Source organism: Rothia sp. ND6WE1A, assembly GCF_001683935.1.
Taxonomy (GTDB): Bacteria; Actinomycetota; Actinomycetes; order Actinomycetales; family Micrococcaceae; genus Rothia; species Rothia amarae.
Genome location: NZ_LXTU01000066.1, coordinates 1 through 57,671, shown reverse-complemented (window position 1 = coordinate 57,671; position 57,671 = coordinate 1). Strand labels below are relative to the sequence as shown.

General features: G+C 50.1%; 48 protein-coding genes and 1 tRNA gene (1 of these 49 running past the window's edge). 23 read left to right on the top strand and 26 right to left on the bottom strand.

Translation table 11 applies throughout. From position 1 onward, the window contains the following. Positions 1-643, top strand: partial view of a deoxyribose-phosphate aldolase gene (gene deoC / locus A7E48_RS09485; protein WP_141669349.1) — the 3' portion only. 59 nt of this gene lie to the left of the window's left edge; 643 of the gene's 702 nt are visible here — the last part of the coding sequence; its start codon lies off the left edge, out of view; it ends in the stop codon at positions 641-643. A 129-nt stretch (positions 644-772) separates the two neighbouring features. Continuing rightward, a complete protein-coding gene (locus A7E48_RS09480; protein WP_068168938.1) occupies positions 773-1,093 on the top strand; it encodes a hypothetical protein in 321 nt (106 codons plus the stop codon). A gap of 76 nt (positions 1,094-1,169) precedes the next feature. Here A7E48_RS09480 and mfd read toward each other — a convergent pair whose 3' ends face one another. Beyond that, positions 1,170-4,787, bottom strand: a complete 3,618-nt coding sequence (gene mfd / locus A7E48_RS09475) for a transcription-repair coupling factor (protein WP_068172757.1) — start codon at positions 4,785-4,787, stop codon at positions 1,170-1,172. 493 nt (positions 4,788-5,280) lie between these two features. Here mfd and A7E48_RS09470 point away from each other — a divergent pair, with 493 nt between their 5' ends. The 14 genes from A7E48_RS09470 (at position 5,281) to A7E48_RS09405 (ending at position 23,222) form a co-directional block, all read left to right on the top strand. Further along, complete coding sequence (locus A7E48_RS09470; protein ID WP_233126059.1) at positions 5,281-7,896, top strand: fibrinogen-like YCDxxxxGGGW domain-containing protein; 2,616 nt, start codon at positions 5,281-5,283, stop codon at positions 7,894-7,896. Positions 7,897-8,238: 342 nt separating this feature from the next. After that, positions 8,239-9,486 carry a fibrinogen-like YCDxxxxGGGW domain-containing protein gene (locus tag A7E48_RS09465; protein ID WP_068172751.1) on the top strand — a complete coding sequence of 416 codons (1,248 nt, stop codon included), beginning with the start codon at positions 8,239-8,241 and terminating at the stop codon, positions 9,484-9,486. A gap of 156 nt (positions 9,487-9,642) precedes the next feature. Continuing rightward, a complete protein-coding gene (locus A7E48_RS09460) occupies positions 9,643-9,831 on the top strand; it encodes a hypothetical protein (RefSeq protein WP_068172749.1) in 189 nt (62 codons plus the stop codon). A gap of 174 nt (positions 9,832-10,005) precedes the next feature. Next, positions 10,006-11,130, top strand: a complete 1,125-nt coding sequence (locus A7E48_RS09455; protein WP_141669439.1) for a hypothetical protein — start codon at positions 10,006-10,008, stop codon at positions 11,128-11,130. A gap of 293 nt (positions 11,131-11,423) precedes the next feature. After that, complete coding sequence (locus tag A7E48_RS09450) at positions 11,424-12,254, top strand: hypothetical protein (RefSeq protein WP_068172741.1); 831 nt, start codon at positions 11,424-11,426, stop codon at positions 12,252-12,254. A gap of 6 nt (positions 12,255-12,260) precedes the next feature. Beyond that, entirely contained in the window at positions 12,261-15,230 is a 2,970-nt protein-coding gene (locus A7E48_RS09445; RefSeq protein WP_068172739.1) for a fibrinogen-like YCDxxxxGGGW domain-containing protein, read from the top strand. Positions 15,231-15,620: 390 nt separating this feature from the next. Next, entirely contained in the window at positions 15,621-16,391 is a 771-nt protein-coding gene (locus A7E48_RS09440) for a CDP-alcohol phosphatidyltransferase family protein (protein ID WP_068172763.1), read from the top strand. 2 nt (positions 16,392-16,393) lie between these two features. Further along, complete coding sequence (locus tag A7E48_RS09435; RefSeq protein WP_068172736.1) at positions 16,394-17,317, top strand: glycosyltransferase family 2 protein; 924 nt, start codon at positions 16,394-16,396, stop codon at positions 17,315-17,317. Positions 17,318-17,325: 8 nt separating this feature from the next. Continuing rightward, positions 17,326-18,624, top strand: a complete 1,299-nt coding sequence (locus A7E48_RS09430) for an O-antigen ligase family protein (protein ID WP_233126056.1) — start codon at positions 17,326-17,328, stop codon at positions 18,622-18,624. After that, positions 18,624-20,138, top strand: coding sequence for an oligosaccharide flippase family protein (locus tag A7E48_RS09425; RefSeq protein ID WP_068172733.1), 1,515 nt, complete (start codon positions 18,624-18,626; stop codon positions 20,136-20,138). Before A7E48_RS09430 ends, A7E48_RS09425 begins: the two co-directional genes overlap by 1 nt. Before the next feature lie 2 nt (positions 20,139-20,140). Then, positions 20,141-21,379 (top strand): YveK family protein, encoded by a 1,239-nt coding sequence (locus tag A7E48_RS09420; RefSeq protein WP_068172730.1) that lies wholly within the window; start codon positions 20,141-20,143, stop codon positions 21,377-21,379. 29 nt (positions 21,380-21,408) lie between these two features. Then, positions 21,409-21,858 (top strand): polysaccharide biosynthesis protein, encoded by a 450-nt coding sequence (locus tag A7E48_RS09415; RefSeq protein WP_068172725.1) that lies wholly within the window; start codon positions 21,409-21,411, stop codon positions 21,856-21,858. A gap of 52 nt (positions 21,859-21,910) precedes the next feature. Beyond that, a complete protein-coding gene (locus A7E48_RS09410; protein WP_068172722.1) occupies positions 21,911-22,540 on the top strand; it encodes a glycosyltransferase in 630 nt (209 codons plus the stop codon). A gap of 184 nt (positions 22,541-22,724) precedes the next feature. Next, positions 22,725-23,222: a DUF2505 domain-containing protein gene (locus A7E48_RS09405; RefSeq protein ID WP_068172720.1), complete on the top strand. Its 498-nt coding sequence runs from the start codon at positions 22,725-22,727 to the stop codon at positions 23,220-23,222. 86 nt (positions 23,223-23,308) lie between these two features. Here the strand turns inward: A7E48_RS09405 and A7E48_RS09400 are convergent, their stop codons facing one another. From A7E48_RS09400 to rfbB, 7 genes are all read right to left on the bottom strand, one after another. After that, positions 23,309-23,734 (bottom strand): adenylyltransferase/cytidyltransferase family protein, encoded by a 426-nt coding sequence (locus A7E48_RS09400; RefSeq protein WP_068172717.1) that lies wholly within the window; start codon positions 23,732-23,734, stop codon positions 23,309-23,311. A gap of 232 nt (positions 23,735-23,966) precedes the next feature. Then, positions 23,967-24,425, bottom strand: a complete 459-nt coding sequence (gene sufU, locus A7E48_RS09395) for a Fe-S cluster assembly sulfur transfer protein SufU (RefSeq protein WP_068172714.1) — start codon at positions 24,423-24,425, stop codon at positions 23,967-23,969. Between the two features lie 24 nt (positions 24,426-24,449). Continuing rightward, positions 24,450-25,703, bottom strand: coding sequence for a SufS family cysteine desulfurase (locus A7E48_RS09390; protein ID WP_068172761.1), 1,254 nt, complete (start codon positions 25,701-25,703; stop codon positions 24,450-24,452). Between the two features lie 214 nt (positions 25,704-25,917). Beyond that, positions 25,918-26,499, bottom strand: coding sequence for an aminoacyl-tRNA hydrolase (pth, locus tag A7E48_RS09385; RefSeq protein ID WP_068172711.1), 582 nt, complete (start codon positions 26,497-26,499; stop codon positions 25,918-25,920). Between the two features lie 153 nt (positions 26,500-26,652). After that, positions 26,653-27,369, bottom strand: coding sequence for a 50S ribosomal protein L25/general stress protein Ctc (locus tag A7E48_RS09380; protein WP_068172708.1), 717 nt, complete (start codon positions 27,367-27,369; stop codon positions 26,653-26,655). A gap of 228 nt (positions 27,370-27,597) precedes the next feature. Beyond that, a complete protein-coding gene (gene rfbD / locus A7E48_RS09375) occupies positions 27,598-29,016 on the bottom strand; it encodes a dTDP-4-dehydrorhamnose reductase (protein ID WP_068172705.1) in 1,419 nt (472 codons plus the stop codon). 3 nt (positions 29,017-29,019) lie between these two features. Further along, entirely contained in the window at positions 29,020-30,018 is a 999-nt protein-coding gene (gene rfbB, locus A7E48_RS09370; protein ID WP_068172702.1) for a dTDP-glucose 4,6-dehydratase, read from the bottom strand. Between the two features lie 84 nt (positions 30,019-30,102). Here rfbB and rfbA point away from each other — a divergent pair, with 84 nt between their 5' ends. The 4 genes from rfbA to A7E48_RS09350 all read left to right on the top strand — a co-directional run bounded on the left by rfbA (position 30,103) and on the right by A7E48_RS09350 (position 33,836). Continuing rightward, entirely contained in the window at positions 30,103-30,966 is an 864-nt protein-coding gene (gene rfbA / locus A7E48_RS09365; RefSeq protein ID WP_068172700.1) for a glucose-1-phosphate thymidylyltransferase RfbA, read from the top strand. A 202-nt stretch (positions 30,967-31,168) separates the two neighbouring features. After that, entirely contained in the window at positions 31,169-32,590 is a 1,422-nt protein-coding gene (locus tag A7E48_RS09360) for a polysaccharide biosynthesis tyrosine autokinase (protein ID WP_068172696.1), read from the top strand. Between the two features lie 101 nt (positions 32,591-32,691). Then, positions 32,692-33,549 (top strand): nucleotidyltransferase family protein, encoded by an 858-nt coding sequence (locus A7E48_RS09355; protein ID WP_068172693.1) that lies wholly within the window; start codon positions 32,692-32,694, stop codon positions 33,547-33,549. Further along, a complete protein-coding gene (locus A7E48_RS09350) occupies positions 33,534-33,836 on the top strand; it encodes a PqqD family protein (RefSeq protein ID WP_068172690.1) in 303 nt (100 codons plus the stop codon). Before A7E48_RS09355 ends, A7E48_RS09350 begins: the two co-directional genes overlap by 16 nt. A 20-nt stretch (positions 33,837-33,856) precedes the next feature. Here the strand turns inward: A7E48_RS09350 and A7E48_RS09345 are convergent, their stop codons facing one another. The 10 genes from A7E48_RS09345 to A7E48_RS09300 are packed head-to-tail and all read right to left on the bottom strand — an operon-like array spanning position 33,857 to position 45,302. Then, positions 33,857-35,005: a glycosyltransferase gene (locus A7E48_RS09345; protein WP_068172687.1), complete on the bottom strand. Its 1,149-nt coding sequence runs from the start codon at positions 35,003-35,005 to the stop codon at positions 33,857-33,859. A gap of 5 nt (positions 35,006-35,010) precedes the next feature. Continuing rightward, entirely contained in the window at positions 35,011-35,958 is a 948-nt protein-coding gene (locus A7E48_RS09340) for a glycosyltransferase family 2 protein (protein WP_233126054.1), read from the bottom strand. Positions 35,959-36,003: 45 nt separating this feature from the next. Next, positions 36,004-37,044, bottom strand: a complete 1,041-nt coding sequence (locus A7E48_RS09335; protein WP_068172680.1) for a glycosyltransferase family 4 protein — start codon at positions 37,042-37,044, stop codon at positions 36,004-36,006. Between the two features lie 3 nt (positions 37,045-37,047). Next, positions 37,048-38,262, bottom strand: coding sequence for an O-antigen ligase family protein (locus A7E48_RS09330; RefSeq protein WP_068172677.1), 1,215 nt, complete (start codon positions 38,260-38,262; stop codon positions 37,048-37,050). Next, a complete protein-coding gene (locus A7E48_RS09325) occupies positions 38,259-39,383 on the bottom strand; it encodes a glycosyltransferase (protein ID WP_068172675.1) in 1,125 nt (374 codons plus the stop codon). Before A7E48_RS09325 ends, A7E48_RS09330 begins: the two co-directional genes overlap by 4 nt. Then, entirely contained in the window at positions 39,374-41,617 is a 2,244-nt protein-coding gene (locus A7E48_RS09320) for an N-acetylneuraminate synthase family protein (RefSeq protein WP_068172671.1), read from the bottom strand. The genes A7E48_RS09325 and A7E48_RS09320 overlap by 10 nt, the downstream gene beginning before the upstream one ends. Positions 41,618-41,622: 5 nt before the next feature. Continuing rightward, positions 41,623-42,333 carry a cytidylyltransferase domain-containing protein gene (locus A7E48_RS09315; protein WP_068172667.1) on the bottom strand — a complete coding sequence of 237 codons (711 nt, stop codon included), beginning with the start codon at positions 42,331-42,333 and terminating at the stop codon, positions 41,623-41,625. Further along, positions 42,333-43,388, bottom strand: coding sequence for a hypothetical protein (locus tag A7E48_RS09310; protein ID WP_068172664.1), 1,056 nt, complete (start codon positions 43,386-43,388; stop codon positions 42,333-42,335). Before A7E48_RS09310 ends, A7E48_RS09315 begins: the two co-directional genes overlap by 1 nt. After that, positions 43,379-44,392 carry a glycosyltransferase gene (locus A7E48_RS09305; RefSeq protein ID WP_068172661.1) on the bottom strand — a complete coding sequence of 338 codons (1,014 nt, stop codon included), beginning with the start codon at positions 44,390-44,392 and terminating at the stop codon, positions 43,379-43,381. The genes A7E48_RS09310 and A7E48_RS09305 overlap by 10 nt, the downstream gene beginning before the upstream one ends. Further along, positions 44,385-45,302: a glycosyltransferase family 2 protein gene (locus A7E48_RS09300; RefSeq protein ID WP_068172658.1), complete on the bottom strand. Its 918-nt coding sequence runs from the start codon at positions 45,300-45,302 to the stop codon at positions 44,385-44,387. Before A7E48_RS09300 ends, A7E48_RS09305 begins: the two co-directional genes overlap by 8 nt. Positions 45,303-45,452: 150 nt before the next feature. Here A7E48_RS09300 and A7E48_RS09295 point away from each other — a divergent pair, with 150 nt between their 5' ends. After that, a complete protein-coding gene (locus tag A7E48_RS09295; protein WP_158004417.1) occupies positions 45,453-46,379 on the top strand; it encodes an alpha-1,2-fucosyltransferase in 927 nt (308 codons plus the stop codon). Positions 46,380-46,429: 50 nt separating this feature from the next. Here A7E48_RS09295 and A7E48_RS09290 read toward each other — a convergent pair whose 3' ends face one another. Further along, the gene (locus tag A7E48_RS09290; RefSeq protein WP_233126052.1) at positions 46,430-48,253 is read right to left on the bottom strand and encodes an ABC transporter ATP-binding protein; all 1,824 of its coding nucleotides are present in this window, start codon (positions 48,251-48,253) and stop codon (positions 46,430-46,432) included. Positions 48,254-48,529: 276 nt separating this feature from the next. Here A7E48_RS09290 and A7E48_RS09285 point away from each other — a divergent pair, with 276 nt between their 5' ends. Beyond that, on the top strand, positions 48,530-49,144 hold the full coding sequence (locus A7E48_RS09285; protein ID WP_068172650.1) for a hypothetical protein: 615 nt from the start codon (positions 48,530-48,532) through the stop codon (positions 49,142-49,144). A gap of 11 nt (positions 49,145-49,155) precedes the next feature. On the opposite strand, the gene A7E48_RS09280 is transcribed toward A7E48_RS09285, so the two are convergent. From A7E48_RS09280 to A7E48_RS09265, 4 genes are all read right to left on the bottom strand, one after another. After that, a complete protein-coding gene (locus A7E48_RS09280) occupies positions 49,156-50,073 on the bottom strand; it encodes a glycosyltransferase family 2 protein (protein ID WP_068172647.1) in 918 nt (305 codons plus the stop codon). Positions 50,074-50,167: 94 nt separating this feature from the next. Continuing rightward, on the bottom strand, positions 50,168-51,154 hold the full coding sequence (locus A7E48_RS09275) for a ribose-phosphate diphosphokinase (protein WP_186303235.1): 987 nt from the start codon (positions 51,152-51,154) through the stop codon (positions 50,168-50,170). A gap of 3 nt (positions 51,155-51,157) precedes the next feature. Next, positions 51,158-52,633: a bifunctional UDP-N-acetylglucosamine diphosphorylase/glucosamine-1-phosphate N-acetyltransferase GlmU gene (gene glmU, locus A7E48_RS09270; protein ID WP_068172641.1), complete on the bottom strand. Its 1,476-nt coding sequence runs from the start codon at positions 52,631-52,633 to the stop codon at positions 51,158-51,160. A gap of 56 nt (positions 52,634-52,689) precedes the next feature. Further along, positions 52,690-52,761: transfer RNA gene (locus A7E48_RS09265), tRNA-Gln, on the bottom strand. Positions 52,762-52,881: 120 nt separating this feature from the next. Here A7E48_RS09265 and A7E48_RS09260 point away from each other — a divergent pair. After that, positions 52,882-54,714 carry an ABC-F family ATP-binding cassette domain-containing protein gene (locus tag A7E48_RS09260; RefSeq protein ID WP_068172636.1) on the top strand — a complete coding sequence of 611 codons (1,833 nt, stop codon included), beginning with the start codon at positions 52,882-52,884 and terminating at the stop codon, positions 54,712-54,714. A gap of 53 nt (positions 54,715-54,767) precedes the next feature. Here the strand turns inward: A7E48_RS09260 and A7E48_RS09255 are convergent, their stop codons facing one another. The 3 genes from A7E48_RS09255 to A7E48_RS11425 all read right to left on the bottom strand — a co-directional run. Further along, positions 54,768-56,321 (bottom strand): glycosyltransferase family 39 protein, encoded by a 1,554-nt coding sequence (locus tag A7E48_RS09255; protein ID WP_068172633.1) that lies wholly within the window; start codon positions 56,319-56,321, stop codon positions 54,768-54,770. A gap of 4 nt (positions 56,322-56,325) precedes the next feature. After that, on the bottom strand, positions 56,326-57,429 hold the full coding sequence (locus A7E48_RS09250) for a glycosyltransferase family 4 protein (RefSeq protein WP_083147345.1): 1,104 nt from the start codon (positions 57,427-57,429) through the stop codon (positions 56,326-56,328). A 17-nt stretch (positions 57,430-57,446) separates the two neighbouring features. Beyond that, positions 57,447-57,671: acyltransferase family protein (locus A7E48_RS11425; RefSeq protein ID WP_369796779.1), on the bottom strand; the 225-nt coding region annotated here is incomplete at its 5' end.

Below are 57,671 nucleotides of genomic sequence, written 5' to 3'. Positions count from 1 at the left end.
GAATGCCTCTGAAGCTGACGTACGCCGTCTGTGCAAAGAGGCAAAAAAATTTGGCTTTGCTTCGGTGTGTGCAAACCCCGTGTGGGCTCCCGTTTTGGCAGATGAGCTACAGGGCTCGGCTGTACTGGCATGTGTCGTAGTGGGCTTCCCCTTCGGAGCATCCGCCACCGAGGTCAAAACGTTTGAAGCAAAAACTGCAGTAGCCGCAGGTGCGCAAGAGGTCGATATGGTCATCAATATTGCCTCTGCAATTGCAGAAGATCGCGACGCCTTGGTTGCCGATATTTCAGCTGTCGCCCAGGCATGCCACGACGGCGCAGCAAAGCTGAAGGTCATTATCGAAACTTCTGAGTTGACCGACGCGCAGAAGGTTCTTGCATGTGAAGCGGCAGTTGAAGCAGGTGCCGACTTTGTGAAAACTTCCACCGGTTATTCTTCCTCCGGTGCTACCGCTGCCGATATTGCTCTGATGCGCAAGACTGTGGGGCCGGATATTGGTGTGAAAGCATCCGGCGGCGTCCGTACCCGCGAGCAAGCTCTGGAAATGATTGAAGCAGGAGCCAACCGTATTGGTGCTTCAAAGGGTATAACGATTATTGGTGCAGGCGAAGCGTCCGAGGGCTCCTACTACAAGGCCCGCTAAATTCTGGCAGAAGTAGAGGGGTGGGGAAATTTTATTAACACATCGTGCATAAGATTTCCCCACCGCCTATACTGGACAGTAAACACATACATTCCCCGTCTTTGAACGGGTACCTGATGGAGAGCATTGATGGCACATACCAATCAGCAAGATGCACAAGAACGTTCAAACGTGGAGTCTTTCGGCATGCAACGCGGCGCAGATAACCCTCGCGGTCCCCAGCACTCAGGCGAAGGTCGGCTCGGTGAAAACATCCTGCTGTTCGTCATTGCTATGGCTATTTTTGTCTTCGGCATTTTCACGCTAGGCTTCTACCCCGATGGCGGCTGGATGGTCTGGACTGGCTCCGTTGTTTTGATGATGGTCTCTTGGTTCGCTTCTTTCCACTTGCTTTCTTCCAAAACTAACAACCACACTGCGCAGAATAGCACTGATTTGAACCTGCTCTAATTCTTTAGATTCAGTCCATAAATAAAAGGTCCGCTTCTCTCCTAGGTGAGAGAAGCGGACCTTTTGCTGTACCCTTCTAGCTTTCGAAGATCGCCTTGAGGAAATCGCTGGTCCACTCAACCATGGCTTCGTCTTGGAGGTCTTTGCCGCCTACGCGCGCCGTCTTGGGCCGAGGAACTAGAATCTGCCACCGTTCGGTACCGGGAACCTGCTTGTGCAAAGAACCGGGGTACATTCTCGTAAGTCTCATCTGTTTGGAGTCTGGAAGATCGTTGACGGGATAGAAACGAACCTTAGGCCCCATCGCAACGATTTCTTTGATACCAGCAGCGCGAGCGCGCAGACGCAGGGAAGCGATACGGAAAAGATTTTCGGTAGCTTCCGGCACTTCACCGTATCGGTCCACCAACTCTTCGTGTGCCTCGGCGAGTTCCTTTTCGGTGAGTGCCTGGGCAATTTGCCGGTAGGCAGCCAAACGCAGACGTTCGGAGGAAACGTATTCGTGCGGTAAGTGGGCATTGACCGGTAGATCTACCTTGATTTCTGCCGGTGCGGCGTCGTCGTTCTCCCCGTGGAAATTAGCCACCGCTTCACCGACCAAGCGTAGGTAGAGGTCAAACCCCACGCCGGCAATATGACCGGATTGTTCGCCGCCGAGCAGGTTGCCTGCGCCGCGAATTTCAAGGTCTTTCATGGCAAGCTGCATGCCTGCGCCCAGTTCATTGTGGGTTGCCACAGCTTTGAGACGTTCGAGGGCGACTTCACCGAGCATTTTGTCTGAGGGATAGAGGAAGTAAGCATATGCGCGTTCGCGTCCACGCCCCACTCGACCGCGCAACTGGTGAAGCTGCGAGAGACCGTAGTTTTGTGCCTGATCCACAATCAAGGTGTTGGCGTTAGAAATATCCAAGCCAGTTTCAACGATGGTGGTACAGACCAAAACATCGAACTTTCGTTCCCAGAAATCAACGATAATCTGCTCTAGTCGGGATTCACTCATCTTGCCGTGTGCCACCGCAATTCGAGCTTCGGGAACCAGCTGCTGTAACTCCCCCGCTACTCGTTCAATCGATGAAACACGGTTATGCACGAAGAAAACCTGGCCCTCGCGCATGAGTTCACGACGAATCGCTGCAGAAATCTGCTTGTCGGTTCGAGCCCCCACATAGGTAAGAACCGGGTGGCGTTCCTCTGGGGGTGTAGCCAAGGTAGAGGTTTCGCGAATGCCGGTCAGCGACATTTCCAGGGTACGAGGAATCGGGGTAGCGGACATCGCGAGAACATCCACGTTAGTTCGCATTTGCTTGAGTTTTTCCTTGTGTTCAACGCCGAACCGCTGCTCTTCGTCAATAATAACCAGACCCAGGTCTTTGAACTGGGTGCTCTGCGAGAGAATACGGTGGGTGCCGATTACCACGTCTACCGAGCCGTTCTTAATACCTTCGAGTGTTTCTTCAGATTCTTTCTTTGTTTGGAAACGAGAGAGAACGCGCACGCGAACGGGGAACCCCGAAAAACGCTCATTGAAAGTTTCATAATGCTGCTGCGCCAGCAAAGTAGTGGGCACAAGCACCGCAACCTGCTTGCCATCTTGCACCGCTTTGAAAGCAGCGCGCACAGCAATTTCTGTTTTGCCATACCCAACATCGCCCGAGATGAGGCGGTCCATGGGCACTTCCCGTTCCATGTCCGCTTTAACATCATTGATGGCTGAAAGTTGGTCAGGTGTTTCGTTGTAAGGGAAGGCTTCTTCGAGCTCGTGCTGCCAGGGCGTATCCTGCCCGAAGGAGTGCCCGCGCGAGGCTTGCCTCGCCGAATATAGCTTGATGAGGTCAGCGGCAATCTCTTTGACTGCCTTGCGAGCGCGGGATTTGGTTTTCGCCCAGTCTGAGCCACCCATTTTTGAGAGAGTAGGGGCGTCGCCACCCACGTAATTTGAGACCTGGTCTAGCTGGTCGGTGGGCACAAACAGGCGATCTTTTGCCCCGCCTCGTTTTGACGCCGCATACTCCAAGACCAGGTACTCTTTCATCGGTTTAGGCTGACCGGGTTTAATGGTCGCACCGGCGATGGGGCGCTGGACTAGCTCAACGAACTGACCGATACCGTGTTGTTCATGCACTACAAAGTCACCGGTCTTGAGTGACATCGGATCCACCGCATTTTTACGACGACGCACAGGTAGCTTGGTGCTACGAGCATCGCGCGAGGTGTAGGCAGAGGATCTCCCCAAAATATCTGCTTCGGTGAAGAACGCAATTTTGGCGCTCTCCAGCACGAAACCTTTACCTGCTGAGGCTGTAGTCAACTCGATGATGCCCGGCTCAGGTTCGTTTTCCAAGGAGTCGACGCGGGCGGCGGGGATTTCGGCGTCCTGGAAAACTGTTAGCAACCGGGTTAAAGAACCAGGGCCGTCGGTTACAGCGATAATCTGCCAATTTTGGCGAACTTTGTTCTTCACCTCATCGAGCAATTCGCTAACGTTACCTGCGAATGCATGAGGTACTCGCGCATCTATGGTGAGCGAATCAACCCCGTCATCAATAGCATCGTCTACCCCCAGCGCGGTCATACCCCACCAGCCGAGGTTGCGGTCCAATGCCGTCTTCCGCACGTCCGCCACCGACCGGAACGCACCGGCGGCGAATCCTGCGGCGTTTTGTCCGAGATCAATAGGCGCGCTGGAATCGTCGGCAGCAGATTCCCATGCGGCTAGCAAAAACTCTTCGTTGGTTGCTACCAGATCAGCTGCACGAGTGCGTACTTTCTCGGGTTCTAGAACGATAGGAAGTGAACCTGCGGGCAGAATTTCCAGGAGCGTGACCATGTGTTCAACCAGAAGCGGAGTCAGCGATTCCATGCCTTCGGTATAAATACCGCCGGCAATTTTTTCGAGCATGGCGGCAGCCCCAGGAAAGTCTCCTTTGAGTCGTGCTGCCCGGGACATCACATCGGGAGTAATAAGAAGTTCACGGCAGGGTGGTGCTGTGATTGAGTCGGGTTGCTCGCCCTGGTTGAGCGTGCGTTGATCCGCGACGGAGAACCACCGGATGTTTTCAATTTCATCACCGAAAAATTCAATACGCACCGGGTGATCTGCCACAGGAGAAAAGACATCCAAAATACCACCGCGCACGGCAAATTCGCCGCGTTTTGACACCAAGTCTACCCGCGAATATGCGGCATTTGAGAGGTCTTTGACCACGGAATCAAAGTCCCGCTCCTGCCCTACTTTGAGCGTGACAGGTTCCATCAGTTCGAGACCGGAAACCATCGGCTGAATCACGGCTCGCACCGGCGAAATGATGATACTGGGAGCTTTGCCACTGGCAAGACGGCGCAGCACCGTCAGCCGCTGACCTACCGTATCGGTGCGCGGTGAAAGACGTTCGTGAGGCAGGGTTTCCCAGGCAGGGAAAAGCGCAATTTCCTCCGCAGGTAAGAAAGATTCGAGGGCAGCGGCAGTATCTTCGGCTTCCCGCTCGGTCGCCACCACCGCTAATACGGTGGAGTTAGTTTCCCCCGCCCGGCGAACCTTCTCAGCAATCTCAGCCAAGAGAACAGGGCGGATGCCGTCCACGGCACCAATCATGAGCTCGCTTGCTCGGGCAGCCAGCGGTTGCGCAGCTGCCTGAGAAACTCGGTCAAAACCTGGTTCGTGGGATAGAAGAGCGGTAAGACCCCGCAGACTCATAAATTGCTTCTTTCTAGCGAAGTATGCCTCAAAATGCTTGTTTATTATCCCATAGCCCGCGGAACAGATGCAGAAAAAACGGGAACTTCTCACCTCTAGCGAAAGTAGAGAAAGCAGCGGATTCAGGTTCCGACACAGACGTTTTGAAACTTCATTCTTTAGTTGTGCTATGTCCCTATTTCATCCGGCAAATTCACTCATTTGGGGCGAATCTAAATAGCATAACCGCCTATCAAACTATCTTTTCGCCCCAAAGTATCAGGACATCATGCTTTTGTCCCCCATGTTCTCCATACAGCCCACAAACGCCGTATTCCACTCAAACACGCGCTCGAAAACTGCAACAATAAGGACTTAGCGCGCAACTTCCTTCGGGGAAATCGGTTTCGCAACCGAGAAGGAAAGTTCAGCGCTCTTCGCACTTATTGATTTATATGGGGGAATAATGACACGCGCCTTTCCGCGAAAAGCGTTTTCTATCGCAGGCTCTTTTATGATGCTTGGTGCTATTAGTGCACCCATCTCACCTGCAGGCGCAGTAGATAATGCTGCTCAATCATCTACTACCCAGTTCACTGCAGACGGCAAATCAAGTGCCACCGCTGCGGCGTCCTGCTTTGAAATTAAGAAAAACGATCCTGATTCCAAGTCAGGCTCATACTGGCTCTACACCCCTCAGATGGCGGCACCTGCACAGTTCTACTGCGATCAGGAAACTGACGGCGGCGGCTGGGTCATGATTGGTCGCGGACGCCAGGGCTGGAGCACGCAGAACAACGGCATCGGCAACCCAGATTCACTGGCAAGCAACCCCGATGGCACTGATGCCTTCAAACCGGTACAGCTTCCTTCCAACACCGTTGACGCGCTTCTGAATGGCAAAGCTCCCAGCGAGCTGTCTGCCGATGGTCTGCGCATCAAGCGCGCTAACAGCATTGATGGTTCAAAGAACCAAGAAATTCGTTTGCACCGCGATAACATTCAAGACTGGTCCTGGGAATTTACCCAGCCTGCCCACTACAGCAACCTCGTCATCAATGGCGCTGACAACACTGCGTATAAGGCAACCGACCCTTTCGACGGTCGCATCGCGTTGGACTCCACTAACTCAAAATTCAACATCTTCTTTGCAGGTTCAGCCGCTAACCAGTGGAACAACGGTTTTCTCTACGGTCCCCGTGTAACCGGTTCACCAGCAGCGGATTCATATCTCTGGGCGCCGACCGAAGGCGGCGGTTATGCTGCTCCCTTCTCGCAAATGTTCGTTCGCCCCGAAATCACCCAGCAGGATCTCAACCTTAGCCAAATCGGCGATCAGGGCACCGAAGCAAGCACCCGTCGCGCTCTTCCTAATAGCTACTCGGAAAAGGTTAAGTGGCGTACTAGCGACGAAACCGCATCGGGAAACACCAGCGAATTGCACACCTATGTTCAGGCTATCGAACAGGTTGGAAACACCGTTTTCACCGCCGGTGACTTCAAGTACGTTGAAAACGCTGATACCGGTGAAAAAGTTCAACAGTCCTACATCGCAGGTTACGACGTCAACACTGGCGAGCTAGTTCGCACCTTCATGCCCACTTTCAACGGGCAGATTAAAGCTCTAGCTGCACTGCCCGGTGGGAAGCTGGTTGTGGGTGGCGAATTCACCCAGGTCAATGGTGAAGCTCATAACGGTATCGTCGTACTTGATCCTGCCACCGGTGCAATCGACCCTTCCTACAAGTGGAACCTGGAAAGCCGCAATGCTAACACCGACGTTAGCATTCGCTCTTTCGACGTACAGGGAAACTACCTTTACATCGGCGGCAAGTTCACCCATGTCAAGGGCAGCACCTCCGATACCTACGCCTACTCTAAGAATGCAGCACGTTTCACGCTCAACAACAAGAGCGTGGATTGGAACTGGCGTCCTAACTTCAACGGTTCGTTGACCGGCATTTCCGCTAACGAAGCTGGAACCGACGTCTACGCTTCAGGCTACTTCTCAACTGTGAACGGTGCGCCCGCATTCCGTCTAGCTGACCTCAACACCACTGATGGTAAGCTTGCGCGCGATTGGCAGTGGAAGTCTTCTCACGAGTCCACTAACCCCAGTGCCGGCTTCCAGCTCGATGTTAAAGCTGGTCAGGACACCGTTTGGGTAGGTGGCTCGGAGCATATTATTCACTCGTACAACCAAAATGATTTGCAGCGCGTGAGCTCTTCTATTACCCGCCAGGGTGGAGATTTCCAGGACATCTTGGTCAACAAGGGTACCGTCTACGGTTCATGCCACTGTGGAGACGCCATTTACCAGGGTGCAGATACCTGGGATTCACCGTTCGCTCAGGCAACCGATGTGCACCAGATTCGCCTCACCGCAGCTTTTGATGAGGAGACCGGTGAAGTTCTCTCTGACTTCAACCCGCAAATTTCTGGTAAGAGGGGTCACGGCATCTGGGAACAGTTTGTTGATTCCACCGGCACTCTTTGGGTAGGTGGAGATATCAACTCTTCATTGGGTCAGAAGGGCACGCAGAAAACTGTAGGATTTGCTCGATTTGCTCCTCGCGACATCGTAGCTCCTCCCACTCCCACCAATCTTCAGGTAAAGACCACCAACGGCAAGGATCGCTTGACTTGGTCTGGCGTTAACGACGCCGGTACTGTTTACCAGGTTTTGAAGAATGATCGCGTGATTGCTACCGTTCGTTCCACTCAGTTTGAGTTGGAACACGAAGACGGTGCACGCTACTTTGTCCGTGCAATGGATGCAGCTGGAAACTACTCCGCTTCAACCCCTGTCGCTACTGCAGCAAAGAGCGAACCGACTGCTCAGCCTACTCCGTCCACTACCGCAAGCCCCTCGGCACAGCCTTCTCAGAGCCCCACGGCGTCTCCCACCACTGCGCCTACGGCTACTGCGAAGCCCTCGCCGACTCCTACAACCGCACCTACAACCGCACCTACAACCGCTACACCCACCGTTGCCCCTACTCAGCAGCCTACGGCTCAGCCGGTAGTTACCTACCCTAAGCCTGTCGTCAAGCCTGAGATTATCGATGGTAACGAAACCGGGCAGAATCACACTGATCCCGCGTCACACACCAGCGTAGGTCAGAAGTAATTTAAGACCTGAGAGCATTGTGCGGAACGTGCCGATACCCTTTCGCTAGTTTTACTTCAGTGAGGTAAATGAGCCGCTCGTTGAAAAATCATTCATGATTTTTCAACGAGCGGCTCATAGCTTTTAAAGCAGAATCTGCCCGGGCATCTGTCATATAGAGCTGACAACTAAATCAATAGTGTTCTACAAAAAGCGCAGAAGCTGTTGATCAGCTCTAGTTGCCGTTCATGTCTTAAGCATTATTTACCGCTCAGTAACCTAAAATGACATTGTCTGTTGCTCCGTACAACCGTCGGCTCAAACATACACTTTCAATCTCTCGCATTTTCCCCATGAGGCTTTATGAAAATTTCACTACGTCAAAAAATGACGGCAGCTACCCTAATCGCCTTGAGCGGCATCTCATTAGTAGCTCTTCCAGCACAAGCTCAGCCGGCTACGTCTCCCAAAGCGGATGGTTTGAGCAGCGCCACCGCTGCGGCGTCCTGCTATGAAATCAAGCAAAATGATCCCGCCTCACAATCTGGATCTTACTGGCTTTATACGCCCCAGATGAGCGCTCCTGCCCAGTTTTACTGTGACCAGGAAACCAATGGTGGAGGCTGGGTTATGATCGGCCGCGGTCGTGAAGGGTGGACCGATACCTACGAGGGCAAGGGCAATGAAGCAGATATCGCGGCTAACCCCGATGGTACTGATGCCTTTTCACCCGTTCAGCTTAAATCCACTACCGTGGATGCCCTCCTGAATGGGCAAGCACCCAGCGCCCTAGACGACGGTGTGCGCTTTTACCGTGCCACCGATAAAGCGGGAACAAAATGGCAAAATTCTTACGCTCACCGTGACCAGATTCAGAATTGGTCGTGGGCGCTTTCTTCATGGGCTAACTGGTCCAATATCTCTTTCGATAACGGCCCTACTTCTCCCTGGAGCAAAACCTACCCTGGGACTATGGATCGTATTGCTCAGTACAGCTCTACGGTCAACACCATTCTTTTTGCTGGCAAAGCAGCTCAGAACTGGAATCTCGGTTTCGCCTTTGGTCCTAGTGTATACGGTGAGAATAACGCAACCTCTTACCTTTGGGGTGCTACTCCCACAGCTGGCAATGCTATTCCTTTCACGCAAGTCTTTCTGCGCCCTAAACTTACTCAGTCCGATCTTAAGTTTGCGGATATTGCAGATTCAGGTACTCCGGCAAATACCCAGCGAGCCCTGCCCAACAGTTATTCAGAAAAGATGCGCTGGCGTACTTCCAATGGAACTGGAACTGGCGTAGTGGGTGAGCACAACACCCTGGTACAAGCTTTCGGACAGGTCGGAAATACTGTGTTCGTTGGTGGCGACTTTAAGAATCTGGTGAGCGCTGACGGCGAAGTAGTGAATCAGCAATTCTTAGCTGGTTTTGATGTTAATACCGGTGAGTTGGTACGCGGTTTTACCCCCACCTTTAACGGGCAGATTAAAAACGTCATTGGTTTGCCCAACGGCAAGTTGGCAGTGGGCGGCGAATTCACTGAGGTCAACGGTAAACCAGCAGCCGGGTTAGTGCTGCTTGATCCGGCAACAGGTGTCACTGACACTTCGTAGAACATCGGATTAGAAAACCGAAATACTGGCGGAGTCGTAGCAGTAAATACTCTTGATGTTCAAGGCAACTACCTCTATGTAGGTGGAACCTTTACGCATGCCCGCGGCAATACGTCATCAGTTGCTGCATATTCTAAGAACGCAACCCGGTTCCGCTTGGATAACGGCGGGGTGGACTGGACGTGGCGCCCTTTGTTCAATGGAACGGTCAACGGTATCAATGCCTCCGCAGATGGCAAGCAAGTCTTTGCAGCCGGATATTTTTCTACGGTGGGCACGGAGTCAGCGTTTCGCCTCGCCTCGCTGAACACAGTGGATGCCAAGCTGACAGCGCAGTGGAACTGAAAGCCCAGCTTCGAGGAGGCACGCACTCCAGAGTGGAGCTATCAATTTGATGTTCAGGATGTCGGAGGATCAGTCTGGACCGGCGGAACAGAGCACCTGATTTCCCAATACACAAAAGATAATTTCACTCGTCTTTCTAGCTCCATCACCAAAGACGGCGGAGATTTCCAGGATTTGAGCTACCACAACGGAGTTGTTTTCGCAGGATGCCACTGCGGCGATGGTATGTACCAGGACGCAGACTCGTGGAAGAACGCCTGGAATCAAGCAACCAATGTGCAACAGATTCGTTTGATGGGTGCTTGGGATGCGGAAACAGGTAAATACCTCCCCCAGTTCAACCCGCAACTCAAAGGCTTTCATGGCAACGGCGTCTGGGAATCTTTCACTGATTCAAACGGTGTGTTGTGGGCAGGTGGCGATATCGCCACTTCACTCGGTGCTTATGGGGTGCAGAATACTGTAGGTTTTGCCCGATTTGCTCCTCGGGATTCAGCAGCTCCTATGGTTCCTACAAATCTTCAAGTTTCCGTTGATAACGCAACAGATAAATTGAGCTGGACAAAGAGTGCTGAAAGCGGTGTTGTCTACCAAATTATTCGAGATAACCGTGTGGTGGGCTCGACCTCTGAATCAACTTTCTCTCTGAATCATCAGGACGGAGCACGCTACTTTGTCCGTGCAATGGATAGTGCGGGGAACATCTCAGCTTCTACGCCAGTGGTTCTCTCTCCCGTCACACCGTCAACCCCAGCAACTCCTACTCCCGAGATAATTTCTCAAAAAGTCGTCTCTACCGGAGACCAGTGGCAGTACAAACTCGGTCTAGCTGCTTTAGATTCTTCGTGGAAGGACGTCGCGACGACTGAAACTGGGTGGAGTTCAGGTGTTTCGACGCTGGGCTGGGGTGGTTCTAACTTGGCTACCGTCATCGATCGCGGTGATAAATCACCTATAAGTGTCTATTTCCGTAAAGAAATTTCTGTGAATTCTTTGGACGAAGTCAAGAAGTTTCAGATTAGTACCGTAGCTGACGATGGAGTGGTGGTTTACCTTAACGGGAAGGAAGTGGGGCGTAAGAATATCTCCGCTCAGCAACCTACTTTTACCACATATGCAAACACAGCGCCGTCGCAATCAAGTGCAACTGCCGCTCCTCTTGTAATCGACGTTTCGCCTAATCAACTGATAGAAGGCCCCAACGTAATTGCGGTTGAAACACACGCGAATTGGCGCAACAGTCCCATTTCATTTGACACTCAAATAGCACTTGATAGAGAAGTGCGTAACCCACAATAGGGACAGCTTATTATCCCCAGGCAAGGGGCTGGTGCGGATACTCTTCGCCAGCCTCTCCACCCAAAATGCTGAATTTTGTAGTCCACATCTCCCACCACAACACATATATGGGTACAAATTGGTGAATGATTATCTGAGGCAACAAATCTAAAATTAGAACAGCTGATTATTTTCCCAGGAAATAATATCTGAGGGAAAAATCGCATCGCTCGCAAGCATAAAAATATTTTGATCTGAAAGACGCTCTCTTCTCATCAAGAGGGCTGAATCGCCACATCACTTTAGAGGCACATATGTACTTAACTCAATATCGCACGCAGAAAAAGCTGGTAGCCCCCGCTGTGCTGTCGGCATCCTTAGTGGCAACGCTTCTTTTAAGCGGTTGCTCCGACAATTCCACTGATTCGGCTCCTGCGGAATCTTCCTCCTCCGCGGCATCGTCGTCAGCATCCACCTCAAGTTCTACATCCTCACCCAGCGCCTCGGCGAGCGCCTCACAGAAGGCATCTCCTTCGGCAAATGCTGCCACCTCCAAAGCAGCGGAGAACAAAGAATCAGACTCTGCGGATGCTCCTTCAGAAAACTATGCGGGTGCTGAGGCTCTCTCTTCGGCAAAATCTACTGACCTCTCGAACGAGCAAGTCACTAAGACTCAAGACCTTTATTCTTCTTACGAAAAAGTACTCACTGCTGTAGGAACTGTAGAAGTTAAATCGGACAAGGAAAGCGACTCAGCGAGTAGCGCCAAGGAAGATAACACCAATACCCCGAACCTTGCTCTGGATGATAAAACAGTCTCCGACATTGAAAAGGTCTCCACCGGTAGCGCTAGCGATGAATTTTCTGCTAACGCCCTGGAATTTGGAACCAATGACTGGAAGCAGGAGGGGACCTCTAAAATCGTAGGTGAGCCCAAAGTTGCTGATTCAAAGTACAACGGTGCTCCCGCGAAGGTTCTTGAAGTTTGCATCGATTCATCCGATGTAAAGGTCAAAGACAGCGCTGGCAACACGCTGACCGACCCCAATACCCCCAAAAAATCACTCAACATCTTCACTCTTGTTGAAGATAACGGCAGCTGGAAAATTGCCTCCCACGATTTTCCCAATAACCCGGATTGCTAAAGAATTATGAAAAAAATATCACTCGCACGCTCGGTAGCAGCCTCTGCAGCAGCATTCGCCTTGGGCGCTTCGCTGTTGCCGCTGACCGTAGCGCAGGCAGCACCCACCGTCGATGGTTCTTCCAGCGATAAAGCGGCAGCATCCTGCTATGAAATCAAGAAAAATGACCCTTCTTCAAAATCGGGCTCTTATTGGCTGTACACCCCTGCCATGGAAGCTCCTGAGCAGTTTTACTGCGACCAGGAAACTGACGGCGGCGGCTGGGTTCTGATTGGACGTGGCCGTGAGGGATGGAGTGAAGAATACGCCGGAAAGGGTAAGGCTGCTGACCTAGCATCTAATCCCGATGGCACCGATGCTTTCACGCCCGTTCAGCTCCCTTCTGATACCGTCAACGGCTTACTCGATGGCAAGTCCCCCTCTGACCTCAAAGACGGTGTTCGCTTTAAGCGCGCTGCCAACACTGATGGTTCTGCATGGCAGGAAGTCCGTGCGCACCGCGATCGTACCAACCGCTGGTCATGGGCACTACAGGGCTACGCTTCCTGGTCCAATATTTCCTTTGATAACCCCGCAGGCTACGACGGCGACGCAAGCTACGCTTCAAGCATCGGCCGCGTAGGTAACTGGAACAATCGCATGAATGCGATGTCGTTTACTACAACTGCAGATTTCAACTGGAAGCTTGGATTCAGCTATGGTGCTTACCTCACCGGCACCAACTCAAGCACTTCCTACCTGTGGACCCCTACCGGCCGCTCAGCTATGCCTTTCACCCAGGTTTATGTGCGCCCCACTTTGACTCAGGCAGACGCCGGGTTCCAGGATATTCCTGATGCGGGTTGGGGTGCCGAGAAGCAAACCCAGCTTCCCAATAACTACTCCTCCACCATGAAGTGGCGTACCTCCACCGAGTCAGGTACTGGTGCAACTACCGAAATGAACACTCGCGTTCAGGCTATTTCTCAGGTGGGTAACACAGTCTTTACCGGTGGCGATTTCAAGAACGTTGTCAGCCGCTCTGGTGAAGTAGTCGATCAAGGTTACCTCGCTGGATTCGACCTAGATACCCAGGAATTAGTCCGCGGCTTCACACCAAAGTTCAACGGTCAGATCAAGGCTATTGAAGGTCTCTCCAACGGCAAGCTTGCTGTAGGTGGTGAATTCACCGAGGTCAATGGTGAGCCGGCTGCAGGTTTTGTTGTGCTTGATCCCGCCACCGGTCAAATTGATCATACTTTTGATTGGAAGGTCGAAAACCGTCTCAGTGGCGCAGCTTCAGTAGTTAAGACCATCCAGGAAAAGAACGGCTACCTCTACATCGGTGGTTCCTTCACCCATGTCAAGGGTGCAACTTCGACAAACTTTGCTTACGCACGTAATGCTTCCCGTTTTGATATGAAGTCAGGCTCTGTGGACTGGAACTGGCGTCCAAACTTCAACGGTACAGTAAACGGTATCTCCGCCGCGGATGACGGCTCAGGCGTATATGCAGCCGGCTACTTCACTACCAACGGCACCGATTCTCAGTACAAGTTGGCGTCTCTTGATCCCACCACCGGCAAGAAGTTGAAGGATTGGAATTGGAAGCTTTCCTACACCAATCCCGCTACCGAAGGTAAGCAGGGTTTCCAGTTTGATGTTCAGACCGCTGGGGACACCGTATTTGCCGGTGGCGCTGAGCACCTTCTCGCTCAGTACCGCACGTCAGATATGAGCCGACTCTCTTCATCCATCACTAAATCAGGTGGCGATTTCCAGGACATCTCCAAGAACGGCGACGTTATTTATGGAGCTTGCCACTGTGGCGACTGGGTCTATGAAGGCGGAGAAACCCACGACGGTCCGTGGAATGAGAACAAGAACATCGATATGATTCGCCTCATTGGCGCATTTGATGCGAAGACCGGTCAGGTTCTGCCTAAGTTCAACCCCATCATCTCCGGTGAAAAGGGTCATGGAATTTGGGAAAGCTTTACTGATTCCAAGGGTAACCTGTGGGTTGGCGGCGACATCACCAAGACCATGGGTGCTTCCGGCGTCCAAAATACCGTTGGTTTCGCTCGCTATACCCCTGCAGACGTTACTCCCGCTGCAGCTCCTTCTAACCTTGCGGTTACTACCGTGGACGGCATAGATAAGTTGACGTGGAAGAGCAATACCTCTGCGGGTACTACTTACCAGGTTCTTCGCAACAACCGCGTCATTGCAACTGTGCCCAAGGGTCAAACCACTTTCGAAATTAAGAATACTGGTGATTCACGGTACTTCGTGCGCTCGGTTGATGATTCCGGTAACTACTCGGAAACTACTCCGGTTGCAGTAGCGACTGCAGCCGCAACTCCGACTGCTGAACCTACTACTCCAGCGCCTACTACCCCGGTACCTACAACAGAGCCTACTGTTGAGCCCATTACCCCGGCACCTACCACTCCCGCGCCCACTACTCCGGCTCCGGTAGTAGAGGACAAGGTGGCAGTTGCCTACGGTGATAACTGGAACTATCAGGTAAGCCCCTGGTTCATCAGCAATACATGGAAGAATTACGACACCACAGTACGTTCCTGGGGTAATGCCGCAACTCCAATGGGTTGGAATGTTCCAAGTCTGAAGACTCAGCTGAATAACACTCCATGGCGCCAGCCTTCCTCCATTTACCTTCGTAAAGAAATCACCATCAATAACCCGGCTGATTACCAGAACCTGGTTCTAAATTACCGTTCAGACGATGGCACTGTTCTCTACGTGAATGGTCAAGAAGTCAAGCGCGACAACATGGCGACTGGAACGATTACTCCTTTCTCACTTGCACGTAGCTCCAAAACCAACGATCAGGGAATCAATTCTCCTCTTGAAGTTAGCATTCCAGCTTCTTCATTGAAGCAGGGTAAGAACGTTATTGCTGTTTCAGTTCATGGTTACCGCCAGTCCAATGCTGGAGTGAGCTTTGATATGCAGGCAACTTTGAAGAAGTAAGGCTATAGCTTCATCAATATTTTATTGGTGAAATGCCAGGCGAAAACAGCGGGTCCAAAAGTTCTGACAAACTTTTGGACCCGCAGTTCTATAGTGATTTCTCTTTTCATCTGAGCACCCAATATAGGGTTGGAAGGTCAGAATAATTCTTCAGGATTCGCCACTTATTTGATGATGATTACGTACCTAAGTGATGTAGACCGCTCAAAACAGCACTTCACTAGGCACATAATGCCCCACAAACTCGATTAAATGGAGTTGCTACCGGCTTTCTAACGTGCACATCGGTAGTATTTTGCATACCAATGGGTAATTTACGCCCATACATACTCGCTAACGATAAATACGACCGTATATAAAGGTTATTTCCTTTATCAACGGATCAACATGATGGGTCAAATACACTTGAGTTCGCATCTTAGATCTTCATCTCAGCCAACAGGATTTCGAGATACTCTTGCAGCTTTGGGAGCTGCACAGAAACCAGGGCATGGCGTTCCCGCCTATACCCGCTGGGTAAACCGTCGTTTTGCCCGCTACTTTGCAGCGGCAGCGGTCAAATTTGGAGTTACCCCCAACGGCGTCACCGCCATCAGCTCTGCCCTCTCACTCGTGGGCATCTTAGCGTTGATTTTTCTCGAACCTTCATTCTGGACAGCCCTGTTAGTCGCAGTTTTCTTTGCGTTGGGTTATGCCATGGACTCTGCCGACGGCCAGGTAGCCCGAGTCACCGGAGCATCATCTCCTGCAGGCGAATGGCTCGATCACGTGGTGGATTCCATCCGTACCCCTGCCCAGCATTTGGCAATCCTCGTCGGTTTCATCCGCTTCCAGGATCACTGGCCTGTACACGGCTGGGCTCTGTGGTGGCTTCCTATGGCTTTTGCTGTACTCACCGTTGGCCACTTCATGAGCCAGATTCTCGCGGAGCAGTTGCGCACCAAGCGCAAAACAGCTGCCCCTCCAGCCGGTGGAACCATGCGCTCCTTCATCAACCTACATATGGATGCCGGCACTTTCTGCTGGATCTTCATTTTCTGGGGATGGGGTTGGGGCTTCATCGTGGTCTACGGACTTCTATTCCTGGCTAACTTCGCAACTACAGCGCTCTCAATGCGCCGTAAATTTATTTCACTCTCGCAGCCCGCCCAGGAGGCATAAACATGACTACATCTCAGGTTTCAGCAGTTATTGCAACTATTGGTTCGCGCCCTGAGCTCTTGCGCACCGCCGTCCGCTCCATCTTTGAGCAGGACTACGCAGGCCCCATCGAGGTCATTGTTGTTTTTGACCATGTGGAAATCGATTCGCTCTCCGATTTAGAGATTCCTTCGAACCGCACTTTGAAGACCGTTCTGAACAACGGTCCGCAAGGTCTTGCAGGTGGTCGCAATACTGGTATCTCCACCGCAACCGGTGAATTCATCGGTTTCTGCGACGACGACGATTACTGGTACCCCACCAAAATTCGCAAGCAAATCGAGCTATGGGAAAAGACCCCTGAAGCTTCAGCCATTTCTTCCGGTATTACCGTGCGCTCAGGTGGGCAAGATATTGAACGCCTTGCACCCGCTACCGCAACTTTTGATGACTTCTTGATTTCCCGCATTACCGAGATTCACCCTTCAGCAATGCTTTACCGTCGTGAAGATCTGCTGACTTCTGGCAAAATTGGCCCCGTAGATGAAGATCTTCCGGCGGCTTACGGTGAAGACTACGACTTGTTGTTGCGCGCCACCCGGTTCGGTCCGGTAGCTTCCGTTCCCGAGGCACTCATTTTGGTACTGTGGGATCGCCCCTCCTTCTTTGCCGGTAAATGGCAGTCAATGATTGACGGTCTAACCTACATGTTGCGCAAGTTTCCTGAATTCGAACGTCACCCCAAGGGCGTTGCTCGCATCGCGGGTCAGATTGCGTTTGCGTATGCGGCTTTGGGCAATCGCGAAATGGCTAAGGCGTACGCTAAATCTACCCTCCGTCGCAACCCTGCGCAGTTGCGCGGATGGGCAGCCTATGTTGTTTCCACCGGCGTTATCAAGCCACAGACCCTTCTCGATCTGGTCAACAAAACCGGTCGCGGTCTTTAAGGCGTCTAATGCTTTCCACCCTCTTTATGCCTCAACAGGGCGAACGCTTTGCAAGAAGCTCTGTTGATTCAGCGTATTCAAAGATTCCAGCGTTACCTGCCTGGCCTCTTTATACTCTTCTGTATGGTTTTCCTCTGATCTGGGCTCTTGGCTTGGGTCAGTTTGCCCCTACTATTCTCGCCATCATCATGGTCTTCTATATGGTGGTGCGCAGAAACATCTTGGTCTACAAGACACAGTGGATTTGGTTTGCCCTTATTTTTTGGTGCGTGGTGTCTACAGTATCCCTTCACGGGGGTAGCGATATTTTGGCGTGGGGACTTCGTTGGGTAAATATTCTCAACGTAGGTATCTACGGCGTGTATTTCTTCAATGCACGTACATCTATCACCAATCAAGGGCTGATGGGCGGTCTTGTCACGGTCTGGTACACCGTGGTGATTTTGGGCTATTTGGCTTTGCTCTTCCCAGAGTTCCGCCTCACTACCCCTATGAGCTTTTTGCTTCCTGGCGGGTTGAAACAGAACGAATTGGTTCGTGACTACGTCATGCCACCGCTGGCTGAAATCCAGTTACCTTGGGGCGCTCCTGAGCCATATATTCGCCCGTCGGCACCGTTTCCTTACGCTAATAGCTGGGGGCTGGCGTTCACTTTCTTGACGCCGGTCGTGATTGCCACCTTGATGGCAGCCGATAAGCTTCGCACCAAAATTATTTTGGGTATCTCCATTATTTTGGGCTTGGTGCCTGCCATCGCTACCAGTAACCGTGGAATGTTCATTGGCTTGGGCATCGCCGTGGTGTATGTAGTGCTTCGCTATGTACTCAGCGGTAACTTGAAAGTCGCTTTCTACTCGGTGGTCGCTGCAGCGCTTGCTGTCGCAGGTCTGTTTGCTTCAGGTGCTATTGCCAAGATTCTTGGCCGCCAGGAATATTCAGATTCTACCGGCGGTCGTGCTTCGCTGTATCAGGCAACGTGGGACGCCGTCATGCAGTCGCCTGTGGTCGGCTACGGCACGTCTCGAATGAATGTATCCATTGGTATTTCTATGGGCACCCAGGGTTACCTGTGGGCTCTGATGTTCTGCTTTGGGTTAGTGGGGCTTGCATTGTTTGTCATCTTCATGCTTTCCTCCATCATCTCCACCTGGGATGTGCAGTCTGCAGCTGGGCTATGGATTCATTCGGTACCTGTCACTGCGATCTGCGTCTTTATCTTCTACAGCTTTGACATTATGCAGATGGCAGCCATGATGCTGTGTCTGACCATGATTATGAGATCTCAAGTTAATGGGGAGGGGATTTAATGCCCTCACTTGCTAAGAGCGGTGCATTTTCATCCCTCTTCGTAGTCTATGGAGCAATCGCGGCGTTCGTCGCTACCTTAGTAGTGACGCACGGGCTAGGCGAAGCTGGCGCGGGTCTATTTTTCCAGGTGATGGCGCTTTTCACGATTGGCACGTCGCTTTCGGTTTTTGGCTCGGACACGGGTTTGGTTCGTACGGTTTCTGCCCAGCGGGCGGTGGGTCGTTACTCGGCAATACCGCGTTTGATTCGTTTTGCGACTATTCCTTCGCTGTGCATTGCTATCGGGCTCACTGTAGTGGCACTCATTTATACTTTGCCGGCACTGACTCCGTCACTAGATCATGACTACCGGGTGGCAGTAAATGTCTCCGCACCGTTCTTGATTGCCGCTGCCGCCATGACAATTTGTTTTGGCGTGCTTCGCGGTCTCAACCGAGTGGTTACTTTTACCGCTCTCCAGAATGTTCTGCTACCCACTCTGCGCATTCTGGCAGTGTTGCTGGTAGTAAGCATGGCTGGCTCAATGTTGTCTTTGGCACTGGCATGGGCAATTCCTGTGGTGGTTGTTGGATTGATCGCCCTGGTCTTGGTTCGCAAATACATGCCGCGCGCTGAAGACGATGTCGCAGAAGGTAGCGTTCCTGCAGAGACCGCCAAAACCTTTTGGGGGTTTAGCGCCGCACGCGGTGTTTCTGCAGTGGTTGAATCCATCCTCGAATGGATCGACGTACTTTTTGTGGCAGCATATGGCGGCGTTGTCGCTTCGGGTATCTACGGCGCCGTCAACCGTATGGTGCGCATGGGCGTGATGGTAGAACACACCGGTCGAATTGTGACCGGTCCCTCTATCAGCGCGGCTATCGCCACCAACGAATTGGATAAAGCCCGTCGTATCTTTTTAGGAAACACCAGAGCCCTCATCGCAATTGGATGGCCCTTCTACATCACGTTGGCGTTCTTCGGACCTGTTCTCATGACCGTTTTTGGTCAGGGATTCGACCGGGGCGCAGGAATTCTCTGGGTGATCTGCCCTGCCATGATGATTATGATGGCAGCCGGCGGTGTCCAGTCAGTTCTACTGATGAGCGGTAAGTCGCGGTGGCAACTCTATAACAAGCTGTCCTCGCTGGCTGTTTCGTTCATCCTAAATTTCCTCTTGGTACCTACCTATGGGATTTGGGGAGCAGTAACGGCATGGGCCACAGCTATTCTGGTGGATACCGCTTTGGCTTCCTATGAAGTTCTGAAATTAGTAGGTATTAGCGCAAAACCCACCGAAATGTTCCCCATCATGCTTGCAGGCGTGGGGGTACCTCTTTTGGGCGCGCTAGGAGTGACTTGGTTCATGGGGATGGGCTGGGTTCAACTCTTTGTCTACGCGGCCATCGTGATTCCGATCTACGGCATCCTGCTCTACGTCTTTAGACACGCGATGGGCGTCGAGATGATTTTCAAATCTCGAAAAAAGAAAAAAAGAATTGGTAAACACTTTGCATCGAAAGAGAGCAACTAAACATGGCTAAAGTAGCAGCACGCAGAGCGAGTGGGGATTCGCAGCGTTCAAATCAGGCGGTAGGGGCAGTTTCGCTCTCCGACCAGCTCAAGAAGATGCTTCGTCATCCTTTGATTATTCTGACCGCCGTCATTATTGGCGCTATCTTAGGCGCCCTGGCTTCGGTTGCAGCAACTCCCAAATATCAAGCAACCGCTACCGTTTTGGCGACCCCCGTCTCGCCAGACCCCAATGCATTGGCAAGCAACCAGCTCACTCTGAAGATTGATACAGAAGCAGGCGTTGCCGCTTCTCGTGAAGTAGCTGAAGAAGCTGCTAAGGAAATCGACGTCAACGACCAAGGGCTCGTCTCACGTTTGGTACACAACGTTGAGGTAGCACCTCACTCCGGTACCGAAGTCATGGATATTACTGCAACTGCAGATAATCCCGAAGACGCAGCGCTTTACGCTAACTCCATCGCGAAGTCCTACTTGAAGGTACGCACCGAAGCAGCACAGGAGCGCGTAGACGCCGCTGCTAAGGAAGCTAAGAAAGAACTGGATAATCTTCCTAAGGATTCTTCAGAGCAGGTCAAGGCAACTCTGACTGAAAAGCTTGCTCAGATTCAGCTGACGAACACTGAAGCTGGCCGTGTTATCAGCGAAGCTAAGGCTCCTCAGGCATCCCAGAACCTGGGCATGCTCAAGACTGCTTTGGTGGGTGCTTGCCTCGGTCTTCTCATTGGAGCTGTTTTGGCATGGATTGCAGACTCTCGTGGTCGTAAGTTAACTCATGCTGACCGCGCAGAAGAAGCCGTTCAGGGTCCTGTATCTCAAATTCGTCGAGGTTCTGAGGTGGAGGATACTCGCCGTGCGATGATGGCGTTGGGCGCTCCCGTTGGACATGTTTCTTCAGAAGATCACCGCGGAGTCATCGTCTACTCGCCGACCCCTCAGCTGGCAGAGCAGTATGCTTCGGTCGTGGGTGAATCTATTTCTCAGGAAAACGTTCATTTCACCGACTCCATCTCAACGGCGCTTTCCAATGAGCCGACATTCCAGGCAGTAGCTGATCAGCCAACCGTCGTTGTCGCTTCTCATGAAGCAGGGTTCTCTGAGGTTCTCTCAGCGGCTGAAAATCTAGGGGCAGCTCTTATCGTGGTGGATTCTTCCACCGATTCCGCACAACTTCGTGAATTTGCCCAGCTCGCAGCACGCACTTCACACGCCGATATCGAATACGTCTATCTGGCATCCTAAGCAACACATCTTTGGGGGATAACAACACAATGAAAGCACTCTATGTAGCGAGCGCGGGCGGTCACCTTGCCCAGCTCATCGCTATTGATAAGTTCTGGAAACAACACGATCGCACCTGGGCAACTTTTGAGCTACCTGAGGTAAAAGCGGCGTTGGACGGCGAGAAGATTGATTGGGTTTATTTCCCCACTACTCGCAACATTCCAAATGCCGTGCGCAATGTGGGAGTCGCTTGGCGTACTCTGCGCAGGGAGAAGCCCGACGTCGTCATCACGTCTGGTGCTGCTGTCGCAGTTTCTTTCTTCGCAGTGGCAAAGATTCTAGGCATTCGCACTGTCTTTATCGAAGCTTACGATCGCATCACGATGCCGACAATGAGCGGACGCTTATGCTACCCCATGAGCGACCTTTTTGTTGTTCAATGGGAAGAGCAACAGAAGGCATTCCCCGAGTCGGTTAATATCGGCGCGATTATGTAGCTCCCTCACTCTTTGCTTACTCACTCCATCTCTTAGAAAGTAGATTAATCGCATGGCAACACGCAGCGATCCCCAGAAACCTGTGGAAGAGGACGTGCCTCATTACGATCTTGTGGTTTCCATTGGAACTGACTATCACAAATTTGATCGATTGGTAGGTTGGGTTGAGTCTTACCTGACTCAGCATCCTGAGGTAACTTGCCTCTTTCAGCATGGTTTTACGGAAGGCCCCCGTAATTCCACCGACAACGTAGACCGCATGCCTCGTAAAGATCTGCTTAAGATCTACGAGAATGCTACCGCCGTACTGGTGCAGGGCGGTCCCGGTTCAATTTTGGACGCGCGCGAAGTCGGAGTTATTCCAATTTCTGTTCCTCGCCAGGCTGAGCTTGAGGAAGTGGTAGATAACCACCAGGTTGAGTTCTCCAAGGTGATGCAGTCTTATGGTGAGACAGTTATTGCTCAGGATGCCAAGGACCTGCACCAGAAGCTAGATGACGCCTTGGCGAACCCAGAGAAATATCGTGGTTCCCGTCGTCGTCCTGGTGCTGACGAAGCATCGGCTCGGCTTTCCGAGGTTTTTGAAACTTTTGCCCCCTCCCCCGGCCACGACGTACGCAAGTTTGCTCGTCGTTGGAAGCAAGTAGTTTTGGGAATCGTAGGAGAGAAGTTTTCTCGTTAGTCTGAGATAGTTTTGGCGGCATAACCTATTCCGCCAGGTTCTAGAGAGCTTGATGATTTCTACCGGGCGCTCAATGCGATAGCTTATAGCTCATATCGTGTTGGGCGCCTTGTGCGTATTCCGTATAAGATATTAGAAGATAGAGCACCGATGGGTGCTTTCATTTCATAGAGAGGTACGTGTTATGGCTGTTAATGAAACAACCACTGTAAACGCAACTGTTGATCAGGTTGCACAGGCTTTTGCGTCTGAGGATTTCGCACGTTTTGTGTGCGATAAGTTGAAGATTGGTTTTGAAGGTTTCTCCGTTGACGGCGATCCTTCGGGTGCTTTCACAGCGACCTCAACCCGTGCGGTGAGTGCAGATCGTGTGCCTGATATGGCAAAGAAGTTTGTCTCTAAAGGTCTGAAGATGACTCAGGTAGATTCTGTGTCTGCGCCCGCTGCAGATGGTGCGCGCACCGTAGAGTCAGAAATCAATGTTACGGGCATGCCTGTGACCGCTAAGGCTTCACAGCAGTTGGTTCCTCAGGGCGAGCAGACCGTTATTAATGTTTCCGGTGAAGTTTCCTGTGGTATTCCGTTGGTGGGCAAGAAGATTGCTGCTGCCGCTGAGCCTTACGTGGGTAAAGTAATGACTAAACTCGGTGGTTACATCGAAGAGTGGCTTCAGCAGAAGTAATTTCCGGTTTTAAACCTATAAATCTTAAAGCTCAAGGGCGGTTCCTGAAAATTCAGGAACCGCCCTTGAGCTTTAGCTATTAGATTTTATGCAGCGTTGGGGGTGAGCGCTGCAAGAGCTGCGCGCAGCTTCGTAGAAGAAGTGTGTGCGGTGTAGGGGAAGTACACGACGTTCACGCCTACCGCAGCAAAGCGGTCTTCGAGATCTTTACCCTTTGGAGTGCCTTTCCAGTCATCACCCTTGAAGAAGGTGTTGAATTTGACTGATTCCCAGGTCTCTAGCTTATCCTTGACGGTCTCCGCGCGTACTTCGTCCACGAAGTCGATGTGGGAGACAATTTCCATGCGTTCTGCCAGAGGCACAATAGGCTTGCGACCCTTGGTCAGTTCTAGCATTTCGTCTGAAACCACGCCTGCGATGAGGTAGTCGCAGTTCTTTTTTGCTTCACGGAGGATATTAAGGTGTCCTACGTGGAAAAGATCAAAAGCGCCTGCTGCGTAACCGATATTCATAAATTCCCTTAGTCAAAAACGAGTGTGCGAATAATATTACGCCACATAGGAGCTGACATGCCGAAACCTCTTGCGCCTAGTTTGGTGGACAGTATACCCCCCCTATCGTGAGCGGATGGGGACAAAATATGATGCCGTTCATGCTGGTGGGTCACATATTATCTTGGCACGCACACTGACGGCAGTTGCATCTCCTGCTGCAACCGCCGTCATCTATACAGGCTGAAAAAGTTTACTTCGCTACAGTGGCTTCTTTGGTGGCTTCTTCAGCCGCAACCCACGAAAGCATTGCACATTTGACGCGTGCTACGAATTTCGAGACACCTGCGAAAGCAGCAGCGTCGCCAAAGTACTCTTCATCGGGTTGAATCTGTCCGCGCGAGCGCAACATTTCGCGGAATTTGTCCACCATCTCCTGGAATTCTCCCAAGCTCATTCCTGGAGCCATATCGGATAGAACTGAGGCAGATGCCATCGAGATGGAACAGCCGTCCCCTTCCCACGATACTTTTTCAATGGTCTGGCGGTCATCCGAGAGCTCAACGCGGAGGTTGATCTCATCGCCGCAGGTGGGGTTGTACTGGTGGTTATCGGCGCTGGCATGCGTGCCAGGATCTACGAACCCTTCACCGGTGCGCTGCTTGGAATGGTCAAGAATAATCTCTTGATATAGGGACTCGAGTCCGCTCATCGTTACTCCTAGAAAAGCTTGATATTAGTCGTTGATGCCGAAGTAGGGGCGCACTGTGGCGAGGGATTGCAAGAACCGGTCGACGTCGTCGGTGGTGTTGTAGATGTAGCCCGACGCGCGGGTTGAGGCGTTAATCCCCATCGCCCGGTGGAGCGGCTGTGCGCAGTGGTGCCCTACTCGAACGGCGATACCTTCGGTATCAAGAATCTGTCCGACGTCGTGTGGGTGCACGCCGTCGACGTGTACTGCAGCAACTCCGGCTCGCTCCATACCGACGGCCGGCCCCAGCAGGCGCACACCACTTATTTCACTGACGCCTTGAGCCAGACGTTTGCCCAGTTCTGCTTCCCAGGCGTGAACGTTTTCCATGCCGAGGTGGCTCAGGTATCGTACCGCCTCAGCAAGTGCAACCACCTGAGATACCTTCTGGGTACCTGCTTCAAAGCGGGTGGGAGGTGCCATGAATTCAGCTTGTGTCATGGTGACTTTGGTGATCATAGAACCACCGGTCAAGAAAGGTGGCATATCTTTGAGGAGCTCGCTCTTACCGTATAGAACGCCGATACCGGTTGGCGCGAGCATCTTGTGACCTGAAAAGGCAGCAAAATCTACATCTAGTTCGCGGAAGTTGACCGGCATGTGAGGTACCGACTGGCACGCGTCGAGCACAATAAATGCGCCTGCTTGGCGACCTAATTTCACCAGATAATCGACGTCTGTAATCGATCCCAGCACATTAGACACATGGGTAAAAGCTAGGACTTTGGTGCGTGCGGTGATGACCTTTTCGGCTTCCTCATAGTTGAGGGTTCCGTCTTCAAGCACTGGAATCCAGCGCAAGGTAGCACCGGTTTTCTTGGCAAGCTGCTGCCAAGGAATGAGATTCGCGTGGTGTTCCTGTTCGGTCACAACGATTTCGTCGCCCTCTTGGAGCGCAAATTTTTGAGCAGCTTCTCCCCCGAGCCCTTCAGAAGCATTCGCAAAAGAATAGGTCACCAGGTTCAGCGCTTCAGTAGCATTTGCCGTCCACACGATGTCGTTTTCACGGGCGCCAACGAACTCGGCAACTACACGACGGGCCTCTTCGAAGAGGTCAGTCGATTCCACAGCCAGGGTGTGTGCCCCGCGGTGAACCGCTGAGTTAGCACCCGTGTAGAAGTTCCGTTCGGCATCCAAAACCTGAACCGGGTTCTGGCTGGTAGCACCGGAATCGAGGTAGGTGAGCGGGTGACCATTCACTTCCAGAGAAAGGATGGGGAAGTCTTGACGAAGCTTCATCACGGTTTCATTGTTCAGAGGGGTATTCTCTGGCAAAGCGTATTTAGTGCTCACGTGCTCTTCCTTTTATTGACGATTATCTACGCGTGTTCATGCTCTCTTGGCATAACGACATATTTTTATAGCTTATTCCCCGCGCGCAAAATTGTGTAGTAAGGGCAAGCTCAGTTGAGAACGCTTACCCCCCCTAGCGGCACGGCGTCTGGCAAAAAATTTATGATGCCGAGTGAAATTTCTGTTGGGCTGCTACCAGACCATCGGAAATCAGCAATTGGACGGCGTCTGCGGCATTACCCACTAAGAAAGGAAGCTCTTTTGCTTCTGTGGAGGAAAAGGGCTTCAGCACAAAATCTGAGACCTGCATCCGCCCGGGTGGACGCCCGATTCCAGCACGGACTCGGTAATAATCTTTAGTGCCCAGCGCCTTAGACATGTCGCGCAGTCCATTATGACCACCCTCTCCCCCACCGATTTTCAGCTTGATCGTGTCAAAAGGGATATCCAGCTCGTCATGTACCGCAATAATTTTCTCTGGATCAATGCCATAAAACTGTGCAAGCCCCGCCACCGGCCCACCTGAGGTATTCATATAAGTGAGTGGCTTTGCCAAAATAACTTTGGGCCCGCCCATGCCCAGTCGTCCCTCTAGCACCATTGCTCGGGCTTTATGCCGCTTGAAAGAGCCGCCCACCTCAGTTGCTAACTCGTCGATAACCATCTGCCCAATATTATGGCGAGTCTTTTCGTATTCAGCGCCCGGGTTCCCCAAGCCCACAATCAGCCATGCGTCGCTCATCTTTTCTCTTTCCCTAGAGCTTTCAGTTATATCAGCTAGTTTACGTTTTAGATTTTCCAGCAAAGAATTCTCCTCACAAGAATGGCCCGCACCTGCTCTGCAGGGTACGGGCCATCTCTCACACCAATGGTGTTCTAGCTTGAAGCTAAAACATTAGTCCTGGGAGTTGTCTGAATCGTGTGCTTCGCCAGCCTGATCTGATTCTTCAGATGCCTCGACGACGTCGCCCTCAGGAGCTTCAGGTTCGATGGGGTTGCCATCTTCGTCCAGCTCAATGGGGTTACCTTCAGCGTCGGTTTCGCCTTCTTCACCGGGCTCAGGAACGTCAAGTTCCTGGGGCTCGGATACGTTAACAACGAGCAGTTCTTCGTCTGCAACGAGGGTAACGCCAGAGGGAAGCTTGATGTCGCCGGCAAGAACGTGCTCACCGATGTTGCGGCCTTCGATGTCAACAACGATTTCTTCGGGAACCTTGAGAGCGTCAGCTTCAACAAGAAGAACGGTTTCTTCCTGGTTAGCGATAGCTTCTTCAGCAACTTCACCCTGAACGGTCAAAGGTACTTCAACCTCAACGCGTTCGCCGCGCTTCACGAGGATGAGGTCCATGTGCTGGATTTCAGGACGAATGGAGTGGCGCTGAATGTCCTTGATCATAACGAGGGTGGAATCACCTTCGATGTCCAGGTCAAGAATAGCGTTCGCGTTACGTGCTGCAAGGGTGGTTGCGTGACCGGGCAGTACAACGTGCTTGGGCTCTTCACCGTGGCCGTAGATTACTGCGGGGATGTCGCCAGCCATGCGGATGCGACGTGCATAGCCCTTGCCGAAGTCTTCGCGTAGGGTTGCTGCGAGTTTGGTGGTATCTGCCATGAGATACTCCTTTCACTGGATATTTATTGCGCCAAGCAGTGCACTGACGCCAGAAAATAAATTCCAGTTCAGCCACCGTCGGTCTCGGACCTATCGGAGTTTCCTCACGATATTCCACCGCCTTGGCTGTTGTTCTACTGTGTGAACAACTCTCCTATTATGACGGGTTCACACCGAAATTTGCAAGATAACCCAAGCAGCCTTCGGCGCGTTCTACTTCACAATCTTCTAGTGTTCCCGAAGATACGTTTCCAATGCCTCTTCGTGAGAGCGCGGGGTGAAACCTGTTCCCGTAATCTTCTCCAAACTCAATGCAGAGTTGGTGGGGCGGGGCGCAAACGTTTCTACGTGGGCAAAATACTCTGCGGTAGAGGTAGGAGAGACCCGCCCGCCATCATGCCCTGAAAGTTCAAAGACCTGAGTTGCAAGATCTGCCCACGAGATAACGGGACCAGAGTTGGTGACGTTATAGATGCCGTACTCCGCCCCGGAATCTAGCAGGTGAAGTGCGGCAGTAGCTAGCTCTTGCGTGAAAGTGGGGCGCCCAAACTGATCGTTGACGACCGCCGGATTGATTCCACGCTCCGCCAACGATTGCATGGTTCGCACAAAATTCTTCCCATCACCAATCACCCAGGAGGTACGCACTACAAAATGCCGCGGCGCACCCTGAGCAGCAAATTCACCGGCAGCTTTAGATTGGCCATAAACGCCCAAAGGAGAGACCGGATCTGTCTCAGCATATTTTTGTCCCACCGGTAGCGTTCCATCAAAGACGTAGTCGGTGGAAAAATGCACCAGTGGAATTCCAGCGTCGCGAGCAACCTGTGCAAGCGCAGAAACTCCCGTGGCATTGGCAGCCCACGCCGCGCGTCGTCCTTCAGGGGTTTCTGCATCGTCAACGGCGGTGAAAGCCGCAGCATTGATGATGCCGCGCATTGAACGCCATCGATACCGGTCAGCCCATGAGGAAGGATTAGCCAGGTCAATTTCAGCTCTACCTGCAGCGATGAAAGGAATATTCTGCTCGGTCAACTGACGCTGCAATTCTTTTCCGAGTTGCCCACCGGCACCGACGATGAGAAGTGGCGCGGGCTGAACGGGTTGGATATCTGCTAACCGCGGATGATTCTTGTCTTTTTCTGATAATTCCGCTTGTTCTAGCGGAATCGGCCACGAAATATTCACCGTTTCATCCGCAAGGTTAAGGAAGGAATACTCCCCTTGAGCGTCTGCCGACCAATGGTCGTTCACCAGGTAGGTATAGGCAGTGTTGTCTTCTAAGGTTTGAAAGGAATTCCCGACGCCGCGAGGAACGAACACAGCCGTATCAGGACCCAGCTCAGCGGTAACGGTTTTACCCAAAGAATCCCCAGCGCGGAGATCCACCCAGGCACCAAAAATCTTGCCCGTGGCAACTGAAACAAATTTATCCCAGGGCTCAGCGTGAATACCGCGAGTTGTTCCACGAGCCGCATTGAAAGAAATATTATTCTGCACCGGTCCAAAATCAGGAAGACCTAGCGCAACGAGTTTCTCCCGCTGCCAGTTCTCTTTGAACCAACCGCGGTTATCTCCGTGCACCGGCAAATCGATAATGAGCAGACCTGGGATATCGGTGGTGTGTACCGCTAACTCTTTAGTCATGTTTTACTGGCCTACCTTGGAATATTTAGCTTCAACCTCAGCTTTGAGAGGTTCCCACCAGTCTCGGTTCTCGGCGTACCATTCGATCGTGTTTTCCAACCCCGACTCAAAATTGGTAAATCGTGGCTCCCACCCCAGCTCTTCTCTCAGCCGAGAGCCATCGATGGCGTACCGCAAATCATGCCCGGGGCGGTCAACTACATGGTCAAAAGCGTCTTCGGGCTGACCCATCAGGCGCAAGATAGTGCGCAATACCGTGATGTTATTTTCTTCGCCGTTAGCACCAATGAGATAGGTCTCCCCCAGCTTGCCTTTTTCCAAGATAGTCAGCACCGCAGAGGAGTGATCCGAGGCGTGGATCCAGTCACGAACGTTCAACCCTTCTCCATACAACTTGGGTCTAATACCCGAAAGAATATTGGTGATTTGGCGGGGAATAAATTTTTCGATGTGCTGGAAAGGCCCGTAGTTATTCGAGCAGTTAGAGATAGTCGCCTCGATGCCGAACGAGCGCATCCACGCGCGCACGAGAAGATCTGACCCCGCCTTAGTAGATGAATAGGGCGACGACGGATTGTAGGGAGTTTTTTCCGTGAATTTGGCGGGGTCATCCAGTTCTAAATCACCAAACACCTCGTCGGTGGAGATGTGATGGTAGCGAGTCTTATACTCACGTACGGCTTCTAACAGGGTAAAAGTTCCGATGAGATTGGTATGGATGAACGGCGTGGGATCGTTCAGAGAGTTATCGTTGTGGGATTCTGCGGCGTAGTGGACAACGGCATCGGCTTCGTCCACCAAGGGGTCTACAGTATTTCGGTCTGCGATGTCCCCCTTAACTAATTCAAATCGCGAAGGGTCCAGCCCCTCCAAAGACTTCTCGTTAGCTGCGTACGTCATCTTATCGAGCACCGTCACAGAATGATCTGTGTTCTCTAGGAGGTGGTGAACAAAGTTTGAACCGATGAAGCCGGCTCCGCCGGTCACTAAGATTTTTCCCATGCCCTATATGGTACGGGAGATAATATTTATTGACTCACTTATGAATTGAAATGTTTTATTGATTCTCGTGACACAATATGAATCATGAAGGGAATTATTCTAGCTGGTGGCACAGGCAGTCGCCTCCACCCCATTACTTTAGGTATTTCTAAACAGTTGACTCCTGTTTACGACAAGCCCATGATTTACTACCCGCTTTCCACCCTGATGCTTGCGGGAATCCAAGACATCCTGATTATTACCACCCCCGAAGATCAAGACCAGTTTTACCGCTTGCTCGGTGACGGCTCTCCATTTGGCGTGAACTTTTCCTATAAAGTTCAGCCTTCTCCGGACGGACTTGCACAAGCTTTCATTCTGGGCAGAGAGCACATTGGCAACGAACCTGTAGCCCTCGTCCTCGGCGACAATATTTTCTATGGCCCTGGTCTGGGAACCCAGTTACGCAAGTACAACAAGATTGATGGCGCAACTGTTTTTGGTTACCGCGTGGCAGATCCTCGCGCCTACGGCGTCGTCGAATTCGATAGTAATTTTAAAGCTATTTCAATTGAAGAAAAGCCCGAAAATCCTAAAAGTGATTTCGCTATTCCCGGTCTTTATTTTTATGACAATGACGTCGTAGAAATCGCCTCAAATATTGCACCTTCACCTCGCGGTGAATTAGAAATTACCGACGTGAATCGGGTTTATTTAGAGAAAAATAAATTGCAGGTTGAGGTACTTCCCCGCGGCACCGCGTGGCTTGATACCGGAACTTTCGACTCGCTAGCCGATGCCACCAGCTTCATTAGAACGGTGCAGGCACGCCAAGGGTTATCCATCGGATGCCCTGAAGAAATTGCATGGCGTATGGGCTATATAGATGACAAACGCCTGGAGGAACTTGCATCTCCTTTGGTCAAAAGTGGCTACGGTCGCTATCTGCTCGGCCTCCTCAAGAAATAAATCACGCTTCCCAAGGTTCTTTAAAAGTTCTCTTTCGCTGGGAGAAACGTTGAGGAGCCTATGAAAAATCAGCATCTGCTATGAAAGGCATTACTTTTCATTTGAACAAATGCTTGTCCCCTACTTAGGGACAAAACTGGTGCTAAGATTGCCCTAAAATCAGTCCGCACATCGCTGGCTTCCACCCTCAAAAGGTTCTTTTATGACAGTTCTAGATTTCGTGCGCATGGTACGAGTCAATGCCAAATATTTGCTTATTGGCATGCTCGTAGGTGCTCTCCTCGGGTTCGGCTATTCCCTTTTACAGCCTAAGGTCTACGCGTCGTCGGCTACCGGATACGTCACCGTCGGTGAATCAACCGGAATTGGCGATGTCATTTCAGGTTCAAGCGCCGCTAAAGATAAGGCAAGCTCCTATCTCGCTTTAGTTAGCTCCGGCCCTGTTGCCGATGAAATCGTCAAGCAGAACCCCAATATTGGGATGAGTGCTGAAGAAATCAAGGGTCATTTGACGGCATCGCTTGAAGGCGATTCAGCCCTCATGAAAGTTCAGGCGACAGCTTCTAGCCCCGAAGCCGCACAGATTCTAGCAAACACCTCGCTTTCGGCTACCGCCAAGGTAGTGAATGACCTTGAAGGTTCTACCACCGTGCGCGTGGTCCCTCTCGACGACGCTACGTTGCCTGGCGCTCCTTCAAGCCCCAACACTAAGCTCAATGTGCTTGCCGGTGCTCTCGCAGGTCTAGTACTTGTCTTCGCAGCGATCTTCTTGCGGAAAGCAATCGACGTCAAGGTTCGTACTCGCGACGACGTCGCCAAAGCCACCAAAACTGGTGTTCTGGGTACTCTCCCTGAGACCGAACAGCTCTCTGAGAAGAACCTTTTGACGAACCAGGACGATCACACATCACAAGAGGCAATTCGTCAGCTTCGCACGAACCTTCGTTTTGTAAACGTAGACAACCCACCTAAGTCTGTTTTGGTTACCTCTTCAGAACCGGGTGAAGGTAAGTCCACCGTTTCGACCTCCTTGGCTCGTTCACTCGCTGAGTCCGGTCAACCGACCATCTTGATTGACGCCGACCTTCGCCGTCCTACTATCGGCAAGAAGTTCAATATTGATGCAAAGATTGGTCTGACCCAGGTACTAGCAGGGCAAGTTGAACTTGCTGAGGCAGTGCGCCAGTACGAAGATAGCCAGCTCTTCCTTTTGCCTGCTGGGCGTATTCCGCCTAACCCTTCAGAGTTGCTGGGTTCGGACAAAATGCGCCAGCTAGTGAAAGAACTCTCCAGCGAGTTCATGGTCATTGTAGACGTTCCGCCGCTCCTGCCCGTTACCGATGCTTCGTTGCTTTCCTCCGCAGTTGACGGAGTTATCTTGGTGGCTACAGTGGGCAAGACCCGCAAGGAACACCTTGAAGAAGCAGCCAACATGCTCAATAAGGTGGGTGCGGCCCTCATCGGCGTTGTCATCAACCGTACTCCGCTGAAGGGCCTAGGAAACTCCTACTACGGCTTTGGCTATGCAGGATATTACGGCGGCTACTCGTCTTACTATGGCGAGGACGCTTCGAAGAGTTCCAAGAAAAAACGCGGTAGCAAAAGAGCTACACGCAACAAATAATATGTGAAGATAGTGCGGAGCAAGAGGGAATGCTCCGCACTATTTTCTTACACACAGCTATGAATACTGCCTCACTTTTAGAGAAACATATATGGGGAACAATGCCAGAAAAATTGCCTGATGAAGTCTCCGTACCATTGCCAGCCCGGATTCGTTTATCGCATGCTTATTTTCAGAATTTGGCGAATGCAAACGACATCGACTTGCTTCATGTCAAGGGATATGCCTTTGGTACGGAGGTGTATGCACCCAACCGCAATAGCACCGATGTAGATTTACTGGTGCGACCTGCGCATGTGGCGCGATTTTTATACTTGCTGAAAAAAGATGGCTGGCGCTCGTTGACGACGTTTGAAAGCGGCTCCATTTTCGAGCACGCTGCGACTCTTTATCACCCCTCCTGGGGGCTCACAGACGTGCATAGATACTTTCCCGGAATCAATTTCTATGACCAGGCGGGTGCATTTGAGAAGCTGTGGGAAAAGCGTCGTATCAAGCAAATTGCGCACTTTGACTGCTACGTTCCGCAGCTCGTTGACTGCCGAAATATTGTTGTAGTGCATGGCGCGCGATCTAGCGGACACGGGCTACACAGCGACGTAATGCATTTGCAGAGAACTTTGACTGACGCGCAGTGGCAGGAAATGCGCGAACGAATTCGAGAGTTTAATTCTGAGATTGCTTTTGATGCTGCCCTTGGCGATATTGAAAAGCACCGCGGAAATAGACAGTACCTGTTCTGGAAATCAGCGGCAGAGCCAACGCCCCTTCCGCTGCAGTGGTTAGGGCGTCTACAGCGCGCTGAAGGGTTGAAGCAAAAGCTACATGTGCTTACGAATATCGCTGAAATCAATAATGATCATCTGGCAATGACTTTGGGCCATGAACCTACCCATCAAGAGAAACGACATCTCTTCTTTGAACGTTTTGAGAGGATTCTCCGGTGGAAAAACATATAGATCCCCTCTACTCGCGGGCGGAACACACCGCGTTCGTATACGAGACTGATCTCGATGACAGCCAAGAAGGCTCAGACAAGCTCTATCTTGCTAATCTGCTGACCTCTGAGCTTCTGGTACTTGAAGGGTCTGGGCCAGTAATCTGGGATCTTCTGGATGAACCTAAAACAGCGAATACGCTGATGACACAAGTGGCAGAGACATTTGAGGTTTCTGTAGAAACGGTAGAGGCCCCTGTACTGAGTTTTCTCAGCAGTTTAGAAAATCAAGGTTTCGTGCAGCGCTAAACGGGGTTGTCTCTCCCCGCTTAGAGATCTCTTACTTTCTCTCGGAGTTTCTTCTTGAACCAGTGTTCAGAAAATCTATCCGAATAGTCGTGAATAGCTACGCAATCCCATTCACGGCTATCAAACTGAACCAGTCCCGCTCGCACATGGTCGACATCAGGCGATTGAATAAACACGCCGTTGATATCTTCGCGGATAGTATCTAAATACCCTCCAGCTTGTAAGGCGATAGTAGGTTTGCCAAAGGAGCCCGCTTCCAATGGGGTAAGCCCAAAGTCCTCGTACGATACCGCTAAAAGAGCCCGGCAGTTTTGGTAAGCGTAACGTAGCTGGGCATCAGAAATGTTACTGGCAAACTGAACGTTCTCAGGCGCCATCTCGTGGAGTTCCTCAGCCATAGGACCGTCGCCTACTACCAGCAATTTTTGGTTGAGCCCGGCAAACGCTTGGACAGCCACGTCAACGTTCTTATAAGGCAAAAGCCGGGAGACCACCAAGAAATAATCCCCGTCCTTCATGAATTCTTCCAATTCAGGGAGGGGTTCTATGCCTTTTTCGCTGGGAATAGAAAAGGGTGGGAAAATAACTTCGGATTCCTTACCACCATAAACAGCTTCTATACGTTGCTGAATGGTCGTCGAGTTAGCCGCATATGGGCCAGCATGACGCGCAGCGCGTTGGTCCCAGAGAAGCAGAGCTGGCCGTAGGAAACGCAGAACAAAGCTCATGACTTTTCCCGTGTGATCTCCTAAATACTGATCAGTAAGGTAGACCCAGCGTGCTGGTGAATGACAGTAAATGAAGGATTTCTCCGCAAAATTGAACCCGTGCGCCCAACCCGTTGACGATACAAGTGTTTTACGAGCAGGTACTTTCAAAAGGGAAGATGCTAATGGCAAAAGAGGTAGCGCTGCCCGATGGTTTTTACGAAAGAATTTGATGCGGTTCAGGGGCGATACGACGATCTTAGCGTTCTTGAACTCGGGATAGGTTTTCTCGGGGTCGTAGAGGGTCGTATATATGGTCGCTTCAGGGAAAGCACGGTGCATAGCAAGTACTACCCGCTCCGCTCCCCCACGCTGGGTGAGGTAGTCGTGAGCAATCGCAATTTCTTCAGTTGCTGCGGGGGGCGCCAAAAGGTTTTGAAAGAAAATAAAGGGGGATGGCATGGGGATTAGAAAACTTTCCGTGCTCGTGAGGGATATCTGATACCGGCATAAGCAGATGCTTCTACGAGTAGCGAAATAAGCTTTTCGGAGATTTTGTGCGGAAGGTTGTCCGCAATCTTATCGATGGTATTTCCGGCGATTTCAATATTTTTTTCGGTAGCAAGTTTTGCAACACTCTTGACGGCGGTCCCCCAAATCCCTACTGGGTCTGGATTCTTCAGTACGTCGGTGCCGTGTTTTTCCACGAAGAGGGAACGAGCTGCGCCCGAGTGTAAGGCCCGGGTAGCACGCGAGGCAGTTGTAGTCGCCGCGATATGGTGCTTCGACTCCAGCTCTGGGGCAAGAATTATTTCCGCCCCTGCTTGATGCATCATGTACCCCATATCGACGTCTTCCCAGCCGTAGAGGCGGTAGCGCTCGTCGTAGCCACCTAGGCGGTGGAACATTTCTTGAGTGAGTGAAGCGTTGGCATTCCAAAAGTGCCAGTAGCTGTTGGGGTCAGCTGCATAGGCATCCAGGCGGAATTTCTCATCGCGAAAATAACCATATGCTCGAGCATAAGAATTTTCCGGGTAAACGTTATGGACTAGACCAATAACACCTGTTTCTCGATCACCCTGATGCAATCTAACGTGTTCCGCTACATAGTTGGGATTCGGCTCAAGATCGTCGTCGCAACGAATCAGCACATGAGCATCTGCTGCCTGGTGCCCGGCGTTGAGGGCTTTGGAACGCCCCTGGTTCTCTTCAAAAACAATCGCTTCAATATTGAGAACGCCACGCTCTTTGTACTGTTTCACTACCTGGGCAGAGCCGTCAATATCGCCATCGCATACCACAATGACCTGAAAATCTTTTTCTGTCTGCTGCTCCAGCGCATCAAGCGGAAAATGTAGCTTGGCGGCTCCCCCACGTGTGGGAATAATGACGGCAGCTTTATACAGAGTCATCATGTCTACTTTCGTTGGTCATCAATTGAACAAGCTTTTTGGTTGTTCCTAGAGAATTTCTAAGAGTAATTCGCGAAGATGGGCCTTTCCAGCCTCAGGCGAAAACTCTTCTTGCCAGCGCCAATAACTGGAGTTAATAATTTTTTCAGTTTCTTCAGAATGATTTTCGAGTTGGGTAGTAATTTGCCTCATTTGGTGGATAAGGCTCTCGACGTTATCTTGTTCAAAAATCCATGGGTAGCCTTCTCCTACAACTTCGGGCAATGCCCCTGCGTCAGATACCAACAGTGGTACTCGAGCGCTCATAGCTTCAGTTGCAACTAAGCCAAATGATTCGGGAATCTTAGAAGGGACAACAAGAATATCTATTTGTTGAAAAAGAACTGAAGGCTCAACCCAACCCAAAAAACGCGTTTGATATTGAATGCAGCTAAGAGTTTTCTGCAAATTTTGTTGTGCGCCCTCATCAACGAACTTTGACTCGCCAGCAATGACTAGCTCAAACTGGAGGGTTTCTTCCCGGTTCAAACGTTCGATAGCACGCGCTAACGTATCAGTACCTTTAATAACGGAGGGCCGACCTAAGAACCCAATAGAAATGGTTTTACCTATTGGTTTACGTTTGAGGGGCATATTTATAGTACTTACCCAATTGGGAAAAACTTCTGCAGTTTTCACAAATTGGGAGGCGAATTTGCTTGGTACTAGAGTTTTGAGGGTACAAATCTGTGCGAACTTTAATAGCCACCGCAGTTTTCCTTGCGGTACTTGGTGCAGATGCACAATTCGGTTCTGATGTCCTGCAGTAGCAAATGCGGGAACTAAACCATTGCACCACAAAAGTCCTTTACGCGAACGCTGATCCCAGATTCGAAGGTGGGCCATGTATTGCTTGCGCGTAGTGGCGGGAAGACAAACTACATCAAACCCTTCATCTGCTGCAGCTTCCACCACTTCTGAGGGAGAAGCAGGACCTACAATAGTGACCTCGTGTCCTAAAGAACGCAGCGCTCTGGCGATATTGAAAAGCATAACTTCGCCCCCGCCGATATCACCATTGTTTGTAGCAATATTTATTTCCTTTGGCATGGCTTAAATATTTACTCCCTGAGTATGCGTGGAAGGAGCAATCCTAAATTCATAACCGATCGTATTTGTCTTGGGACGGCTACAGTAAAGTAATGCCAACCCCATGACAAGACCCCAGGGCATAGTAAGAAATACCTCGCCCAGACGCCATCCACAAATCATGAGCAAGACGGTGGCGCCTTCTGCATACATCGACCGAGTTGATCGTGTCTGCTTCATCAAGAACGCAGCATAAATAGTCGCCCCAACTATGAGAAGCAGATAAATCCAACCGCCTTCAATTATCAGAGTCCAAAAAGAATTGTGAAAGAAAAAGGTTCTATCCTCTACCTCCACAAAAGCCTGTCCGAGTCCTAGACCATGCCACGGTGCAGCATCGATTTTAAGCTGAGATGCCTGGTCAATACGGCTTCTCAGTAAATCGGTACCAGTACGATCAGCGAAAGCTCCTGCCTGTGCAAAATTGGTTTCAAGAAAATCAACCAGTCGCACCATGAAAATTGCTAATAACGCCTTAAAAACAATGTTTAATCGTCTCGCTGTAAAAATCCATACAAGAGCCAGCCCAAATCCTGCAATAGATGTACGCGATCCTGTGAGCCATAAAATCCCCGTAAATATTATTACCGTCAGAATCTTGTGCCAACGCTTGGACAAAACTGCTAACAGCAAAAGCCCTAACGTTGCATAATATAGTCCTGAGACGTTTTTGTCGCCTAACCATCCCGTTAAGAAACCAGGGTAATAGTCAGGAGCTATACCTAGATAATATGCTGGAACATTGATTAAAGAGCTGAGTGTCATTCCAAATATGAGTGATTTAAAATCGATTCGTCCATCGGCAATAAAAACTGCTACAAAGAAAACACCTAGGATACGAATTATGCGACGTAATATTTCTCCATTTGTCGATATTCCTAGAACAGCAGAATCAAAGGTAACCCATAGAAGCCCAAAAATCACAAGGAAAACAAAAAGAGCTATCTTAGGAACATCATTCTTAGGTCTTCTTAAGAAGCCAATGCCCGCAAGCAAAGTTCCTGCAAGAGTGGCCAAAGGCAAACCAGCTACAGAGTAGGTGAAGATTATCATTGTCATTCCCAGGAGGAAATCTACAATCACAATCTTGCCTGTAGAGTCAGCCAGGTCATGCAGTTCAGTAGAAGCACGCTCTTTCCAGGTGCGGTGCTGTTTCTCTTGTTGCGTCATCGCCGTCATTTTTGCTTCTCCTTGCGATAACTTTCAGCTATCTTGCTCGCCATCTCCGTTGAACTGAGCCACTCAAATGATTTATGTCCAGGCTCATTCAGCTGTTGTTTAATTCTTTCTACTACAGTTTGTCGCAAATTCTTATGCCCTATTTCTGCAAGCGAGGGCACTAATTCGCTCTCATCAAGAATTTCTGCGTTTCCGCCGACGTCGGTTGCTACTATCTTCAGTCCGAGTGCCTTCGCATCCAGCAGTGTGTACGAAAGGTTCTCCCAGACAGATAGTTGAACCAGTACATCCGCTCTGCTCATAGCCTCGGATGCATCTACAAAACCTGGAAAACGCACTGCATCCGAGATTCCTAGCCGCGCAACTAACGCCTCCAGCCGAGCCAGTTCAGACCCCTCACCCGCTATTTCTAGGGTTGCTCCCCCCAATTCTTTGCGGAGTTCAGCGAACGCCTCGATCAAGACTTCTAACCCTTTCTCGGGTGCAAGACGAGCCAGCGAGAGAATATGAGGATTTTTCGACGCAACCCTGCTCTGATTCATTGCAGCCTGAGGAGCATCAACGCCATTGAAAATAACTTCAACATTGCGAGCGCCCCATTTGCGTTTCATTTGATCCTCGGTTGATTGGGATACCGCAATGGCATGATTGGTGAGCATCAAGCGCGCTCGATGAATGAGTTCTCTTCCGCGCGCTTTCAGGGTGCTGGAATGATAGACAGCATCATTTCCTGCAATGCCGTGTTCGGTGGTAAAGAGAGCCGGAACGAATGTCTCTCGCTGCACGATACGCCGTAAACGTCTGCTAACCACCACTGCGCACGCGACGATATCGGCATAGGCAAGGTGAGAGTGGACGACGGCGGGGCGCAGTTGCTCTATCTGCTGGTTGAGTATATGGAACGACTTGGTAAAGCCTGCAGAGGTGCCAAATTCGCCGCGTATAGCACTGTTCCCCAGCTCATCAAGTGTGTTCGCTAGAGCACCGTCGGCCACAAGAACTTTGAGTTCATAACCGGGTAGCCCGGCGCGAGCAACATCCGTTGCGTGCCGGGCTACACCGCCAAATTCAGGAACCGGGATTGCCCACAGGGCTACCGGTAGTGAATTTTCTACAGCCACTTTTCCAACCGATCAAGCGCGGTAAAGAAACCTTCACCGTTATTGATGTGACCCTGCCAAATTTCAGGGATAAATGATGAAGTGGGGCTCAATTCGCGCAGTTGCTTACCCAGTGCAGCCCAGTCGACGTCACCTTCGCCAACCTGCACGCCTTCGCCATCCACACCAACGCCGTCGACCAGGTGAAGGTGGATGGTACGAGGTGCCAACAAATCAACGGCTTCAGAAAGAGGCATCTTCAGGAAGTTTGCAGCAAGCATGGTGTGGGAGATATCCAGGCACAAATCCACATCATACTTCTCGGCAAATTCTGCTGTATCCCGCGGGTCGAGGAAGAGGTTGTGGAACTGTTGACCGCCCATCAGCCAGGGGTAAGGAGGCAGGGTCTGTGCGGCGATTCGAACACCTTGTGTGTTCAAGCGGGAGATCGCTTCCCCAATACGGTCGTATTTTTCGGCGCGTGTAGCGGGCGCAATATGTCCGTCTTTGGTGAAGCCCCCCATGGTCACCACCATGACCGGGTCATCGTCGAGAGTGAAGTACTTCTTCAAATCACGGGTGATATCGATGGTGCGCTGAACCTCAGCGATTGAGCGTTCCCAAATCTCTTCATCGGCTGATGCCAAATCAACCAAGAAATCCCCAGCGAAAAGATCTGGCAGATGGGTGGTGAAACTCATCGGCAGCTTCTCGTCAAAGACCTCATCAATATCAATCTCAAGGTCCTTGTAGGAGAAATGAAATTCTAGGAAGTCCGGCTTAGCCTCTTCAATCAGCGGCTTATAGTCATGGTAGCGAACAGGCAAGCCCCAGGGGCGGTCAAAGGTGAAGTCGCGGCGGGTGACCAAATCATCATTCAAATCACCTTCGTAGAAGAACGAACCGGCTTCTACTTCACGTGCCATGGTGCGTCCCACCAACTGTGAAAGGTAGTTGGGTTGCAAGCCGCGGCCGGGCGACTTAACCTCAACGTCGGCTTCAGTCACGACGTCGCCCTTCGCGATAGTGCGGGTAGCCACCAACGATTTAGCCAGGTTCACGCGGTTCATCAACTCACCGGTTGAAACATCGCGCGGTGCAGAAGTACCAATGGCTTCTTCGATATCGCGAATTTGCGTGACCATCGCTTTGAACTCATCGGGAAGAAGCGAAACTGTGTGGTCGTTACCTTCCAGAGTCTTGTCTGTGGTGAAGTGTTTTTCAATGATTTTTGCCCCGCGTGCCACTGCACCGAGGGGAACATGAAAACCGCGTTCATGGCCTGAATAGCCAACGAGGCATTGGCCGATTTCTGCCAAGCGGTCCATGTACGCCAGGTTGACGTCCTTAAAGGGGGCGGGGTACGTGGACTGGCACTGGAGCAAAGCGTAAGAAGCGCCCTGATTTTGCAAGAGTTTGACCGACTCGCGGATTTCTTCTTCGCGGCTCATGCCGGTAGAGACCATCATAGGTAGTCCGCGCGAAGCGACGTCGCGAAGTAGCTCGTGGTTGGTGAGGTCAGCAGAGGCAATTTTCATGCCGGCAATGCCGTAGTCAACAAGAGCCTGAACTGATGGAGCGTCCCACGGGGTGCACATGATATCCATGTTGTACTGTTTGACGTGGTCAAACACTTCATACATCTGATCCACCGAGAAGCTGAAGCGGGAAAGCAAGTCGAGAGTATATTGAACGCCTAGATCTTCACCGGCTGACTTTGAGCCCTTCTGGCGGTAGAGGGCTTCCATGTCACGCAACTGGAATTTCACGGCGTCGGCGCCAGAATCAACTGCTAGATCAACCAAACGCTTGGCGAAGTCGACGTCGCCCTGGTGGTTGTTGCCAATTTCAGCAATGATGAAGGACGGTTTGTCCTCCGCAATTTCGTGCTTACCAATGCGCAGAACGTTCTGCTCATTCATGGCAATGGCAACGAGGTGGCCCCACTCGTCGATGAGAGGAAGATGGGAGATACCCTGCGCAAACTCACCGTTGAGAACAGCGGCATCGGTATCGATCGGGTAGCTACGCACATTCTTATTCGCTACCTGAATAGCAGAGGTTTCCAAAGATTCTGCCGGATTTGCGATAAGCCAGCGGCGGAAGTCACCATCGGAAAGCGAACCCTGCAACATGCCTGATTCGTTCACTAAGAAAATTATGCGCTGCTGATTAGCGGAAATTTTCTGAAGAGCTGTAAGAACGGGGTCTTCTGAGAAAACGACGAAGGGGGTGGTATTGCGTTCAATAATCATGGGGGTTAGTTCACGTTTTTCTGGATTTGTTCTAGCTGATGTTCTGCGACTGAAAAATCGATGGGGGCATCGATGTCTACACCCTCAATATCTTCGAGCATGAAAAGTTCGATTTTGCCAGCAAGGCGGTTATGGAACTCTTCGTAGATTTCAGTCTTGGTGATGTACATGGATCCGTTTTCGCGGTAACGGAAAGTTTCACGGGTGAGTTCTTGGCGGCGGGGGCGTGCCATCACTTCATATTGTGCGGTAGGCGGTTCGGTAGCAGCCCAGATAAAGGGGCCGATAGGGATAACACCCACCATCGAGTCAGAATCTGAGGCAGCAAACTGTCGTACCGCGCGTTCGAGAGTTCCTGGTAGCCGAACAGGGCTCGTTGCCTGCAAAAGCATAACGGCATCAGGTCGACGGTCCTCGTGACTCATGAATTCAATCGCGTGTTCGATGACCGGTTCAGTGGCAGTAGTATCTTCGGCAAGCTCAGCAGGGCGCATAAAGGGTACTTCTGCACCGTATTCGCGGGCAATATCCGCCAACTCTTTATCGTCCGTTGAGACAACGACGTCCAGCTCAATTTCTGGTGCCAGCGCGGTCTTTGCGTCCAACGCCTGTTCAATCGTCCAAGCAACGAGCGGCTTGCCGGCAATCGGCTTGAGATTTTTGCGGGGAATTCCCTTAGAACCTCCGCGAACCGGTATAACGCAAAGAATGCGCATTAATTCTCCAATGTGTCTGCGATGATACGAGCTATTTTTTGTGCTGGCTCGGTTTCAGGCGCTACCGGCGGAGCTGTGGGTTCACTCCCCCACTGACTCAGTCCATAGCGATTCCAGAATTCGAGTAACCATTCAGGAGGATTGGGGTGGTACACCCAAGCCGGAATTCCCCGAATCGAGGCTTCTAATACTCCGGTGGAAAATACTGAAACAACTGGATTATTGAGTTCGTTGAGGGGCGTTTTTGATGAATCAATAGTAACCCCCCGTTTAGCCCACAGCTTGTGGGTCATAGTAGAGAGTTTATCTTTCTCAGAGGGGTGAGGTCGATAGATTGCTCCGTGATTTTGGCAGAATTTATAGGATGCTCGCGCAAAAGAAGCCCGAGAGAGCTCAGCACCATGCATTTGTCCTAGAAAAATAGGGGTTTCAGCAATTTCAGAGGGATCCACAGGAGGCTTTTGAAGCGCCTCATAGAAGATCTGAGCTCCTACAACTTCAGCCTGAATATCTGACCGTCCTGAAATCCAAAACTCGGCGTCTGCTGGGCTAAATGCAAACAAACGACTGTTTGCTGGTAGAGGAGGGGCAAAGGGGGTATTGAGACCATGCTGGACAACATTAAAAGTCCATCCCCGTCGCTGTCCTAGAGCATAAGCCCATGAGCCCACCGGAAGATAGTGCCCCGCAGCAATCACCTGCTTGACTTCCTCCAGGGAAACAGGCATAGGTTCTGAGTCAGAGATTTCCTCGACTATTTGATAACCCCTGGTTTCTAAGAATGCTCGGTGCTCCCCTAACGTAACTACAGCAACAGGAACGCCCAGCTCTTCAAGATGTTTTGCAGGCTCCAGCAATGCCGCAATTTGGGTAGGAGAGGTTGCTTCCAGAGCGACCAAGATTTTCGGAGCATCCGAACCACGCCGCAGTAACGCAAATTGCCGGGGTCTGTCTTCAGTTTTTCTCCGCAGCCGATGAGCTAAATAACGAGCAAGGTTCTGCTTCTCCGCCCATTTTTGCCAAGCAGTCAAATCCTCAGAAAATTTTAGACCCATAGCCTATCCATCTTTTGTGCGCGATGAAAAAATGTGTGTTCAGCGAGACTTCGCTTCCTACCAGCTTCACGAATCGATTCGCTCCACTGAGGATCTGAAATAACCCGTTGGCACAACTCAACCAGCTCATCATTCGATTGGTATAAAAGTACTTCTTTACCCACGTCGTAGAACTCCTCGACGTCGGGGCGATCAATGAGTTGCAACCCATTCATTCCGGGCACTTCAAAAGTGCGCATAGCAAGCCCCGCTTGGAGGCCGTGGATATTAATGGCTCCTGCAGCACCTGCCTGAATCTGATATGCCTCTTTCAAAGGAACATCTCGTTCAGCAGGCAGATTGGGGCGGTTCCACTCCCACATTCGCAGCCGGTCATAGGGATGGTGAGACCAACCTCGTCCGTAAACCCGAACTGGAATGCCCGCATCTTGAAGGTGCAGCATCATCTCGACGCGGTTGTCATAACGTGAACCCACAAAGACTATTTCTTGAGTACGATGCGTGGGTGGATCAGCAAGCTTGGGGTCATATCCATTGGGCGCGAAATAAGCATTTACTCCTGCATTGGAGAATTCTTCAGCTTCAGAACGCGCGTAGCTGAGGACAACTGGGAGTTGTATTAGAAAATCAATGGAGTAGCGGTGTCTCTTGAGATCATCGTAGAGCCATAGCATATAGGGAATGTTGAGGCGCTTAACCCGTTCCCAGAAGCCATCACCGAGGGTATCTGCTTTGATGACAATCAGCTTGTCAGGTCTTACTTCGTTCAGCTTTGCAATTGCTACAGCAGTTGCATGTTTTTCAGCAGTTTTCTGTCCGTTAAACCCGAATTTGGAGGGAAGCTCGTACTGTACCTTATTACGGATTTTTGCCGATGCGCCGTCGAAAGCGTCATATCGGTGGATTACAGTCTCATATCCCAGTTCTTTAAAGCCATCAGCAATTGAATAACAATATCCGTGGAAAGCCGGGCTAATAATGAGGAGCTTTTCTTGTTTAGCCATGAACCATTTTCTTTCCCTCACGGATGATTTTAAGTTCATCTGCAAAAGTTTTAAGAGGGTGAACTTCTTTATTTTTCAATGACCGCGCGGCATTAAAACCAAAATTAAGTAAGCTGACGGCGATTAGTGTAGGTGCCAAGATGCGGTGTTTATTCCATTTTGCTTCATAAATAAAATGGGAGGTGGTGAGCCATTGTCGGCGCTTCGTACTTTCAGAGGAACCGCCACCCTCGTGCGTGACCATAACATCACCTAAGAAAATCGCAGGGTATCCCCTGTCCCGAAGACGCTTTTGTAAATCGACTTCTTCACTATTCATGAAGAAACGCTCGTCAAACCCTCCTACTTCCTGAAAGATTCGGGTGGGCAGCATAAGGCATGCGCCCATCAACCAATCAACGGTCAGGGTCTTTCCACCGACAGCTCGGACGTCGTGCCCTGCTAATCGATGCCACCAGTTAGTATCGCGGAATCGAGCTACGGGAGTAAACCAATTCCAGGCATGTATGAAAGTGCTGGGGAATTTTCTTGCAACCCATTGAGCTTCCCCCTCATGACCCACAACTTGAGGTGAATAAATAGCAGGTTTTGCCTGTTTCTCCACGGCGTTTAGCATTTCTTCTACAAAGGTGGAAGTAAGTTCAAGATCACTGTTAAGAATCATGAGCCATTCACCAGTAGCTTGTTCTGCCCCAGTATTTACATTCGTACCGAAGCCACCGTTGGCAGTCCGGTGTATGACTTTAACTCCTCCGACCTGCGGAAACGGTTCGGGCGAATTATCGTCCGAGACAATAATTTCAATCTCTCCATCAAAGGTTTGCTGTTGCAGTTTCTCGATGAGTTTCATAGTGGGGGCTGACTCCCCATAATGTGGAATTACTGCAGATACCGCAGGTTTTGAGCTCATAGTTCCCCTCGATTTTCCCGAACACTATGCCACATATTAGCCCACAAAACGTTCTACAGCCTCATAAGGAAAGTCATACACCGCAACTATTCTTAGATAGAAGCTATGCATCCACACTTAGCAACCCAATATTTGGTAGGTAGACAACTAATGAAGCAAAGAGCATCTCAGGAAAATGAAAGAATCAGTTCGCTGGTTGAAGCAAACAAATTAATACCCCGGGTACAGAAGAAAATAGAACACTTCGTCAGGAAACCGTATGGATATGCCATTCGCTTCATTCGGAGAGGCCCAGAGACTGTTCTTATTGTGCCACCCATTGCTAGAGGAGGAAACTGGCTATATGAATGGATGAAAGCATACGCCCAGCAAAATTCGACAGGAGAAAAAGTAAAAATTACATTTCGAGCGGGGATGGAACCTTGGATTAAGGAGTTTCCGCTATTGCAAATGCTCACGATAAAAGATGAAGATATTCGCTTTAGGAGCCTGCGCCAGATCGGGGTTAATCCAAGAATTAATGAAAATTTTGCTCCTCTGGAAATATCTCGTTTTATCTCCGATGTCTTGCTTACTTCCCCTCTTTTTTCGGAGAGTCGCAAGCATGCTTTAGATGTTGTTACCCCAACTAGCTTGGTCATTAACGTTAGAAGGGGAGATTACTATTCCAACCCTCATATTAAATATCAATTCGGTATTGATACAGTGAGATACATTCGTAAAGCATTAGAGCAACTTCTTAACGATTTTCAACCGACACAAATCATTTTGGTTTCAGATGACTTAGATTGGTGCGCTGAACATCTTGATTTTCTTATGAACATAGCCCCCACACGTTTTGAAAAAATTGGAAAGACTATGTTCGATGATCTAGCAGTACTATCTGTAGCGTCCAACCTTATTCTGACAAATACAACTTTTGGATATTGGGGCGCTTATATTGCCAGCAAGGAGCGCAATGCACGAGTTCTAGCTCCAAATGTCCATGAAAGATCTACCCAACATGAGAGAGTTCCCCCGCAACACCTCAAAGGATGGATTTCGATAGAACCGGATGCCGGTTCATGGCTCGATTGATACTAAGATGCGGGAATCAGACTTTTCTGGTTCCCGCATCTTTTGGATTTTTATTTTGAGAGATCTCCTAGTTCTACCAAATGAGCAAACTCCGGATTTTGCCGCTGCACTTCAGCGAATGTTCCTTGAGCCGCTATCTCTCCCTCAGATAGATAAATCAGTTGATCAACACTTTTCACGGTGGAGAGACGATGGGCAACAATAACCACTGTTATTTCTTTGGAAAGCTTATTGATAGTTTGAGTAATCTTATGCTCGGTTTCATTGTCTAAAGCAGAAGTAGCCTCATCCAAGAAGAGCACTGAGGGATTGCGGTAAAGTGCACGCGCAATGCCAAGCCGTTGTCTTTGCCCCCCGGAAAGACGGGTTCCGTGTTCCCCGATAGGAGTGTCTACTCCATGATCGAGACCCTCAATAACATCGGCAAGTTCTGCAATCTGTAAGCATTCCAGCACTCGCCCTCTATCAATCTCCGCGGGCTTCAGTCCAAAAGCTACTGCCTCGAGCACTGTCCCATTACCCAAGAACACGTCCTGAGGCACATAACCAATTTTTGCGTGCCATTCATTCAAATTCTCATTAATAGGTTGCCCGTTTTGCGTTATTTGTCCCGAACTTGGGGTGGTCAGCCCTAGCATCAGATCTACCAATGTGGTCTTACCTGAGCCAGACCCACCTACCAGAGCTAAAGAACTACCTGCTGGAATAATAAGCGATAAGTTTTTGAGAACTTTATGATCGCCATCAGGATATGAGAAATCTACATTTTCAACTTTTACAGTAGTAGGAATATACCTTTCATTAATCTGAGCGAACACACCAATATCAGGCTCATTTTCAATGAGATTAAAGGAAGATAGCTGGTTATTCGCCCACTGAATTTCATTTATAACAATATTGACGGCAGCATGTCCGGAGCGAAGGGTACCTAAAGAACCAACAACCCTTACATAGCTGGGTAAAATTCGAATGCATGCGCCTGCAAATACCAAGAGGTAAGAAGCCGATTGGATACCACCCGTCATTGTCATAAACGCCATAATGAGCATGATGCCTACGATGAATATGATTTCTAAGAGGTATTTTGGAACATCAATTAGAAATCGTTTTGCACGCGCTGCTTCTGCTTCCATCAGACGAGCATGCTGGTAATCATAAACCTGCCGGTCTGAGAGCCCTAAGAGTTTAATCTCGCGGAAACCATTGATTGCCTCAAGAGTCTTGAAATTAATTTGGATGGCTGCGTCAATTCCTTCAGCCCCCGCTTTACGGTTACGCTCACTTATTAACTTTTGCAAGATAAACGATGTAGCTCCAAAATACACGAAAGCAATCAACGCAGGAATTGGCATTACGACTAAAAGGAAAACCATCAAAAAGATTATGCTGAAGACTTCACCTAAAACAGAAAGCCAGCCACCCACATATTGACCGTAGGCTTGCGAAACGGCTTGTCCTACAGCTCTAATAATTTCTGATGCAGACCGCTTTTTATGTGAAAGATAATCTTCGCTCATATAGCTTTGTAAAACTGCTGTAGCAGTCGCAGCTTCCTGACGTGCGAGGAACCCGCTACTCCACCACTTGATGGTGAGAGAAAGTATGCCTTTGAGGATAAAAGAAACCACGAGGATAATCGAGGCAATTATTATAAAGGTCTCCCGATTCGGGTTGCCCAAGAAGTCCGCAATAACCCCAAGATAGCCAGTGCTGTAGTCCGCTCCCATTGCGAGCTGGATAATAGGCAGAATCACTGCAACACCTAGCATATCGAGCAGAGACACGAGAAAAAGCAATACTACGTTAAGTACAAGTAGAGCAAACTTCTTTCCGGGAAAGAGCCACCGCAACTTATCTAGACTGTCCTTCATCATTCCTCATGTATCCGTGCACTGCAATTTTAGATGGGCCTTCTTTACCTGACAGACAGCTGTCCCCTAAATGGCTACACCCCTAAGGCTTCAATATAACAGTTTCTTTCTGCGAGGAAGCCCCGAACCAAGCGGTTTTCTTTTTTGGCATCAAACACATTTACTCGAACAGATTTCCTTCCATATATTTATGGTGGAAAGACTTCGGTGATTCTGGAAATACACTATCGCTAGGTAGGATGAAGGGAATCAACTGAAAAGAGAAGGGCTGAGAAAGATATGGGTAGATTCAACATCGCATCTATTCGAGGCGTTAAAGCTCCGTCGAAATCCCCGTCAGTTCCATGGTCGAGCTCTCAACCCTCCCATAAGATCCTTTACGTATGCACTGGAAATATCGCCAGATCCGCTTCCGCTGAGGTCATTTCGACCCACAAGGCTCATGGTTCAGGGTGGACGTTCGAAAGCGCGGGAATTGGTGCGGTCGTAGGTGGTCCTGTAGCTCCATTTATTGATGAGGAGCTCTCTGCGCGGCGCCTTAATTTTGCGCCCCATAGAGGGCGGCAGATTACTTCATCAATGGTTAAAGAGGCTGACCTCATTTTAGTGATGGAACTTCATCATCTTGACTGGATTGTTCGGGAGTGGCCTCAGTATCGCTCCAAAGTACATTTACTCAAGCAAATGGCTCGCTTACGCGCGCAAGCAGGAAGGCGAAGCGACCCCATCTCATATATGAATCTCACTGAAGATCGCCCAACTAAAGCAGATAATATTGCTGATCCTTTCCGAAAAGGGAAGAAAGCGGCAAAAATAGCAGTTCAAGAAGTTGAAGAAGCACTAGAGATAATTATTCCATGGCTGGGTAACGTAGCGGGTGTAAACAACTCTTAATCAGGAAGAGTTCACAGACCTCTACCGAGCTGAGAAAGCGGCTTTTTCCCCAGGACTTGGTATTGAATATATCCTTCTAGAAGTCCAATATTTGTAAAAAATCTTTCCTGCCAAGCACGGCTTAGTTTCTGTTCTTTTATGACTTGTTTGAGTCCAGCAGCCAAAGTAAAAAGTACCATAGTGAAAGGAAACTTCCCCCTCGTTATCGGGTTTGATTTCCAATTACCCATAGTGGTTAACAACAGTGCAGAACTCTTCGCCCGTTTTCTCATGACCTGTGCTGAACGAATCTGTTTTTCCGGCATTCGATAAGCGATAGTCGCAGGCGGAAAAGACCCAGCCGGATGCCCCGCTAGATAGGCGCGATACCCAAATTCATTATCCTCAGCACCAGGTTCATAGGTAGGATCAAAGCCACCTAGCTCCCTAAACAGACTACGTCTAATCCCTAAACTGCCCCCGGCGAGAACTGGCCACTCAGGGTTAAAGGTTTCTTCCCGTGGCGGTTCATAATCAAAATATTCAAGATAACTTAGAGCTCTTTCAAGGCTGGTAAAAGCACTATACGGAACTGGCGGATAGCCACCACAAAATATAGTTTTCTCTTCGAGTGCCTGCTGAGAATAAGCAATATAATGTTCGCCAATTGCATCATCTGCATCTAAGAAAAGTAATTGCTCTCCCCGTGCTTTATTAGCACCCACATTTCTAGCGTAAGAAGCTCCAGCCAATTCGTTTGCTTCCAAAACTTTAATGTCAATTTTTTCGCTCCAGAGTAGAGCAGTCTCAGCAGTGTTATCTGTGCATCGATTGCAGACCACTATCACTTCAAAAGGATCGCAATTTGTTTGCTGATAGATGGATTCCAGCTGTAAATCAATCGTCGTGCTGGCGTTATGCGCGGGGATGATAATTGATGTACGAGTCATTCGGGATTTGCCTACTTTGCACGGGGGGGGACATGTTAAAAAATACTACCCATCAATTCATGAAATTGATGGGTAGCATTGTTAAGAAAACTAGCTAGTTTGACCGACCGTTGAACAGGCTGGTCACTGAACCGTCCTCGAAGACTTCCTTGATAGCCAACGCAATCAATGGAGCGATGGACAGAACAGTGAGGTTCTCGAAGCGCTTTTCTTCAGATACAGGCAGCGTGTTGGTAACAACTACCTCACGAGCGCCTGAGTTTGAAAGACGTTCAACAGCTGGATCAGAGAATACAGGGTGGGTTGCAGCAATGATAACGTCTTTAGCACCGTTGTCTTTGAGCACCTGAACCGCACCAGAAATGGTTCCGCCGGTATCGATCATGTCGTCGATCAGAACAGCAGTGCGTCCCTTGATGTCACCAACAACTGCCTTGGAAACAGCCTTGTTGGGTACGTTGATATCACGGGTCTTATGGACGAATGCTAGCGGCGCGCCTCCCAGAAGTTCAGCCCACTGCTCAGCCACGCGTACGCGTCCGGTATCAGGGGAGACAACGGTGACGTTCTTGACGTCTTCAACCACGCTACGAACGTGCTCAGCGAGAAGTGGAATCGCCATCAGATGGTCAACGGGTCCATCAAAGAAACCCTGAATCTGCGCGGTGTGAAGATCCACGCTCATCAAGCGATCCGCGCCAGCAGTCTTGTACAAATCTGAAATCAAACGAGCAGAGATAGGCTCGCGTCCCTTATGCTTCTTATCCTGACGAGCATAGGGGTAGAACGGGGAAACAACCGTAATGGAACGAGCTGATGCGCGCTTGAGCGAATCAATCATAATGAGCTGTTCCATCACCCACTCGTTAATGGGCGCAGGGTGAGCCTGTACTACGAACGCGTCTTTACCGCGTACCGAGTCTTCGAAACGAACGTAGGTTTCGCCGTTTGCAAAGTCGTAAGCAGAAGTAGGTAGAACTTCGCAGCCTAGTTCCTGTGCGATTTGTTCGGCTAGTTCGGGATGCGCACGTCCTGAAACAAGCACCATCTTCTTTTCGCCGGGATTAGTAATCTCCGTCATGATTTACTTTTCGCTTTCCTCGGATGAGTTTTTAGCTTCAGCGCCTGCGGCTGAAGCAGCTTCCGCCGCTTCTGTGCCCGCGCGGTTTTCTAGTACCCAGCCATCGATATTGCGCTGGGGAGCTACGTTGATGGCGAGTGCACCGGCAGGTACGTCCTTACGGATTACAGTACCAGCACCGGAGTACGCGCCGTCTCCAATATTGACAGGTGCAACATACATGTTGTCGGAACCCATGCGCACGTTATTTCCTACAGTGGAGCGGTGCTTGTTCACGCCGTCGTAGTTGACGAAGACGGATGCCGCACCGATGTTGGAGTTCTCGCCGATGGTGACATCTCCTGCGTAGGAAAGGTGAGGAAGTTTAGAACCCTTGCCGATTTCAGTGTTCTTCGTTTCCACGAAGGTACCAATCTTGCCTGATTCGCGAAGAATCGTACCGGGGCGCAGGTAAGCGAAGGGGCCAACGGTCGCACCAGCTTCAATGAGGGCGTCTGAACCATGGGTGCGAGAAATGGTAGCGTTCTCGCCAATTTCCACGTTCTTCAAAGTGGAATCAGGACCAATAACTGAACCTGTTCCCACAGAGGTAGTGCCCTGCAACTGAGTGCCGGGAAGAATAGTGACGTCGTTGGCAATGGTCACGGTGGAGTCAATCCAAGTGGTCTGCGGGTCCACGATAGTTACGCCGTTACGCATGTGCATTTCGGTAAGACGGTCATTGAGCTTACGACCGAGCTGTGCCAGCTGTACGCGATCGTTAGCGCCTTCAACTTCCCAGCGATCTTCGATAGCAAGAGCGGACGTGCGGTGACCATTTTCACGGGCAATAGAAAGAACATCGGTAATGTACTTTTCACCCTGCGCGTTATCGGTGGTGACCTCGGTGAGAGAATCGCGTAGAACACCTGCATCAAAAGCGTAAATGCCCGAGTTAATTTCGGTAATTTTCAGCTGCTGGTCAGTTGCATCCTTTGCTTCCACAATGGCAGTAACCTCACCGGACGCCGAACGCACAATACGACCGTAGGAGCCAGGGTTCTGAATGTGAGTTGTCAGAACGGTGACTGCGTTGCGGTTCTCTTCGTGCTCAGCAATGAGTTCGCGGAGGGTTTCCGCACGAAGCAAGGGAACATCGCCGTAGGTCACGATGACGGTGCCTTCGACGCGCGCGGATTCATCCAGCCCCAACAAACCTACTTCAACAGCTCGCCCGGTACCGGGGACGTCATCCTGATCGACGATGGTGACGTCCGAGTCGAAGTCGAGAATATGCGCAGCAACTTTGTCGCGTTGAAATCGAACAACCGCTGCAAGACGCTCGGGATTAAGCTCACGGGCGGCGGCAATAGCGTGCTCAACCATAGAACGACCCCCAATGCCATGCATAACTTTGGGGGTGTCTGATTTCATGCGAGTTCCAGCCCCTGCGGCTAGAACGATAACTGCTGATGGGGCATTCTGATCTGCGGTAGTCACAGTCTTAGAACTCCTAAGAGGTGGGAAACTGTCTACTGCTTGAGATGTAGACGATGCTCCGCCACTAGGACTCGAACCTAGAATAACGGCTCCAAAGGCCGCTGTGTTGCCTATTACACCATGGCGGAATGTCTAGTTAACGTGCGAACAACGCGAAGTATCCAGACAGTTTTCTATAGTAGCAAAACTCCTCCACTTATTGAAAATGCATTGCCAACGAGTCTGTCTATACCTAGTACTGTATAGATGTGGCACATTTACTAGGCGGCGAATCGCTCCATCTCGAATTTCCTACCCGAACGATATTTGAAGGCATCACAGTTGGTGTCAATGAAGGTGACCGTATCGGTATTGTCGGTCGCAATGGCGACGGCAAATCGACGTTACTATCGCTTCTTGCTGGCAGAATTTCCCCTGATTCTGGCAAGGTAACCGTTCGCTCCGGTACTCGAATTGGCTTTCTCAATCAGTCGGATATCCTCGATGATTCACTCAGCGTGGGCGAAACAATCGTAGGTGATACTCCTGAATACGAATGGGCATCCGACTCCAAAGTACGCGATGTTATCAGCGGGCTAGTCTCTGATCTCGATTGGGACGCATCCGTTTCATCTCTCTCAGGTGGGCAACGACGTCGTGTAGCACTCGCTTCCCTGCTAGCTGGCGACTGGGATGTTCTGTTCCTCGACGAGCCCACCAACCACCTCGACGTTGAAGCAATTACATGGCTTGCCCGCCATCTCAAAAACCGCTGGAGTAAAAATGCCGGCGGCCTACTGGTTGTTACCCACGACCGCTGGTTCCTTGACGAAGTCTGCACCGATACATGGGAAGTTCACGATGGAATCGTTGAACCATTCGAAGGCGGATACGCCGCGTACATTCTTCAGCGAGTAGAGCGCGACCGCCAGGCAGCAGCAGCTGAAGCTAAACGCCAAAACCTCATGCGCAAGGAACTTGCCTGGCTACGACGCGGCGCCCCTGCTCGTACATCCAAGCCAAAGTTCCGTATCGATGCGGCGAATGAACTCATCGCAGACGTCCCGCCCGTCAGAAACTCGATAGAACTCTCGCAGATGGCAGTTACCCGATTGGGTAAGGACGTAGTGGATATCGAAAACGTAGATGTTTCTTATAAGGATTCCACTCAGCCCAGCGGGCACCGAGATATTCTCAAGAAAGTCACTTGGCGTATTGCACCTGGTGAACGAACAGGAATTTTGGGTGTCAACGGTGCTGGCAAATCTACGCTGCTCGGATTAGTAACCGGCGCTGTCGAACCTTCATCTGGCAGAGTAAAGCGCGGCAAGACGGTAAATATCGCCACACTTACCCAGCAACTGGATGAGTTGAAAGATGTAGAGAATGACAGGGTCTCAGATGTAATTGGGCGAAAGAAAACCTCTTACGTTACCGGCGGCAAAGAGCTAACTTCCGGCCAGCTCTTAGAGCGTTTAGGGTTTACCAGCGCGCAACTCTCGACTCCGGTTAAAGATTTATCCGGTGGTCAGAAACGTCGTCTGCAGCTCCTTTTGATTCTGCTGGATGAACCTAACGTGTTGATTCTCGACGAACCATCTAACGACCTCGATACAGATATGCTTGCCGCGATGGAGGATTTGTTGGATACGTGGCCGGGCACTTTGCTGGTAGTTTCGCACGACCGTTATTTGATGGAACGTGTGACAGATCAGCAGTACGCCATTATTAATGGAACTTTCCGCCATCTTCCGGGTGGCGTAGACGAGTACCTCCAACTCTCAGCAGCTGGGCAGGGTGGCAAATCAGCTGGCGCAGTTTCGGGCACCTCCCCCCTGGGTAAGCAACAAGACTCAGGCAGTGAGTCTGCGGCACCCAAGGCAGGCGGGGCGGAAGTTCGTGCAGCTCAAAAAGAGATCAACCAGATTGATCGTAAATTGGAGAAGCTTACTCGATCCAAGGAATCAGTGCATGACAAGATGGCCAACCACGATCAGAGCGATTACGAGGGCTTAGCTAAATTTAGTGCTGAGATTGCAGATATTGATGCAGAAATAGATAAGCTAGAAATGCGCTGGATGGAGCTTTCAGAGATTATTTAGAAATCTAGCGAAAGCATGACTCCGCATGCTCTCGCTAGATTTTCTATCCGTAGCTACACACAAGGTTCAATATTTTTGGCAAAGATATTTCTTTCTGGACCAAAATAACCGAATGTCTTATACGTAGCTACATGTTCAGGTAGATTAGCACCTTCAAAGCCCAGCACTAGACATTGTCGACTATCAGAAAAATGCTGAAAGCTCCCCAGGGCATTTTCTGGAGGAACTCTTGAACCAACTGCTTGATCTGAGTGTAGACCTACCCAGTTCCAACCAGCGTCGATCTCTTTAGGATTGTATCCCTGGGCAACAAATCTTTCTGCGGTTTTCCACACTGAACCATCGCTTGCACTGGCTTCGAGAAATATGAGACTGGAAATAGAAAATGTTCCCGCTATAAAAATTACGGAAATTAACTTAGAAAATTTTAGCCCCGATCCTAGATTGCTCGCAAGAACTGGCACTAAACACGCTACAACGGGAATCATATAACGATCAAATATCCCCTGCCCAGAAACACTTTGCACAATGGTTCCTGCTATATAGAAGCATGAAAATAGAATAAGCAACCTAAATTTTTTTCCTAAATTCTCAAACATAAGAATCAATAAAGGCCCTGCACATAAAGCACCACAGGTAGCAAAGAACAGTAGAGACAGAGCGGGAACACCTGGTCGATTACCTAATATATCTCCCGCATATGCGCCATGGGTTGCGATATAGTTCCCCAGAAGAACTCCTTCCTGCATACGCAATAGAAGGAAAATGAACGGCATGGATAGCACAGCCATGAGAGCATAAACTTTAAAAGAATATTTTTTATGAATGAGGTTTGCAGCAATTAGCGGGGACATAAAACACGCTAATAAAATGATAAACATCAGCCCTGATTTAATCCCGTATCCAACCCCTATATCAACCTGGGGAGGATCATCCAGCGCTAAAGATCGTCGCCAAAATTCAAAAGAAACGATGAATGCTAGCGATATTAGTGCATACCAGATCCCTTGTTTTCGGGTTACAGGGGTAGTTACTAGCACAACGACTACAGCAGCCACAGCAGCCACAGCTTGCTCTCGCACTGTAATGCCCCAGAATCCTATAAACAATGATGCTAATAAGTACAAATATGTTGGATTATCTAAATACTTCAAAGCAAAATATAAGCATCCTAAAATTCCTGCCAACATCGGTATATCTGACATAAAGGATGTACTTAATAGGAAAAAACCTGGGTAACAAGCTAAAAGACTGACTGCAATAGTTGACCAAAATCTTGAGGCATACCGGCGCGTCATCATATAAACCCAATATAGTGATGCAAATGCACAGATTAGAGACACAAAGCTACCCGCAAGAGGAGTTCCTCCAAAGATAGCGGCCAGAATAATCATGCCGATCAGAGAAGAACGATTGAATCCCACCAACTGGATAACGTGGTTCTCTGCCAAACTTTCGGCTATTCGAGAATGCGCCCATGAATCATTGTGAGGGATAGTGAGACTGCCCAAGTCATAGCTCACCCAAGCTAAACCACTCAAGAGAGTTGCAATCGCACCTATAACTATGATTTTTTCGCGAGGCGATAAAGGGGTAGATTGATACATATTCTTATCCCTGCTGATAAAGATTTACGATTTTTTGAGCAACTACTGACCATGTAAACGCCTCGGAATTTTTCTTTGCTTTTTTACCTAACTTGACGGCAAAATCTTGGTTACACATAAGCATCATTGCTTCAACTAGCTGTTCTTGATTATGGGGGTTAATAACTATGCCCCCTTCTCCAATCATGAAGGATGCCCCTCCGGCATTTCCGCCAATGGAAGGAACCCCATAGCTCCCCGCCTCCACGTAGACGATTCCTGCGGGCTCAAAACGAGAAGGAACTACCAAACATGTGCTTTTTTTGATGATTTCTCTCAGCTTCATCTGATCTTTTTCATGCCCCAAAGATAATTTGCCATAGTCCACCACGTTTTTTTGATGTATTGGTTGATGCTCGCCCACCACGTGCAACTGAGCATCCGGAAACTTTTTGTGCACCATCTCGAAAGCCTCTAGGAGCTGAGATCCATTTTTTCGCTCCCAGTCATTGCCTATAAATAGAAATTTGGGCACGGACCAATCTTTATTTTTATCAGAGTCATAGGGTAGGGGTTTATTAGACCCTAGCCCAACTGCTTGCACTTTGGTGCTTTCAATTCCATATTCATCGACGATAGATCGGGCAGCCCAGTCCGTTGCAGTAGCGACAGCTAGAGCTTGCTGATATTGAGATTTTTGTAGGTTGATTCTTTCATCGACAAGTTTTTTACTGAGCGCATCCCATCCTTGCCCCCAGCCGAAAAGAAGGGCTTGTTTGATAGTCATATCTTCGAAAGTCACAAAATTTCTTTTTCCCACGGTATAGCCAGTACCGATTTGAATCGTTAGTTCAGGCCTGACGTAAGCAAGCTTTAGGCGAGAGATAACGCTCATTAGCCGAGAGTAAGCAAGCGTAAGTCGAACAGTAGAACCAGACAAAGCTTTCAAATCAGCCGATTTGCTACGAAGTAAACGAATGTACAAAGATCCTAAACGCGCGGGGGGAGCTACGTTTACGGATACTACTTGATGGCCTTGCTCTTTAAGAGCCGAATAAAGCCCAAAGGGAGTACCAGACCATACTTCTGGCCTATTTGCTCCGCCTGGACACGTTATTGCTATTTTCATAGAGCACCTATTTTCTATCAGACGGTAAATAATGGTTTAAATTTTCGAGAAAACGGTTTTTCAATAAAATGCCAAGAAAAAGATGCCACAGCCATTGACAATATAAATATGACAATAAAGATAAATTTTGGTTGAATTTCTGGAAGCAACCCAATGAGAGGATAGTGCCAGAGATATATACCATAGGAGATAGTACCCGGATACACTAAAATTTTTTTATTTAAAAAATGTTTATCATTCTG

What these genes read in the sequence shown, in the direction of transcription:
- A7E48_RS09480 (WP_068168938.1), top strand. Translation starts at nt 773, where the DNA reads ATGGCACATACCAATCAGCAAGATGCACAAGAACGTTCAAACGTGGAG.
- mfd (WP_068172757.1), bottom strand. Translation starts at nt 4,787, where the DNA reads ATGAGTCTGCGGGGTCTTACCGCTCTTCTATCCCACGAACCAGGTTTT.
- A7E48_RS09470 (WP_233126059.1), top strand. Translation starts at nt 5,281, where the DNA reads ATGATGCTTGGTGCTATTAGTGCACCCATCTCACCTGCAGGCGCAGTA.
- A7E48_RS09465 (WP_068172751.1), top strand. Translation starts at nt 8,239, where the DNA reads ATGAAAATTTCACTACGTCAAAAAATGACGGCAGCTACCCTAATCGCC.
- A7E48_RS09450 (WP_068172741.1), top strand. Translation starts at nt 11,424, where the DNA reads ATGTACTTAACTCAATATCGCACGCAGAAAAAGCTGGTAGCCCCCGCT.
- A7E48_RS09445 (WP_068172739.1), top strand. Translation starts at nt 12,261, where the DNA reads ATGAAAAAAATATCACTCGCACGCTCGGTAGCAGCCTCTGCAGCAGCA.
- A7E48_RS09440 (WP_068172763.1), top strand. Translation starts at nt 15,621, where the DNA reads ATGGGTCAAATACACTTGAGTTCGCATCTTAGATCTTCATCTCAGCCA.
- A7E48_RS09435 (WP_068172736.1), top strand. Translation starts at nt 16,394, where the DNA reads ATGACTACATCTCAGGTTTCAGCAGTTATTGCAACTATTGGTTCGCGC.
- A7E48_RS09430 (WP_233126056.1), top strand. Translation starts at nt 17,326, where the DNA reads ATGCTTTCCACCCTCTTTATGCCTCAACAGGGCGAACGCTTTGCAAGA.
- A7E48_RS09425 (WP_068172733.1), top strand. Translation starts at nt 18,624, where the DNA reads ATGCCCTCACTTGCTAAGAGCGGTGCATTTTCATCCCTCTTCGTAGTC.
- A7E48_RS09420 (WP_068172730.1), top strand. Translation starts at nt 20,141, where the DNA reads ATGGCTAAAGTAGCAGCACGCAGAGCGAGTGGGGATTCGCAGCGTTCA.
- A7E48_RS09415 (WP_068172725.1), top strand. Translation starts at nt 21,409, where the DNA reads ATGAAAGCACTCTATGTAGCGAGCGCGGGCGGTCACCTTGCCCAGCTC.
- A7E48_RS09410 (WP_068172722.1), top strand. Translation starts at nt 21,911, where the DNA reads ATGGCAACACGCAGCGATCCCCAGAAACCTGTGGAAGAGGACGTGCCT.
- A7E48_RS09405 (WP_068172720.1), top strand. Translation starts at nt 22,725, where the DNA reads ATGGCTGTTAATGAAACAACCACTGTAAACGCAACTGTTGATCAGGTT.
- A7E48_RS09400 (WP_068172717.1), bottom strand. Translation starts at nt 23,734, where the DNA reads ATGAATATCGGTTACGCAGCAGGCGCTTTTGATCTTTTCCACGTAGGA.
- sufU (WP_068172714.1), bottom strand. Translation starts at nt 24,425, where the DNA reads ATGAGCGGACTCGAGTCCCTATATCAAGAGATTATTCTTGACCATTCC.
- A7E48_RS09390 (WP_068172761.1), bottom strand. Translation starts at nt 25,703, where the DNA reads ATGAAGCTTCGTCAAGACTTCCCCATCCTTTCTCTGGAAGTGAATGGT.
- pth (WP_068172711.1), bottom strand. Translation starts at nt 26,499, where the DNA reads ATGAGCGACGCATGGCTGATTGTGGGCTTGGGGAACCCGGGCGCTGAA.
- A7E48_RS09380 (WP_068172708.1), bottom strand. Translation starts at nt 27,369, where the DNA reads ATGGCAGATACCACCAAACTCGCAGCAACCCTACGCGAAGACTTCGGC.
- rfbD (WP_068172705.1), bottom strand. Translation starts at nt 29,016, where the DNA reads ATGACTAAAGAGTTAGCGGTACACACCACCGATATCCCAGGTCTGCTC.
- rfbB (WP_068172702.1), bottom strand. Translation starts at nt 30,018, where the DNA reads ATGGGAAAAATCTTAGTGACCGGCGGAGCCGGCTTCATCGGTTCAAAC.
- rfbA (WP_068172700.1), top strand. Translation starts at nt 30,103, where the DNA reads ATGAAGGGAATTATTCTAGCTGGTGGCACAGGCAGTCGCCTCCACCCC.
- A7E48_RS09360 (WP_068172696.1), top strand. Translation starts at nt 31,169, where the DNA reads ATGACAGTTCTAGATTTCGTGCGCATGGTACGAGTCAATGCCAAATAT.
- A7E48_RS09355 (WP_068172693.1), top strand. Translation starts at nt 32,692, where the DNA reads ATGCCAGAAAAATTGCCTGATGAAGTCTCCGTACCATTGCCAGCCCGG.
- A7E48_RS09345 (WP_068172687.1), bottom strand. Translation starts at nt 35,005, where the DNA reads ATGCCATCCCCCTTTATTTTCTTTCAAAACCTTTTGGCGCCCCCCGCA.
- A7E48_RS09340 (WP_233126054.1), bottom strand. Translation starts at nt 35,958, where the DNA reads ATGATGACTCTGTATAAAGCTGCCGTCATTATTCCCACACGTGGGGGA.
- A7E48_RS09335 (WP_068172680.1), bottom strand. Translation starts at nt 37,044, where the DNA reads ATGCCAAAGGAAATAAATATTGCTACAAACAATGGTGATATCGGCGGG.
- A7E48_RS09330 (WP_068172677.1), bottom strand. Translation starts at nt 38,262, where the DNA reads ATGACGGCGATGACGCAACAAGAGAAACAGCACCGCACCTGGAAAGAG.
- A7E48_RS09320 (WP_068172671.1), bottom strand. Translation starts at nt 41,617, where the DNA reads ATGATTATTGAACGCAATACCACCCCCTTCGTCGTTTTCTCAGAAGAC.
- A7E48_RS09315 (WP_068172667.1), bottom strand. Translation starts at nt 42,333, where the DNA reads ATGCGCATTCTTTGCGTTATACCGGTTCGCGGAGGTTCTAAGGGAATT.
- A7E48_RS09310 (WP_068172664.1), bottom strand. Translation starts at nt 43,388, where the DNA reads ATGGGTCTAAAATTTTCTGAGGATTTGACTGCTTGGCAAAAATGGGCG.
- A7E48_RS09305 (WP_068172661.1), bottom strand. Translation starts at nt 44,392, where the DNA reads ATGGCTAAACAAGAAAAGCTCCTCATTATTAGCCCGGCTTTCCACGGA.
- A7E48_RS09300 (WP_068172658.1), bottom strand. Translation starts at nt 45,302, where the DNA reads ATGAGCTCAAAACCTGCGGTATCTGCAGTAATTCCACATTATGGGGAG.
- A7E48_RS09295 (WP_158004417.1), top strand. Translation starts at nt 45,453, where the DNA reads ATGAAGCAAAGAGCATCTCAGGAAAATGAAAGAATCAGTTCGCTGGTT.
- A7E48_RS09290 (WP_233126052.1), bottom strand. Translation starts at nt 48,253, where the DNA reads ATGATGAAGGACAGTCTAGATAAGTTGCGGTGGCTCTTTCCCGGAAAG.
- A7E48_RS09285 (WP_068172650.1), top strand. Translation starts at nt 48,530, where the DNA reads ATGGGTAGATTCAACATCGCATCTATTCGAGGCGTTAAAGCTCCGTCG.
- A7E48_RS09280 (WP_068172647.1), bottom strand. Translation starts at nt 50,073, where the DNA reads ATGACTCGTACATCAATTATCATCCCCGCGCATAACGCCAGCACGACG.
- A7E48_RS09275 (WP_186303235.1), bottom strand. Translation starts at nt 51,154, where the DNA reads ATGACGGAGATTACTAATCCCGGCGAAAAGAAGATGGTGCTTGTTTCA.
- A7E48_RS09255 (WP_068172633.1), bottom strand. Translation starts at nt 56,321, where the DNA reads ATGTATCAATCTACCCCTTTATCGCCTCGCGAAAAAATCATAGTTATA.
- A7E48_RS09250 (WP_083147345.1), bottom strand. Translation starts at nt 57,429, where the DNA reads ATGAAAATAGCAATAACGTGTCCAGGCGGAGCAAATAGGCCAGAAGTA.